We start from the raw sequence: 57,671 nt of genomic DNA, 5'->3' as shown, positions 1-57,671 counted from the left end.
TCGGAGGAAATGGCACGAATCGGCGGTTCTGGTCAGACGTCCCACCCCTACCAGCGGTCGCGATCGAGACCCTGACCGGTGGCACCGGCGTCGGCGGCGCACCCGAATCCCACGAGCCAGCGGGCAGGACCGCTCTCTCCCGCGGCGATCTCGACCTTGCCCAGCATCATCGGCTCGGGCAGGGCGGCCAGGAACTCCCCCAGCGCCGACGGGGCGAGCGTCCACACCTCGCCGCGAATCGCACGGCCGGCCTCGGGATCGCGGATCAGTCCCGGTTTGGGCGGGGTCGTATCAAGTGCGACCAGACGGTACGACTGGGTCGTGGTGACCTCGCCGGCCCACCGGGCACCCCGTTCGCTGAGCTCGTGCGTCAGAGGCCCACCCCGCATGTGCGCCCCGAAGACCGCGAGTTCGATCGCATCGTCGGGCTCCGCCCAGGAGGACGCCACCGAGTCGTCACCGACGAAGCGACGTGCCACGTCGACGAGCACGGCGTCGGCATGCGCGACGCCCAGGAACGTGACGCCGAACTGGGCTGTGCTGCCGTCTCCTTCGATGACCGTCCCGGCCGGCACCGCGAGTCCGCAGAGGTCGAAGAGGTTGCAGAAGTTGGTGTACGTGCCCATCCGCGAGTTCACGCCCACCGGATCGGCGGCCACCTCGGCGAGCGTCGGGTGCGCCGGCGCGGTCGGGACCATCAGGACCGTCGCATCGCCCCACTGGTCCATCGCCGCCGCACGAAGGTCCGCAAGCCGACAACGGGCGCGCAACAGGTCGACCGCCGAGAAACGGTCCGCCGCACCGATGATGGCCGACACCGTCGGATCGAGGCCGGCGGCGCCGGGATCGGCAACGGAATCGAGGTACTCCCCCACCGCCTCGTATCGCTCGGCGACGAGCGCGTCGTCGTAGAGGAGCCGGGCGGCCTCGAGGAACGGCGACAGGTCGATGGTCTTGATCATGAGCCCCGCCGCCTCGGCACGATGCACCGCGTCGTCGAACGCGGCGCGCCATCTGTCGTCCAGACCGGGCAGCTCGGTGGGCACGGCGACGACCGGGCGTTCGGGCGCGGCGTAGGGCATAGACTTCGGGAAGGGGCGTGTCCCAGCGGCTTTCGCCATCACCGCAACCGATCGGTCGGCCAGCGCGAGGTCGGCGGCGAAGATGGTGAGGACATCGTAGCTCCGACAGGCGGGTACGACTCCGTCGGTGGAGACGACACCGAGGGTCGGCTTGACACCGACGATGCCCTGCAGGCCCGCCGGCACCCGACCCGACCCGGCGGTGTCGGTCCCGATGGCGATGTCGGCGAATCCGAGGGCCACCGCCACCGCCGACCCCGAGCTCGATCCACCCGAGATGCGGTCGGGGCGTCGGGAATCCCGCACCGCACCATAGTGACTGCGCGTACCCACCAGTCCGGTCGCGAACTGGTCGAGATTGGTCTTGCCCAGCACCACCGCGCCGGCCGCACGCAGGGCGGCGACCGCGGGCGCATCGGCCTCGGGGGTGAAAGCGAAACCGGGACACCCGGCGGTGGTCGGCAGACCGCCGACGTCGACGTTGTCCTTGACCGCGAGAAGAATGCCCGCCAGCGGGCCGCCGGTCGCGACGGACCGCTCGTATTCGGCACGCACCTCGGCCTCGGGCCGGAGCGTGATGAACACCTCCGGACGATCCGCCTCGGCGATCCGCGCGTACACCTCGTCGATCCTGCTCATGCCACCCGCTCCTCGTCGTCCGCGCGCTCCGACGCTCCGCCGTCGGCCACGCTCACACCGGCCGCTCGCGCAGCGAATTCACCTTGTAACGACCATCTCTCGCGCTCCTCCGCACGGGCGATCTCCATCGTCTCCCGGCGAGCCGCGATGTCGCCGGCGTGCTCGTCGAGGAAGCGCTGGTGCGCGGCCAGCGAGAACTCACCGTCGACGATCTTCGTGCTGTCGCCGCGCCCGGCGGCGACGTCGGCCCGCATGTCCAAGAGCTCTTCGGCGCTGACCGGATACCAGTGGATTCGATCGAAGAACCGCAGGAGCCACGGATGTTCGGGATCGAAACCCGGGGCCGGCAACGGATGCCGGTGATTCCACACCTGGGTTGTCCGTCCGACGAACTGATAACCGCCCGGGCCTTCCATGCCGTAGATGCACAGGTAGGCGCCGCCGATACCCACCGCGTTCTCCGGGGTCCAGGTGCGGGCGGGGTTGTACTTGGTCGTGACCAGGCGGTGGCGTGGATCCAGCGGAACGGCCACCGGCGCACCGAGATAGACGTCGCCGAGGCCGAGCACGAGGTAGCTCGCGTCGAAGACCGTGCGGTACACGTCGTCGACGGAGTCCAGGCCGTTCATCCGGCGGATGAACTCGATGTTCCACGGACACCACGGGGCGTCGGACCGCACGCCGAGCATGTACCGTTCGATCGCCTCGCGAGTGGCCGGGTCGTCCCATGAGAGTGGCAGGTGCACCGTGCGGCTCGGCACCACGAGGTCTTCGGCGGCCGGCAGTTGGCTCTCGCATTCGGTCAGCCACTCCAGCATGTGCGCCTGCGACCACACGTCCGGGTCCGCCTTCACCTGCAGGGAGCGGATTCCTGGCGTGAGATCGATGAGCCCGCGCGGCTTCTCGGCGGCGATCCGCTCGGCCAGCGCATGTACCCGGGCCCGCAGGGCCAGGTCGAGGTGCATCTCGCCGTACTCGACGAGCACGTTGTCGTCGCCGGACCGGCGGTAGGTGACGGTGGTCGATCCGTCGGCGGTCGTCGTGGTGCCCAGGATTCCGTTGTCGGCGTCGCCGCCCGACGACAGGACGTCGACGAAGCACGCCCGCCGGCCCAGCCCCACCTCGGCGGGCGAGGCCGCACGGTCACCGCGCACCGCGACGAACCGGAGCGTGTCACCCGGCTTCAGCTGGCCGAGCTTCCAGCGCTGCGCGGTCGTGACCGTCACCGGGCACACGAATCCACCGAGACTCGGGCCGTCCGGGCCGAGCAGGATCGGTGTGTCCCCGGTGAAGTCGAGGGCGCCGACCGAGTAGGCGGTGTCATGGATGTTCGACGGGTGCAGGCCGGCCTCGCCACCGTCGTCGCGCGCCCATCGGGGTTTGGGGCCGATCAGCCGGATACCGGTCCGGTCGGAGTTGAAGTGCACCTCGTAGTCGGTCGCGAACAGATCGGCGATGTCGTCCTCGGTGAAGAACTCCGGGGCGCCGTGGGGTCCGACGGTCACCGCCAGTTGCCAGCTGTTGGTGAACGCCGGCTGCTCGTCGGAGAGGATGCGCCGGGGTGCGCCGGCCGGCGCACCCAGCAACGCGAGATCGTCGCCGGCCACCAGTGCCCGCCCGTCGAGCCCGCCGAACTTGCCCATGGTGAAGGTGGAGCGGCTCCCGAGGTGATCGGCGGCGTCGAACCCGCCCCCCACCGCCAGATACGCCCGCATGCCGAGGGTGCCGATCGATCCGATGTCGAGCACGTCACCTGGTTCGAGTGTCAGCGGAACCCATTGCGGTGCAACCGTTCCGTTGATCGTCACCGGGACCGGCGCCCCGGTGACGGCCACGACCGCGGACCGGTCGAACCGCAGGGCCGGCCCCATCAGCGTGATCTCGAGACCGGCTGCCGTCCCCGGATTGCCGACAGCGATGTTGGCGAGCCGGAAGGACAGGTCGTCCATGGGACCGGAGGGGGGTACGCCGACCTTCCAGTACCCGACCCGGCCGGGCCAGTCCTGGATGGTGGTGAGCGGACCGGACCGCAGTACGGTCACCGCGCCCGTGGTGGTGGCAGACATGATGGTGGGATCCTCGTCGGAGTCAGGCGACGCCCGGGGGCGTGGAGGTGAACGGAGGTCAGGACGGCCGGGTGACGATGACGCGCACCGCCGTCGGATCGAATCCGTTGCAGGGGTTGTTGATCTGCGGGCAGTTCGAGATGAGCACGAGGGTGTCGACCTCGGCGCGCAGCGCCAGTCGCTTGCCGGGGGCGGACAACCCATCGACGATCCCCAGCGAGCCGTCGGGATCGATGGGGACGTTCATGAAGAAGTTGACGTTGCCGACGAGGTCGGCCTTGCCGAGGCCGTGCCGGCTGCCCTCGATGAGGAAGTTCTCGACGCATGCGTGCTGGTGCTTGGTGTGGTGGCCGTAGCGCAGCGTGTTGGATTCCTGCGAGCAGGCGCCGCCGAGGGTGTCGTGGTTGCCGACCTCGTCGGCGACGATCGTCATCAGCGGAGTGGAGTCGTGGTCACGGATCACGCTGCCGGTGGTGAGGAAGATGTTGCCCTGCGCGGCGATCGTCGCCTGGGCCGAATACCGCTGGGCAGTGTCGGCGGCGGCGTAGAACAGCGTGTCGACGGCCTGGTTGCCGTGCAGGTCGACGATGGTCAGCACGTCGCCGGCGGCGACGACGCCCGACCACGGAGCCCGGTCGCCCACATGCGCGTCGTCGACGACGGCGCCGGGGACGAGAGCGAGTTCGGCGGCGGGCGGCGAGGCGAAATCGGTGATGAGTGCGGTGTTTGTCTCGGTCACGATGGGTGGTCCTCTCTGTGGGTCGGCTCAGTGATGAGCCGCGGCCCAGACGTCTTCGGAGTTGGCGACCGCGCGCTGGTACTCGGGGTCGGTGCCGGCGACCTCGGCCAGCAGCGTGTCGAGGTCGCTCTTCGCCTGCCACGCCAGCACTTCCAGCGAGGTGGTGTCGAAATGCGGCGACGGGTCGAGCGGATGCGCGGTGTTGGCGATCGCGACTGTGCACGGCAGATGCAGGATCAGATCGACCGAACGCCCGGGGCCCGCGCTGCCGGTCGAGCGCAGTGTCCCGTCGGCGTCGACGGTGACGCCGTGGAAGAACGACAGCGACGGCGCCACATCCGTGGGTGTCAGACCGTGCTTCGCGGCCGCGAGCGTGAACAGCTCACGTCCGGCCGGACTACCCGAATGCACCTCCCCGGCTCCATATCTCGCGGTATTGCCCGCGAGGGTCGAGGTACCGCACAGGGCGTCGTGGTGACCGGAGTCGTCGGCGACCACGGTCGCGAGCACGCGGCCCTGATCGCTGAGGAGCGGATGACCCGCACCCAGGTACGCCTGCCACGGGACCTTCACGGTGTCGGCGACGTTGAGACGCTCCCACGGCGCGTCGGCGCGCCAGAGCAGCAGATGTGCGCAGGCCGCGCCGGCCACATCGGTGAGCCGCAACCGGGTTCCCCGTGCCAGGACCTTGCTGGTGTAGCGGCCACCGGGCACCGTCTCCGCCCAGGTCAGCGAGGTGGGCGGGACGTCTGCGGGCGGGTTGGGCCAGGCCGATGGCGGCACCACCGGCATGCTGTCGGTGATGGCACCGGCCTGCGCACGGGCGTGTTCGCGGGCGCCGGTGGTGGTGCCGGTACCCGCCGCGGTGATCGTGCTCATTCGGAACTCCTTGTTGTAGATGGTGTTCGGGTGCCACCCTGCTCCCCGAGAAGCGAGCTAGCGAACGTCTCCCCCTGCTCCCTGAGGAGCGAGCTTGCGAGCGTCACGAAGGGTCTTCGCAACTCGTCTCGCCAGACCCTTCGTGACGCGCCCTCCGCAAGCTCCGGGCGCTCCTCAGGGAGCAGTGGTTGTGCGGTTCTTTCGGATTAGGGAGCAAGGGGGCATCAGGCGGACGGGGAGGTCGTCACCGGTCGCGGGTGTTCTTTTCCGCGGGGGTAGCAGGCGATGCCGACGAGGACGGTCGCCACGATGCAGATGGGGCCGGCCCAGCGGAGGATCGGCATCTCACCGGACGGGTCGAAGACCTCGGCCCGCGGCCACGCCAGATTGATCACCATCAGGACGCCGTAGAGCACCGCGAGGGCGTTCACCACGATACCGAATCGGCCCAGGCTGAACAGCTTTCGGCCACCGGCGTCGACGGCCGGCGTGTCCCGGCCGCCGCGATGCGGCCAGCCCTGGAACCGCCGGTAGAGCATCGGGCCGGTGACGGCCAGGTAGGCGAGGTAGATCAGGATGATGCACACGCTGGCGAGGGTCGCGAAGATCGCCGAGTTGCCGACGTTGACGAGCAGGATGCCGATGCAGAGCACACCGATCAGGATCGACGGCAGGATCGGGGTCCCGGTGCGGCTGTTGACATGTGCCAGTTGCGCCGAGAACGGGAGCCGGCCGTCGCGAGCCATGGAGAACATCAGACGCGAGCAGGCGGTCTGGATGGCGAGGGTACAGATGAAGATGGCCACCGCCACGTCGGCGAGCAGGACCTTGCCCCAGAAGCTGCCGAGCACGGAATCGAGGACGTACGGCAGACCGCCGGTCGCGAGTTGCTCATCGAGGGTGGGTGCCGCCATCAGGGTGCCGAGCAGCATCAGTCCGCCGCCGATGGCCGAGACGGTCAGCGCCATCCGGATAGTGCGCGGTGCGACGCGGCGCGGGTCCCTCGTCTCTTCGGCCAGCTCACCCGCCGACCCGAAACCGACCATGACGTACGCGGCCATCAGACCGGAGACGATGAACGCCCAGATGTAACCGGGCTGCTGACCGGGAACGCCGGTGTCGAAGACGACGTCGGGACCGCGCTGGGCGTGGGTGAACAGTGCCAGGATCACCGCGACGACACCGACGAGTTCGCAGACGACGCCGATGCTGTTGACCCGGCTCATCCACCGGACACCGATGCAGTTGATCGCGGTCACGATGACGAGCAGAACCGAGCCGAGCAGCACCGCGTTGGCCGCACCGCTCGTGGTGGTGAGGGTTGGGTCGTCGCCGATGATCTGGAAGCCGATCCAGATCGACGGCAGGACGACCTGCAGGGCGATCGCGGCCGCGGCAGCGGTGACGACCTGCGCGATCATCATGAACCAGCCGCCGAACCAACCGACGACCTCGCCGCCCATTCGGCGGGACCACTGGTAGATCGCGCCCGAGATCGGGTATCGCGCCGCGATTTCGGCGAAGCACAGCGCCACCAGGAACTGGCCGGCGTAGACGATCGGCCAGGTCCAGAAGAAGGCCGGGCCGCCGAAACCGAAACCCAGACCGAACAACTGGAAGATGGTGGTCAGGATCGAGACGAACGAGAACCCGGCGGCGAAGGACGCGAACTTGCCGAGCGAACGATGGAGTTGCTGGTCGTAGCCGAGTGCCGATAGGTCGTGTGCGTCGGCATCTCCGGCGCCCGGGCCGGACGAAGATCCAGCGGCCGATGAGGGCGATGCCGCGGGAGCCACTTCGGGGGTGGAGGTCATGCGCGGTCTTCCTTTCCGAGAGAAAGCTCCACGTTGAGCACGGTTGAGGCAGGCACTGTTTCCTGTCACCTGATAGGTAAGCCCTCGCTGATTTCTATCGATTGACAGAATTGTTCCGGTCGTGAAAACTCCCGTTACGTCCGCGTAACGCGCCTGGGATTTCCCCGTTCGGCAGGTCCGCGAACGGCCGAAGCACGCGGTCTGTCGGCTAGGGTCGAGAAATCCGGGTCGCAAGTCCCCGGATTGCGAGATCTGTTGACGCAATTGAGGAGACGACATGCTGTCCGGCTCGAGTACGGCCCCGACGCCGACCGGCCGCGGCCGCCCGCGCCTGGTACAGGCCCGACGCCGCGGGCAGACCGCGCGCGAGGAAATCCTCGACGCCGCTGCCGAATTGTTCACCCGCCACGGGTACACCGGGACGTCGACACGCATGATCGCCGAGGCGGTCGGCATCAGACAGGCGTCGATGTACCACTACTTCGGCACCAAAGACGACATTCTCGCGACCCTGCTGGAGACGACAGTCGTCGCCTCACTCGACCGCGCGCGGGTACTCCTCGACGGGGATGGACCCGCGCTCGCGCGGCTGCTTGAGCTCGCGCGCTTCGACGTCGATCAGCTGGCACAGTCGCGCTGGAACCTCGGTGCCCTGTACCTGCTACCCGAGGTCGCCGACCAGCGGTTCGTCGAATTCCGTTCGGCGCGCCAGGAATTGGCCGACTCCTACGCCGCCCTGGCGGCCGCGGCACTCGGCGACGCCACCGACAAGCGGACGCTGCTCCCCTTCCGGCTGGTGGAGTCGGTCATCATGATGCGCGCCGACGAACAGCGCGGCGAGCTCGGCGAACACACGGCCGCCGGTCTCGCCGCCACCGTCGTCGACGCGATCTCGCGAATCCTGTAGCAACAGAGCGCCGATGGCCGACGTCGCTACGGGATTCCCGCGAGCGTGGCGGCTAGCAGGTTCCGATCACGCCGCCCTGCAGCGCCACCTCCATCTTGCGCACGATGGAGCAGTCCGCCGGACCACTCCCGACACTCCGCATTTGTTCGACCTGCTTCACCGCGGGGGTCGGGGCGAGCTGCCGGCCGACCGGCCCGGTGACCTGCGGTACGACCGGCTCCGGGGCGGCATGCCGCGGCTGATGCGGGACGACGACCCGCTCGGCCGACACCTCGGTGGCGTCCGCGCGCAGGTGACGCGGCTTGTCGACCGGCACCTTCCAGCCCTTGTCGTAGCCGTGCGCCGCACCGATCGCGACACCGGCCGCGACCGCGGGCAGCGCAACGAGGGTGGCGACCAGAGCCGTCCCCACCACGGGACCGACGACGAGTCCGGTGGGCAGGAACGGGATACCGAAGAGCAGACCCAGTCCGCCGCCGACGACACCGCCGACCGCGAGGGCGAGGGGTGCTGCCACCCCGGCTCCGATGACGCCACCGACCGCGGCATCACCGACCATCTGCTCGGCCACCCGGTCGGCCCGCGCGACCGGTACCCCGTTGCTCTGCAACACATCCGAGATTCCTTGGACGATCTCACCGGCTCCCGCCGAGATCTGCGCGGCCAGTTGCGGCGACACCGCTCGCGGACGGGTCAGGTCCAGGTTTCCGACCCGAACCCGGTCCCCTGCATCGGCGACCGGCACCGCCACCGAACCGAGTGGCCGTAGGTGCCGCGGCCCCGGTGTCGGGACGACCGACGTCACGTCCGGCCATGACCCGACCACCACCGGCGCCGCATCCGAGACCAGTGCGGCGTCGATCTGCGCGATGCGTAAAGCGTTGCCGGGCAGCGTTTGTGCTCCCGACGTCGATGAAGACGGAACCATCGGGACGGGCAGGGCCACCCCGGGTGAGGCCGCCTGGGCCACGGCCGGGGCCGTCACCGTGAGCGACGCGGCCAACGCGCAGCCGAGCAAGGCGCCCGCCGGGCGGCGACCGCGCGGACGTGGGCAACGGTGTGCGCCGGATTTGCCGTTCTTGTCCATGGACGACCTCATCTCTTGTTGGTGAACCGATCATCGTGAGAAAACGCTAACCCCGAAGCAGCTTTCCGCGAGGCACTTTCGCGCGTCAGATGATCGTCGAGGACGGTCGCGATCTGTCTGATCGCCTCGTCCTCGGTCATCCCGAGGTGGTGGGTGTCGATGTCGACATTCGTGATGCTCCCCCGGACGTACCGCCCCCATCCGTTGGCGCCCAACGCATCCGGTCGCCGATCGCGCACTGCGGTGAAGTAGAGCACGTCGGTGTCGACGACCGGCGTGTGCCAGTCACCGGTGGCCCGGATCAACAGGTTGTAGGCGTCGGTCAGCCGCTCGATCGTCGCGGCGTCGATGCCGAACCCGGCGCCGAGGCGCTCGGCGATCTGCTCGGCGGCTTGTTCGGCGGTCGCGTCCGCACTGACGTAGTCGATGCCGAGGACCGGGCCGAGGTTGCTGATCAGCTCGCCGGCGGTGACGGTGGTGATCGCCGACGAATCGACACCGTCGGCCTCGGTGTCGAGCATGGCGAGCAGCGCGACCTCGGAACCGGCCGCCCGCATCTCGGCGGCGACCGCGTGCGCGATCACCCCGCCCAGCGACCATCCCAGCAGGTGATACGGCCCCTCGGGCTGTACCGTCCGGATCTCGTCGGCGTACCTGCGTGCGATTTCGGAGATCGTGGTGGGGCCGGGTGCCTCGCCACCGATCTGGGGCGCCTGCAGGCCGTACACCGGCCGGCCGGGCGGGACCTGCCGGCTCAGCGTCTGGTAGCACCAGGCCAGTCCGGAGGCGGGGTGGACGCAGAACAGCGGCGGCAGTTCGCCTTCCGGCCGGATGGGGAGCAAGACGTCGAAGCCCACCCCGCCCGGCGACTCGTCCCCCGGCCCGCTCGCAACGTCGAACCCGTTACGCATCCCGTCCTCGATCCGCCGGGCCAGGTCGGCCGGGCTCGAATCGGACAGCATCCACCGGACCGGGATCTCGACGTGCAACTCGGTCTCGAGGTCGTTGACGACCTGGACCGACCGCAGCGAATTGCCGCCGAGCGCGTAGAAGTCGTCGTCGGCACCGACCCGCGGGACACCGAGCACGTGCTCGAAGGTCCGCGCGATCTCGGTCTCCAGCCACGACGACGGTGCGCGGAACGCCGAGGCGTCACGTGTCGGCTGCGGCAGCCTCGCCCGGTCGAGCTTTCCCGAGGCGGTGATCGGCAGCGAGTCCAGCACCATCACCGCCGTCGGCATCATGTATCCCGGGAGCGCCGCCGACGCGAACGCGGTGACCTCGGCGGTGTTCACCGACCTCCCCCCGACGTCCCCCGCCGGCACCAGGTAGACGGTGAGATAGTCGACCGCGTCGGTGGAGGTGACCGCGGCCGCCGCGCGGGCTATGTCCGGGTGCGCGGCGAAGACCGCCTCGATCTCACCGAGTTCGATGCGCAGCCCGCGGAGCTTGACCTGGAAGTCGCTGCGTCCCAGATACTCGAGCGCACCGCTTCGGCGACGCCGCACCAGATCACCGGTGCGGTACATCCGGGCGCCGGCCGCGAAGGGATCGGCCACGAAGCGATCGGCGGTCAGAGCCGGTCGTCCGTGATAACCCCGCGCCACCTGCGTCCCGGACAGGTAGAGATCGCCGGTCACCCCCGCCGGCACCGGACGCAGCCACGAGTCCAGCACGTACGCACGGGCATTCCACACCGGCGCCCCCATCGGCACCGCGCCGTCGGCGGCCGTCCCCACCGCGGAGGAGGTCGCGTGCACCGTGAACTCCGTCGGCCCGTACAGGTTGTACAACTCCACTTCCGGCAGCGCACGGCGGGCGGCGTCCACCACGTCGGGCCCGAAGGCCTCACCCGCGACGAGCAGGGCCCGCAACGACAGCGCCGCGCCGGTGGGCAGGGCATCGGCGAACACCGCCAGCATCGACGGCACGAACGAGGTGATGGTCACCCGATGGGTGGACATGACCTCGGCCAGGTAGCGCGGATCGGTGTGGCCGTCCGGTCGCGCGATCACCAGTCGGGCACCGACGGAGAGGGTCGCGAACAGTTCCCACACCGACACGTCGAAGGTCGCGGGAGTCTTCTGCAGCACCACGTCCGATCGGCTCAGCCCATACTCGGCGCTGATCCAGCGAAGCTGGTTGACCACCGAACGATGCGACACGGCAACGCCTTTGGGTCGACCCGTGGAGCCGGAGGTGAACAGCACGTACGCGAGGGCGTCCGGGTTCAGCGGCGTGATCCGGTCATCGTCGGTCAGCGGCGAGTCGTCGAACCCCGAGAGGTCGACCGAGTCGAGTGCGGACAGCACCAGCACCGGCTCGGCGCACTCGACCATGTAGTCGATCCGCTCGGCGGGATGGTCCGGGTCGATCGGCACGTAGCCACCGCCGGCGGCGTGCACCGCGTACATCGCCGTGAGCTGGTCGAGCGAGCGTCGCATACGGAGCGCGACCAGCGAGTCCGGCCCCACCCCCTGTGCGATCATCCAGCGGGCCAGCCGGTTCACCCGACCGGAGAACTCGGCGTAGGTCTGCGAGACCGTCCCGCAGATCACCGCGGTGTCCTCGGCGTACGCGACCGCGGCCGCGGCGAACATCGAGGCGAGGGTCTCGGCGGAGTCCACCTCGTGCGACGTCGCGTTCGGACCCTGGAGGGCGGCAGCCCGTTCGGCGTCGTCGAGCAGGTCCACGTCGTGGACAGCGCGGTCGGCGTCGATCGTCATCGCCTGGAGCATCGCCACCAATCGTTCGACGAACCGCTCCACGGTCGACGCGTCGAAGAGGTCGGACGCGAAGGTGACACCGCCGGCGATGCCGGCCGGCGCCCCGTGTGCGTCGTAGGAGTCGGCGACCGTCACCTGCAGGTCGAACAGGGCGAGTCCGGTGTCCGGTTCGACGGCCCGCACCGACAGATCAGGCAGTTCGATGTCGGTGCTCGAGATGTTCTGGAACGCCAGCATCACCTGGAACAGCGGGTTGTGGGCGTCGGAGCGGACCGGGTTGAGTTCGGAGACGAGCCGTTCGAACGGGACGTCGGCGTGACCGAACGCCGCGAGGTCGGTGGCGCGCACGTCATCGATCAACTCGGCGAACGACATCCCGCTCCGCACCCGGGTGCGCAGGACCAGCGTGTTGACGAACATCCCGACCAGATCGTCGAGGGCACGTTCCCCGCGTCCGGCGTACGGGGTCCCGACGGCGACGTCGTCGGTCGCGGCGAGCCGCGCGAGCAGGGCGGCCAGCGCGGCATGGAAGACCATGAACAGGGTCGTGTTGTGGGCGCGGGCGACCCGTTGCAACCCGGCGTGCAGATCGGCGTCGACGGTCAGGCCGACGGACTCCCCGGCGTAGGACTGGGTGGCCGTGCGCGGTCGATCGGTGGGCAGTTCGAGCAGCGGCGGTGTGTCGGCCAGTTGCTCGGCCCAGTAGTCGATCTGCGCGCGCAGCAACGAGTTCGGGTCCGATTCGGAGCCCAGGACCGCCCGCTGCCAGATCGCGTAGTCGGCGTACTGCACCGGCAACGGCACCCATCCGGGCGCCTCGCCCTGCAGACGCGCGACGTAGGCCGTCATGATGTCCCGCGCGAGGGGCCCCAACGAGGAGCCGTCACCGCCGATGTGATGCAGGATCACGGCGAGCACCCACTCGTCGCCGCCGAGCTCGAAGAGCACGATCCGGGTCGACGCCCCGGCGGTGAGGTCGAACGGTGCCGCGATCAACTCCGCGATCGCCTGATCGACATCGGATTCCGCAACCTGGACGACCTCCATCGGGACGGTGTCAGCGGGCAGGATCACCTGGGCCGGTTCGCCTTCGACGAAGGGGTAGACGGTACGCAGGATCTCGTGGCGGGCGACGACGTCACCGATCGCCCGGTGGAGGACGTCGACATCGAGACTTCCGGACAGCCGTACCACGACCGGGATGCTGTACGCCGGCGACTCGGGTTCGATCCGGTTGAGGAACCACATGCGTTGCTGCGCGTAGGACAGCGGGATCCGCTCCGGGCGTTCGTGTGCCACCAGGTCGACGCGCCCGGTGTCCGTGTGCGACTCGGCGCGAGCGGCCAGCCGCGTCACCGTGGACGCCTCGAAGATCACCGACACCGGGATCGTGGTGTCAAGCGCCGCACCGATTCTCGCCACCACCCGCGTTGCGGCGAGACTGTTGCCGCCGAGGTCGAAGAAGTCGTCGTCGGCGCCGACCGCGGCATCGACGGACAGGATGTCGGCGAACACCCCCGCGACGATCTCCTCGACCGGCGTGGCCGGGGCTCGGAAACTCCGGGTGGTGACGACCGGCGCGGGAAGGGCACGCCGGTCGAGCTTCCCACTGGGTGTCAGGGGGATCTCGTCGAGGACCACGACCGCCGCCGGGACCATGTACGTCGGCAACACCTCACCGAGTTCGGCACGAAGTTTCTCACCGACGAGGGCGACGCCCGGCGCGGGCACCACGTAGGACACCAGGCGCACACCGATGCCGGAGTCGTGCCGCGGGACGGTGACGGCGTAGGCCACCCGAGCGAGTTCTGCCAGCGCGGCGTCGATCTCCCCGAGCTCGACCCGAAAGCCGTGGACCTTCACCTGAAAGTCGTTGCGTCCGATGAACTCCAGGTCGCCCGAGTGGTTGCGGCGCACGATGTCCCCCGTACGGTATGCGCGTTCCCCGGCATCGCCGAAGGGGTGGGCGACGAACCGGGCCGCGGACACCCCGGACCTGTTCAGGTAGCCGCGCGCGAGCGCGGGTCCGGACAGATACAGCTCCCCCGCGACCCCGTCCGGCACGGGCTGCAGACGGGTGTCGAGCACGAGCGTCTGCATCCCGGCGAGCGCCGTGCCGATTGTCGACCGTTCTCCCACCCGCAGCGGAGTAGTGGCGGTGGCGACGATGGTGGTCTCGGTGGGGCCGTACAGCACCCGGAATTCCCGGCCAGTAGCCGGATCGGCACCCACCCACCGGCTCACCAGGTCGGTCGGTACCTCGTCGCCCCCCGACATCACGACCCGCAGGTCGTCGAGCCCGTCCGGGTCCACCGAGGCCAGCGCGGCCGGGGTGACGAACGCATGGGAGACCCGGTGATCGCGAAGGAAGTCGGCCAGTTCGCGACCACCCCGCATCCCGGTGGGCGCCACGACGAGGGTGGCCGCGGCGCTCACGGCGAGCAGGATCTCCAGCAGCGACGCGTCGAACGAGGGAGAGGCGAAATGCAGTACCCGCGGGCTGGTTCCGGGCTCACGGTCGACGTGCAGCGTGGCGAGGTAATCGGCGACGCCGGCATGCGTGACGGCGACGCCCTTCGGCACGCCGGTGGAGCCGGAGGTGAAGACGACCCAGGCGGTGTTCGCGGGCCGGACCGGGCACACCCGATCGGTCTGTCGGATCGGCGACGGCGACAGTTCGGCGACCTCGGCGACGGTGGCGGGGTCGTCGAGCACGACCCACTCAAGCGCCCCGGACAGTGCCGGCCGCGAGCCAATAGTCGTGATCCCGAGTGGCGCAGCCGAATCGGATACCATCTGGTCGATGCGCGCTGCCGGGTAGTGCGGGTCCACCGGGACATAGGGGGCACCCGATTTCACGACGGCCCACCACGCGATCAGCGATTCCGCCGACCGCTCCACGGCCACCGCCACCGGCCGCTCCGGTGCCGCCCCGTTCTCGATGAGGTACCGTGCCAGCCGATTCGAGCGGCGATCGAGCTCACCGTAGGACAGTTCGACTCCGCCGCTCATCACCGCCGCACCGTCCGGGTCGGCCACGACGGCCGCCGCGAAGATCTCCGGCAGCAGCACGGGCTCCGCGACCGCACCCGGTCCCACCACCGACACCAGTTCGGCGCGCTCGGTTGCACCGAGCCAGTCGATGTCACCGACGGGGGTTGTCGCGTCGTCGACGATCGCGTCGAGCACCCGATGCAACCGACTGGCGATGCCAGCCACCGTCCCCGGATCGAAGAGATCGCGGGCGAACATCATGGTTCCCGAAAGACCCTGTGGCGTGCCGTCTTCGGTGTAGGACTCGGCGAGGACCACCTGGAGGTCGAACTGACAGATGCCGGTGTCGGCCTGCGCGCGGGAGACGCGCAGGTCCGGCAGGTCGAGATGGACGTCGGACAGATTCTGGAAGGCGAGCGCGACCTGGAACAGCGGATGATGCGCGGTGGACCGTTCCGGGTTGAGTTCGGAGACGATCCGCTCGAACGGGACGTCGGAGTGCTCGAAGGCGTCCAGGTCGACCTCGCGCACGCGGTCGAGCAATCCGGCGAACGACTCCGCGGCGTCGAGGTCGGTCCGGAGCGCGAGGGTGTTGACGAACATGCCGACGAGCGGTTCCAGTCCCGGTTCGCCGCGCCCGGCGACCGGGGTGCCGATCACGACGTCGTCGGCGCCGCTCAACCGGCCGAGCACCGCGGCGAGCGCGGCGTGCACGACCATGAACAACGACGCGCCATGTGCCCGCGCGAGGGCCAGGAGTTGCCCGTGCAGGCGGGCGTCGATCGCCACCGGCACCTGCCCGCCCGCCAGGGTCGCCACCGGCGGACGCGGGCGGTCGGTGGGCAGATCGAGGACGTCCGGGGCACCCGACATGGTCGACCGCCAGAAATCCAGTTGGGCGTGCATCAACGAGGTCGGATCGCCTTCGCTCCCCAGCATGTTTCGCTGCCACAGCGCGTAATCGGCGTAGTGGACCGCGAGCGGTTCCCAGGTCGGTTCCGCGCCGGCGATGCGGGCGGCGTACGACGTCATCACATCGCGGGCGAGCGGCGCCATGGACTGGCCGTCACCGGCGATGTGATGGACCACGAGGACGAGCAGGAAACGCCCGTCGGTCCCCTCCCGGTCGTCGTGTGCGTCGCGGTTGTCCGGGCCATCGGGATCGTCCACGCCGTCCGGGTCCATCGCGACCACGGCCACACGCATCGGTACCGACGCGGTCACGTCGAAGCCGCGGCGTACGAATACGGCGACGACGTCCTCGACCTCGGTGGCCGATGCCCGCATCGACTCGAGGAGCACCGGGGCGTGGTCGAGGACGAGTTGCCACGGCTCGCCGTCGGTGTCGGGGTAGATCGTCCGCAGCACCTCGTGCCGCCCGACCACGTCGTCGAGGGCCTGCCCGAGCGCCGCGAGGTCCAGGTGCCCCGTGAGTTCGAGGACCACCGGGATGTTGTAGGCCGGCGACTCCGGCTCCATCCGATTGAGGAACCACATCCGCTGCTGCGCCAGCGACAACGGGATGCGCTCCGGGCGAACGGCTGCCGTCAACGCGGTGCGCCGGTCGTCGCCCAGCGACCCAACCAGCTCCGCCAGTGCCGCGACGCCGGGCGCGTCGAACACCGACCGCAGCGGAACCCGTACTCCCAGTTCCGCACCCAGCCGCGCCGTCACCACCGAGGCGGTCAGCGAGTCGCCACCCAGGGCGAAGAAGTCATCGTCGGCGCCCACGCGCGGCACGCCGAGGACGTCCTGGAAGACGTGCGCCACGGCGGACTCGGCCGGGCCGGACGGTGCACGGAACCCACGCGGGGCGATCACCGGTTCGGGCAGGCGACTCCGATCCAGCTTGCCGGTCGGCGTGAGGGGTATCTCGTCCAGCACGACCACCGCGGCCGGGACCATGTACGCGGGCAGCGATCGCTCCAGCGACGCACGTAGTTCGTCACCGGAGAGCGACGCCCCCGCGGTGGCGGTCACGTAGGAGACCAGACAGTGCGGCGTTCCGTTCCCGCCACGCGGGACGGTCACGGCGTAGGCGACGTCGGCGCGCGATCCGAGGCGCGCGTCGATCTCGCCCACCTCTACCCGGGTGCCGCGCACCTTCACCTGGAAGTCGTTGCGTCCCACATACTCCAGTGCACCGGACCGGGAGACCCGGACGAGGTCGCCCGTCCGGTACATCCGGGTTCCGGGCGCGTCGGCGGGGCAGGCCACGAACCGCGCCGCCGTCGTCGCGGGCCGGCCGACATAACCGTCGGCCAGGCCGGGGCCGACGAGGTACAACTCGCCGACGACGCCCTGCGGAACCGGACGCATCCACGTGTCGAGCACCATCGTGCCGACCGGTCCCACCGCTGTCCCGATCGTGATCGGATCACCCGCCCGCAGCGGCGTGCCGGCGGTGGCCCAGATGGTCGATTCGGTCGGCCCGTACAGGTTGATCATGTTCCGGCCGTCGGCCCACCGTGAGACCAACTCGGGCCCGACCGGTTCACCCGCGGTCGCCAGTACGCGCAGCGTGTCGAGACCGTCGGCCGGGACGGTGGCCAGTGCCGACGGGGTCAGGACGGCATGCGAGACCTTCTCGCGCCGAATCAGATTCGCGAGCTCGGGACCGCCGTAGACATCGGGTGGCGCGACCACGAGACGTCCCCCGGAGCCGTGGGCCATCAGGAGTTCGAACACGAAGGCGTCGAAGCTCGGTGAGGCCACCTGCAACACATTCGACGACTGGTCGACGCCGAGTACCGCGCGCTGCGCCGCGACCACCGGCGCGAGTCCGCGGTGGGAGACGACGACGCCCTTGGGCGTGCCGGTGGAACCGGACGTGTAGATCAGGTAGGCGGTGTCCCCGAGCCGGATCGGGCCGCCTTGTTCGACGTCGGTGCCCGGATTGCTGGAGCGACCCTTCGAGACGCTCGCAAGCTCGCTCCTCAGGGAGCGGGGGGAGCCGCCGCCTTCGTTCGACTGGGGGCCGTCCGTCCGCAGTTCGTCGACGAGGAGCCAATCGATGCTGTCGGGCAGTGCGGCCCGGCGCGCGCCGACGGTGATCCCCAACCCGGCGGCGGCGTCGGCCAGCACGAACTCGATGCGTTCGGCGGGCAGGTTCGGATCCAGCGGCAGGAACGGCACTCCCGCCTTGGCCGCCGCCCAGATCGCGATCGCCGCCTCGACGGACCGCGGCAGTGCGCATGCCACGACGCCGGACCGCGCCCGCCGCGAGATCTGTCGCGCCAGGCGATCGGACTCGGCGTCCAGCTGCCGGTACGACAGCGACCGCTCGCCGCAGGTCACCGCGATCGCATCGGGCGCCTGACCGGCTGCGGCGGTGAGGATGTCGAGCAGGGTGGCCGGTTCCGTCTTCGCGTCGATCCGACCGGCGCCTGCCTCGTGCCCGATGTGACGGAGTGCGCCGAGGCGCGAACCCGGCTCATCGGCGATGCGGGCGAGACATTCCACGAAGTGGTCGACGATCTCCCGTGCGCGACTCTCGTCGAACTCGTCCCGATGGAACCGCACGGTGATGCCGAGTCCCGGTTCCCCCTCGCCGCCGTCGATCTTCGGCGCCACGACGACGCTCAACGGGTAGGGCGTGGCGTCGAGCCCGGTGACGCTGTCGACGTGCAAGCCCGCCGCGGTGACCAAGTGTTGCAGTGCGTCCTCGCGCAGCGGGAACGACTGGAAGGCCAGTGCGGTGTCGAACAGATCCGACCGGCCCACCGCGCGGTGGATGGCCGGGAGTCCGACGTAGTGGTGGTCCAGGACCAGCGCGTTCGCGTCCTGCACATGAACCAGCAACTCGCGCAATGACATCGACGGTTCGAGACGGACCCGGATCGGTACCGTGCTGAGGAACATCCCCAGCGCCCGGTCGACGCCGGGCAGCTCCGGTGGCCGTCCGGCGACCGCGGAGCCCAGGACCACATCGGTGTCGCCGGTGAGGGTTCGCAGGACGAGGGCCCACGCCGCGGACAACGCGGTCCCTACCGTCACCGCGGACTCCGCGGCGGCCGACCGCAGACGCGCATACTCCTGCCCGGGCAGCTCGGCGATGACCTCACCGGCGTCGAACACGGTGGTCGCGGCGCCGAGTCGGGTCACGCGGGTGGGTCCGTCGACGTCGGCGTAGGCCTGCGCCCATGCGGCCGTCGAGGCGTCCTGATCCTGTTTGCCGAGCCACGCGAGGTAGTCCCGGTACGAGGCTGCCGGCCGGCATGCGCCGATCTGCCCCGGGTCGCCGTAATAGTGGAGCAGTTCGCCGAGCAGCAGGGGCATCGACCAGCCGTCGAGGATCACGTGATGGTTGGTGACGTGCAGGGCGAAGTGGTCGCTGTCGAGCCGCACGAGGGTGAATCGGATCAGCGAGGGTTCGGTCAGATCGAAACCGGCGGCGGCGTCGTCGGCGGCGACCCGCCGGGCGGCCCCGCGGTCCGCGGCAATGGTGAGATCGACTGTCCGGAAGCGCACCTCGACGCCGTCGACGACGACCTGCCGCGGGCCACGCGACGTCTCGACGAAGGCCGTCCGCAAGACGTCGTGGCGGTCCACGAGCGCCTGCGCGGCGCGGCGCAGCAGGCCGGCGTCGACCGGGCCGGAGAGGGCGATCGTCGACTGCACGGTGTAGGTGTCCACTGCATCGGGATCGAGGGTCGAGTGGAAGTGGATACCCGATTGCGTTGGCGACAACGGCCAGACGTCCGACAGCCTGGGGTAGTCGTTCCGCAGCCGGTCGAGATCGTCGTCGGGAAGATCGACGAGCGGCGAATCCTGCTCGGTGACCGCCTGTTCGACGACCGAACCGGTGGCGGGGTCGCCGGTCGCGGAGGCGGTGGTGGCGATCTCGGCGAGCGCGGCGACGGTCTTCGCCTCGAAGACCGCCCGGGGAGTGAGCGATAGTCCGGCGGCCTTCGCCGCCGCGACCAGTTGCATCGAGACGATGCTGTCGCCCCCGAGCGTGAAGAAGTTGTCGTCGGCGGTGACGTCGTCGAGCTCCAGTACCTCGGCGAACAGTGCGGCGATGACGCGCTCGGCCGGTGTCTCCGGCGGGCGGCCGCCTCCGCTCTCGGCACGGAACTCGCACTGCCGCAGCGCTTTCGTGTCGACCTTCCCCGACCGGGTGACCGGCATCGACTCCAGCTCGACGATCGCTGCGGGAACCATGTAATGCGGCAGGGTGTTCGCGAGGTCGTCGTGCAACGCATGCACGTCCATCGGCTCGTCCGGCGTCCCCACGACGTAGGACACGATGACCGGACGACCCGCCGGTCCGCGCTGGAGCACGGTCGCCGCCTGCGCGACGCCGGCGATCCGCGCGAGATGGGCGTCGATGTCCCCGGTCTCGATGCGCAGGCCGTGGACCTTCACCTGCTGGTCGTTGCGCCCCAGATAATCCAGCCGCAGGGCGCCGTCCGTGCGAATCCAGCGCACGGCATCGCCGGTGCGGTAGAGGCGTTCGCCGGCGGAGCGTATGGGATCGGCCACGAACCTCGTCGCGGTGACGCCTGCGCGGTCGAAGTAGCCACGCGCCAGGCCGGGACCACCGAGGTAGAGTTCGCCGACCACTCCGACCGGCACCGGCCGCAACCAGGTGTCGAGCACGAACGCCGAGACTCCCCGGATCGGTTCCCCGATCGTCACCGGCTCCCCGGGCCGGAGATCGTCGGCGCCGGTCGCCCAGATCGTGGTCTCGGTGGGTCCGTAGTGGTTCATCAGCCGACGACCCGGCGACCACCGAGTGACGATGTCCGCGCCCGTCGCCTCGCCGACCACCGCGACGATCCGCAGCTCCGGCAGACGTGACGGGTCCATCGTGTTGAGCACCGTCGGCGTGATGATGGCGTGGGACACCCGCTCGGTCCGCAGCAGGTCCTCGAGGTCGGAACCGCCGTAGATCTCCGGCGGCGCGACGACCAGGCAGGCGCCGGCGCTGTGCGCGACCAACACCTCCGACACGCAGGCGTCGAAGCCGGGGGACGCGACCTGCAGGACCGTCGAATCCGGTTTCACCGCAAAGGATTCCGCGTACTCGACCACCAGGTCGGCGAGGCCGCGGTGGGTGACGTGGACGGCCTTAGGCCGGCCGGTGGAGCCGGACGTGAAGATCAGATAGGCCGCGTTGTCCGGCCGGAGCGAAAGCGGGTCCCCGGTACCGAGCGGGAGCGAGTCGTCGGTACCGAGCGGGAGCGAGCCGGGTCCGGTGAGGGTCAGCCACTCGACGGTGTCCGGGAGGTTCGGGACGACGGCGTCGACGGTCACCCCGATCGTGGACCGCGCGTCGGCGAGCAGTTCGGCGATGCGGTAGGCCGGATTGCCCGGGTCGACGGCGACGAAGGCCGCTCCGGTCCGGGCGACCGCCCAGATCGCCACGATGAGCGCGGCCGACCGCGGGATCGCCAGGGCCACCGAGGTCTCCGGTCCGGCGCCGCGGGCGGCGAGCTCGTCGGCGAGCCGGTTGCTGCGGCGCACGAGTTCGCGATATGTCATCGTGACGCCGTCGGCGCGCACCGCCGGTGCCTCGGGGTGTCGTCGCGCGGTGTCGGCGAGGATGTCCCGGAGTAGGCGGGGCGACACGGCGGGCGGCCCCTCGATCGGACAGAGGGCGGATCGTTCGGTGTCCCAACAGGATGCGAGCGTGGCGACCTTGCGGCCCGGTTCGGCGGCGATCTGGCGCAGCAGCAGCACGAACCGCTCGAGCAGGACCTCGGCGGACTCCCGGTCGAGGCGGTCGACGGCGTATTTCACCACCAGTTCGTAGGTGCCGGGCCGATCGGCGGCCGGTTGGTCGGCCCGTCCGGGCCGGGGTGGCGTGACCTGGAGGCTGACCGGGTACGGGGTCGCGTCGTGGGCGGCCAGGCCGTTCCATCGCAGTCCCGCGTCGCCGAGCATGCGGTTGATCTCGTCCGGGTCGACCGGGTACGACTCCAGCACCGTGGCGGTGTCGAACATGTCGGCCACCCCGGTCACCCGCTGGAGTTCGGCGAGGCCGATGTCGCGGTGACCGAGCATCGCCGCCTGCTCGGACTGCGCTCTCGTGAGCAGGTCGATCACCCGCTCGTCCGGGTCGAGCCGGATGCGCACCGGGAGGGTGTTGATGAACAGGCCGATCATCCGCTCGATGCCCGGGATGGAGGCGGGACGGTCGGACACCGTGTTGCCGAAGACCACGTCGGATCGGCCCGTCATGATCGAGAGCAGCATCGCCCACGCCACCTGGATCGAGGTGTTCGCGGTCACCCCGTGGGCGCGCCCGAGACCCGCGATCGCCTCCGTCGTCGCGATGTCGAGATCGAGCGCGGCCTCGTCTACCTCGGCCGTCGCGTCGCGCTCCGCGGCGCCGGTCAGTCGCGTCGGACTCTCGATGCCGGCCAGGGTCTCCTGCCACGCGCGTGTCGTGGCGTCGTGATCGCGGGTGTGCAGCCACTGCAGGTAGTCCCGAAACGTCCGGGGTGCGGGAAGTACGGCAGCGCCGTCGGCGTCATCGTCGGCCAAGTACAGCTGCAGCAGTTCGGAGATGATGACGGGCATCGACCATCCGTCGAGGACGATGTGATGGTTGGTGATCGACAGCAGGAACTCGTCGCCACCCGGGTTCTCGGTGTCGTGCGTCAACCGGATCAGGTGGAAACGGAGCAGCGGCGGCCGAGCCAGGTCGAAGGGGGCCGCCGACCCGGCGATGAGATGACGCAGTGCACGGTCCCGGTCGTCGGCGTCGGCGATCCCGGTGAGGTCGGAGTCCGACCAGTCGACGGTCACGTCGTCGAGCAGGATCTGCCGCGGCCCGGCGCCGGTCTCGACGAATGCGACGCGGAGACTGTCGTGCCGGGCGAACAGCGCCTGCGCCGCCCGACGCATCCGGTCCGGTTCGAGCCGTCCGCCGAGTCGCAGTTCGGCCTGCACCGTGTACCCGTCGGCGGCGTCGTCGTAAATCGCGTGGAACAGCAGTCCGGACTGCAGCGCGGTCAGCGGCCACACGTCGACCATCGACGGATGGGCGGCGGTCCAGTGATCGATGTCGGCCTGGGTGGTCGAGACCAGCGGGAAGTCCGACGGCGTGTGGCCGCCGGCCGTCCCGGACCGGACGTGCTGGGCGAGACCCTTCAGGGCCTGCACCCACAGGCCGGCCAGCTCCTCGACGTCGACCCGGTCGAGCACCCGCGCGGCGTACTCCCAGCCGACGTCGAGTTCGACGCCGGCCGAACCCGGTTCGGCGATCGCATTGATGTCGATGATGGCGGGCAACGCCATCCACGGGTGCCCGGTCCCGACCAACGCGTCGAAATCGCGCGCCGGCATCCACGGACCGGTGTGCTCGCCGGTCCCCATCCGGCCCAGGTAGTTGAGGCTGATCTGGGGTTCGGGCCGGTCGCCCAGTTCGTCGCGGCCGGCCGGGTCGAGATATCGGATCATGCCGTAGCCGATCCCGTGGTCGGGTGCCGCCCGCAGCTGTTCCTTGATCTGCTTGATCGCCAGTCCGGCCGACGGACCACCGGTGAGGGCGTCCTCGACGTCGACGCCGTGCAACTCGAGCCGGACCGGGAAGCGAGAGGTGAACCACCCCACCGTCGAAGTGAGGTCCGCGCCGGGTACCGCGGCCTCCTCGCGACCGTGGCCTTCGAGGGCGATCAACTCACTGCCGTCGGCCTGCCCGCGCCGACGTCGCCAGTGCGCGAGCGCCAGGGCCAGCGCGGCCAGCAACGAATCGTTGGCACCGCCGTGGAAGCGCGCGGGGATGGTGGTGAGCGCCGCCTCGGTCACATCCGCCGGAATCCGCATCCGGATGCGTCCGGCGGTGGCGACGATGTCCCGATCCGGGTCGAGCGCGCGGCGCCCGAGCAACCGGTCGCCGGGCTCGAGGATCTCCGTCCATCGGTCGAGTTCGGCCGCGGTGCGCACGGGTGCCTGCTCGACGAGGCCGTGGACCCAACGGCGGACCGACGTCGTCGGCAGGCCGAGGTCGGGCAGCGCGCCTCCGCGGATCTGGTGCCAGGCGGTGACGAGGTCGGCGAGGAGGATGCGCCAGGAGACCCCGTCGACGGCCAGATGGTGGATGACCAGCCACATCAGGTCGGGCGCGGTGCGGTCGGGGTGCTGCAACCACACGAACCGCACGAGGACGCCGGCGCGTGGGTCGAGGCGATCGGCCGCGGCCTGGAGGTGGCGGTCGATCTCGTCGGCGTCCCGTCGGTCGAGCCAGACGTGCTCGAGCGCCTCGTCGGCGTCGACCGCACCGGGTGGGCGGACCACCAGGTGGGGTTGGTCGGCGAGATCGTCGACCAGCGTGGCCCGGAGGATGTCGTGCCGGTCGAGCACCGCGCGCAGTGTGCGCACCAGTTCGTCGCGCCCGGCGGCGTCCGGGAGTTCGACCAGCGCGGCCTGTCCGAAGCGGTCGATGGGACCGCGTTCGAGCATCGCGTGCATGATCGGCGACAGCGGGATGGAGCCGACGGCGCCGCCGGGCAACTCGCGCAGTCCGTCGTCGTCGGAGACATCGGAAGCCATCGCGGCCAGCGCGGCGACGGTCTTGTGCTCGAACACATCCTGGGTCGTGAACGCGAGCCCGCTCGCCTTCGCCCGCGCCACGAGCTGGATGGACAGGATGCTGTCGCCGCCGAGGACGAAGAAGCTGTCGTCGGCACCCACCTCGACGACCCCGAGTACCTCGGAGAAGAGTTGCGCCAGTCGGTATTCCCGGGGAGTCGACGGCGGCCGCCCCGATCGCGCGGATGCGAACACGGGCGCGGGCAGGGCTCGTCGGTCGACCTTGCCGAACGCATTCAGCGGCAGGGCGTCGAGGATCGTGATGACGGACGGGACCAGATGCGGCGGCAGGCACTCGCGTGCGAATCGCTCCAGCTCCGCCGGTTCGACCCGCTGTCCCGTCGCCGGCACCACGTACGACGCCAGGACGGTCGCGCCGGCGAGGTTGAGCGCGGGCACGGTGACGGACTGGTCCACCTGGGCGTGCCCGGTGAGAGCGGCGTCGATCTCACCGGGCTCGATCCGGTACCCACGGATCTTCAGCTGGAAGTCGGTGCGGCCCAACAGCTCCAGCGACGGCGCGGTCCCCGCCCCGACCCAGCGGGCGAGATCGCCGGTCCGGTACATCCGTTCGCCCGGCGCGCCGTGCGGGTGGGCCACGAAACGTGCCGCGGTCTGACCGGGCAGGCGCGCGTAGCCGCGAGCCAGCCCCGGGCCGGCGAGGTACAGCTCGCCTGCGGTTCCCATCGGCACCGGTTGCAGTGCGTGGTCGAGGACCATCACCGACGTACCGCGGATGGGGCCGCCCACCGTGACGTCTGCATCGGGCTCGACCACCGCACTCGCCGCCGTGATCGTCGACTCGGTCGGCCCGTACTCGTTGATCATCGTCGCCGACCGGGTCCACCGTTCGACCACGTGCGGTGCGCATCGGTCGCCGCCGACGACGACGGTCTGCATTCGGGTCAGCGACTCCGGCTCGATGGTCGCCAGCATCGCGGGCGTGAGGGTCAGGTGGGTGACCTCCTCCTCGGCGAGCAACTGGGTGAGCCGCTCGCCGCCGATCACCTCCGGAGGCACAATCACCAGGGCGGATCCGGTTGCGAAGCAGGTCAGCAGCTGTTCCATCGACGCGTCGAAGCTCGGGGAGAGCGCGTAGGAGACCCGGGACGCCGGCGCGAGGCCATAGGCGCGGGTGCGATCGGCGATGAGACTCGCCAACCCGGAGTGGGTGACCTGCACGCCCTTCGGCACGCCGGTCGAACCGGACGTGTAGGTCATGTACGCGACGTTCTCGAGCCGGACCCGCGACGGAGCCGGCGAGTCGTCGAAGCCGCCGCCCGAGGCGCCGTCGGTGTTCCCGTCGGGCGAGAGGTCGCCGAGGTCGATCCGGACAGCCGACGGGGGCACCCGCTCGGCGAACTCGTCGACGGTGATCGCCGCACGGGCACCGCTGTCGGCGAAGATGTGCTCGATGCGCTTACGCGGGTATTCCGGATCCACCTGCACGATCGCGGCACCGGTCTTCGCCACCGCCCAGACGGCCACGACGGTGCCCAGAGACCGTCGCAGCAGGATGGCGACCGACTCCTCCGGAGCGCAGCCCGCAGCGAGCAGGCGCCGCGCGAGTCGCGACGAGGCGGCGTCGAGTTCGCGATACGTCATCGAACGCCCGGACGCGCACACTGCAGTCGACTCTCCGTGCCGTGCAACGGTTTCGGCGAGAATGTCGGCGAGTACCCGCGGCGGGGCGCAACGCGCGCCCCGCACGGGGAGCAAGGTCGCCCGCTCATGCTCGTCGAGCAACGAGAGCTGTCCCACGCGATCGTCGGACGCCCCGCCGAGGAAGGCGTGCAGGAACATCAGGAAGCGACGGTGGTGCCCGGTGAGCTCGTCCGGGGTGTAGATGTTCGGGTTGCCCTGGAAGTCGATGTGCGTGCTGCTCTTTCCCGCGCCCGGGTAGATGTTGACGAACAGATCGGACGTCGGACCCGAGGTCAACACGTGCAACCGCCCGGTGACCTCACCCAGCACGACCTCGCTGTCGACCATCATGAGGTTCACCGCCGGCCCGAAGGACGCCGACTCGTCTCGGGCCATCCCCATGTCCGCGAAGATGTCCTCCTGCCGGTACCGCTGCCGCCGCAGCGCACTCAGCAACTCCCCCTGCACGGAGGTCACCACGTCGCCGAGCGTGCGGCCGGCGACCGGCACACGGAGCGGCACGACGTTGGCCACCATGCCGCCCGACCGGCGCAGCACGGCGGAGTGGCGACCCGAGACCGGAAGGCTGAGAAGGACTTCGGCACTGCCGGTCATCCGCGCGAGGTACCCGGCGAACGCCGCGACGACCACCGGGGTCACGCCACCTCCCTCCTGCGCGGCCGCATCGAGGAGCGCGGCCGTCTCCGCGGGAATCGGCGCGCTCACGAGGATCGGGTGCAGCGTCGGCTTGCCGTGCCGGCCGGCGAGGGTCACGACCGGCGGGGCGCCGTCGAGATGGTCGATCCAGTACCTGCGGTCGTTGTCGTGACGAGTCGACCCGGGGTAGGACGCGTCCTGGGCGATGATGTCGGCGATGTCGCTCGCCTTCGACGGCGGCGCGGGATCGCCGCGAACGGCCGCGTTGTACAGCTCGGTGATCCGCCGGACCATCGTCACCGCGGCGAATCCGTCGAGCGCGATGTGGTGCGCCCGCAGGTACCACATGTAGTGCGCGTCCCCGACGCGGTAGACGATGCTCGTCATCAGGTCGTCGGTGAGCAGGTCGAGCGGTCTCGTGTAGTCGAGCAGCATCAACCGGTGCGCTGTCGCGGTCGGATCGGCCTCGCCGCGCAGATCCACGGTGCTCACCGGAGCGCTCTGGGAGGCGACGTATTGCCGCGGTTCGCCATCGACGACGACCAGGCGCAGGTGCCCCGAGCCGAACTCCCGCCCGGTGATCAGGCAGACCTCCGTCAGCAACTCGGTGTCCAGTTCGCCGTCGATGTCGACGTACTGTGCCACCGAGATCGGCAGGTCACCGGCCACATGCTGGGCGAACCAGATGCCGCGCTGCGCGGCGGACAACGGAAGTGAGTCCACACCGGGATCCGGTCTCGCCGACGTGGCGGCCCCGGTCGTCTCCGTGGGATGGTCATCGGCCGGCATCCGGGTCGACGAGGAATGCGCGGACGGGGTGACGAGATCCTTGTCTGAGATGGTCACGTGGCCTCCATGCGTTCGTATCGATCGCACTCGTCCGGGTATCAGGACCACCCGGGCGCCCCCCGCAGACCACGGGATGGACAATTCACAACCCGCGCGAGATCAAGCCAGATAAGCCCCCCTGGAGAGCTGTCGCCCCGTCGACAAATCGGACCATACTCCCGATTAACTTTCGCCGACATCCCTTTTCGGCAAAGGTAAAACGTCAGTAAAGTCGAAGTAATGACCAGCGATAAAACGTCTCAGAATGGTCACGGAGAATTCGATGGTTCATTCGGATGAGTTTTCCGAAAGGCGTGGATTTTCGCCCGTGTCTCTGATTTTCAGATCAACTCTTTCGAAGAGCGAATGTGGATTCATTACTCACACGGAGGCTGTCGAACCACAAGCAGCAGTTGTTCTTTGGGGCGACCGATCAATCGGTCCATCACGCCCTTCTCACGCAAATCGCCCAGAATGGACGGATCATCTTTAGGTGTCATTGCTAACGAATTGTTTATCCATGTTCAGCGTTTGGCGCCGAACCGGACCATCGGGAAACCGGCCCCGATGTCGACGACTCGGAACCAGATGATCGTCGACGTCATTCGCTGAGACGACACGACTGATGAATGAGAAAAAGCGAACGCAACTGCCCTGGGTCAGCCACGTTGCGGGGCCGGCCGGTTGCGCGTCAACCGAGCCGAGGCGGTTGCGGTCCCCGGCCCCACGGGGTGCCACCCGACCGCCCGGGCCAGGCCCTGCGGGGGCATCCCGCTCGAGATGGTCTCGTGTTCGCCGATGACATAGGTCTCGTGCCAGATCCCGACCGAATCGGTGTCGGCGAGCTCGCGATTGAACCACCGCCACATGGACAGATGCGGGGCGTCGGGGTCGGACGCGAACCGTCGGAGATCGTCGGCGCTGCGCCAGTACGACAACACCATCGGCGAACCGCCCAGATAGAGGCGCGCGTCGAGCATGCCCGCATCCGGTCGGCGCCGGAGGTGGATCAGCATCCGGGACATCGACGTCAGCACCGGCAGCCAGGCGCGGACCCGCCAGGGTCGCGTCACCCGCATCCCGATCAAGAACACCGTCGTGCCCGGGGGCGGGGTGTCGTTGGTCATGCGGGCGGCTCGGCGAGCGGACATGAGACCTCCAGGACGTTTCGTAACGTTGTTACGAAACGATGTTATGAAACGATTGCGGACATGGCAAGACCCCGATCCCACACCGAAGACGTCCGTGTCCGGCTCCTCGACGAGGCGGTTCGCATGGTGGCCGCCGAGGGCATCGGTGCGCTGTCGGTGCGGGAGGTCGCTCGCGCCGCCGACACCTCCACCACCGCCGTCTACTCGCTGTTCGGCAACAAGGAGGGCCTGTCCCGGGCGATCCTGGTGCGGGCCTTCGATTCGTTCGCGCGGGCCCAGCGCTCCGCGAGCGTCGCCGCAACCGACCCGGCGACGCTCGCCGGCCTAGGGGTCGCCTACGTCGGGTGGGCGCTCGAGAATCCGCGCCTCTACGAGCTGATGTTCGGGGACGTGCTCGCCGGGGTCGAGCGCACCGAGGAAACCCGCTCGGCCGCGACCCGTGCGATCACGCCGTTGCGCGAGGGAGTCGAGCGAGCCATCTCCTCGGGCGCACTCCGCGCCGCGGACATCGACACCGTCGTCGCATCGTTGTGGGCACAGGTGCACGGGACCGCGACGCTGCTCCTGTCCGGCAACTACCCGGCCGGCGCCGACCCGATGGCCGCGGCGACGGCCATCATCGACGGATGGCGAACTCCTGGTGCCTGACCGGCCGGACGAGGGCACGCGCACCATCGGTACGTCTCGCCTCCTTCGGAGACACCCCACTAGGGTGTCGGTATGGCAGGGCGCAGCATGGATTTCGACCCCATCGCCGAAGCACGGGAGAACTGGACCCAGGCGGGGTGGGGCGAGGTGGCCGACGGCATGGTCGCGGTGACGTCGGTGATGCGCGCCCATCAGATCCTGCTCGCCCGTGTCGAGGCCGCCCTGCGTCCGTTCGATCTCAGCTTCTCCCGCTTCGAACTGCTCCGACTGCTGGCGTTCTCGCGTCAAGGGTCCCTGCCGATCACCAAGGCCAGTGACCGGCTCCAGGTCCACGTGACCAGCGTGACTCACGCGATCCGTCGCCTCGAGGAGGGCGGGCTCGTCCGCCGCGTCCCGCACCCCACCGATGGACGTACCACGCTCGTCGAGATCACCGACCTCGGCCGCAAGACGGTGGGCGACGCCACGGAGACCCTCAACCGCGAGGTGTTCGGCAACGTCGGCATGTCCGATGACGAGATGACCGGCCTCGTCGGCGCCATCCAATCACTCCGCAAGCACAACGGGGACTTCTGAATCGGCGCGCGGAATCCGTATGACGTCGTGCCCGGAATCCGGGTTCGACGTCATACGGATTCGCATAGCTGCTCGGCGATGGAACCACGCGGCGATCGGCAGCGTCGAAACTCCATGGACCTCACCGAAATGACCGCCCGCCGGGACGGCGTGTTCTCCACCAGAGAAGCGCGCGACTGCGGGGTGAGCTCGTCGACGATCCAACGCAAAGTCGCCGCCGGGGAGTGGAAATCGATAGCACGCGGGGTGTACCTCGTCGCCGGGCACCACCGCACAGCCCGGGCTCAAGCCCGCATCGCGGTCCTGTCGGTGCACAACATGGCGGTACTCGGCGGACCAGCGGCCGCCTGGTGGCTCGGACTGCACGACACCGAACCCCGAAAACACCTCGTCTACACCCCGACCCGCGGCAGCGCCCGACGCTCGTCCGCGACCGCGGTGGTCAGGTTTCGGCGACTACACGACGACGACATCACCGAGCATCAAGGTCTCCGAACAACGAGCGCCGCGCTGACCGTCCTCGACGCCTCCCTCGACCTCGGGATCAGCATCCTCGATTCAGCACTACTCAGCACCCGCGTCACCCTCGACGCTCTCCGCGCCGCCCACGACCGCTACCCCAACCGGCACGGAGCACCGCGCGTCGCTGCCTATCTGAAACTCCTCGGCGACGGAGCACGATCGGAAGCCGAACGACTCACCACCGAACTGCTGACTGCCGCTGGGATCTCCGGCTGGATGCCGAACATGCCCGCCTACGGCTACGTCATCGATTTCGCCTTTCCCGACAGGAAGGTCGCAGTCGAAATCGACGGCTTCTCCTTCCACCGCGACGCCGCGGCCTTCCAGCGCGACCGCACCAAGCGCAACCTGCTCACCGCCAACGAATGGACTGTCCTCAACTTCACGTGGACCGACCTCGTCGACCGGCCCGCCCAGGTCGCCGCGGACGTCAGGGCCGTGCTCCGACGAGCGGCCGCCTGAAACGCGTATGACGTTGTGCCCGGAAACCGGGCACAACGTCATACGGATCTCGTGAGGTCGGCGAACGACCTAGTGCAGCGACGTGATGATCGCGCTGAAGTCGAGGTCCGCGTGCTGTTCGGCGAAGCCGCGGTAGAGCTGTGCGGCGTGGGTACCCAGCGGCGCACGGGCGCCGGTGCTGGCGACGGCGTCCATCGCGAGACCGAGGTCCTTGTTCATCAGGGCGGTCGCGAAACCCGGCTTGAAGTCGTTGTTCGCCGGCGAGGTCGGGACCGGCCCGGGGACGGGGCAGTTGGTCTCGACGGCCCAGCAGTTGCCCGTGGCGCCGGTGATCACGTCGTAGAGCGCCTGGTCGTCGAGGCCCAGCTTCTGGGCGAGCACGAAGGCCTCCCCCACCGCGATCTGCTGGACGGCGAGCACCATGTTGTTGCACACCTTGGCGGCCTGTCCCGCACCCGCGGCACCGCAGTGGATGATCTTGCCCGCCATCGGATCCAGGGTCGTGCGCGCTGCGGCGAAGGCCTCGTCCTCGCCGCCGACCATGAACGCCAGGGTGCCGGCGACCGCACCCTTCACCCCACCCGAGACCGGGGCGTCGACCTGTGCGAAGCCGTGCTCGGTGGCGCGCTGGTGGATGTCCCGCGCGTCGTCGACCGAGATCGTCGACGAGTCGATGAACAGGGCTCCGGTCGGAGTTGCCGGCAGGATCTCGTCATACAGCTTCTTCACGATGCCGCCGTTGGGCAGCATCGTCACCACGACCTCGGCGGCGGACACGGCCTCGATGGCGGCCGGGAAGGTCGCGATGCCGTTGTCCTGCGCGGTCTTCACCGCCTCGGGTACCGGATCGAAACCGCGGACGGTGTGACCGGCTTTCACCAGATTGGCGGCCATCGGGCCACCCATGTTGCCGAGGCCGAGGAAGGCGATCGTCGTCATTGTCTCTGCTTCCTACGAAAGTGGTTGTCTAAAGCGAAGTGTCAGCCCTTCGAGGCTCGTCGCTAACGCTCCTCGCACCTCAGGGGGCGAGGGACCGGTAGCGGGTCGCGATCGAACGGCCGAGCACGACCCGCATGATCTCGTTGGTCCCCTCCAGGATGCGGTGCACACGGAGGTCGCGGACGATTTTCTCGATTCCGTACTCGGTGAGATACCCGTATCCGCCGTGCAGCTGTAGCGCCTGGTCGGCGACCTCGTAGCAGGTGTCGGTGACGAAACGCTTCGCCATCGCGCACTGTTCGACCTTGTCGGACGCGCCATCGTCGAGCGCCGTCGCCGCCTGCCACAACATGAGCCGGGACGCCTGCAGCGAGGTGGCCATGTCGGCGAGGGTGAACCGGATGGTCGGCTCGTCGATGAGCGCGTTGCCGAACGCGCGGCGACTCGCGACATAGGCCGCCGCCTTGTCGAAGGCGGCTTGCGCCCCACCGAGCGACGACGCCGCGATGTTGATGCGGCCGCCGTTCAGACCGTTCATGGCGATGCCGAACCCGATGCCCTCGGCGCCGCCGAGGAGGTTGCCCGCGGGCACCCGCACCTCGTCGAGGATGACCTGGGCGGTGGGCTGCGCATGCCAGCCCATCTTGTGCTCCTGGACCCCGAAACTCAGTCCGGGCGAATCCTTCTCGACCAAGAACGTGGAGATGCCCTTGGGTCCGGCGTCACCGGTGCGCGCCATGATGACGTAGAGGTCCGACGACCCGGCCCCGGAGATGAACTGTTTGACCCCGGTGAGCACGTACTCGTCGCCGGACCGCTCGGCACGCGTGGCGAGCGCCGCCGCGTCGGAGCCGGCACCCGGCTCGGTCAGGCAGTAGCTCGCCACCGTCTCCATCGTCGCCAGGCGCGGCACCCACGTCGAACGTTGTTCGTCGGTGCCGTACTCGTCGACCATCCACGTGCACATGTTGTGGATGGACAGGAACGACGCGACGGCCGGATCCGCGTACGCCAGTTGCTCGAAGATGCGCACCCCGTCGAGGCGTCGCAGACCGCTGCCGCCGGAATCCTCGGCACAGTAGATGGCACCCATCCCGAGTTCCGAGGCCTCACGCAACTCGTCGACCGGGAAGTGGTTCGTGGCATCCCATTCGAGCGCGAACGGCGCCAGTTTCTTGGCCGCGAAACCCGCCGCGGTCTCGACGATGACACGTTCGTCACCGTCGAGCCGGGCGAGTGCGGCGTCGGCGAAAGTCGTCAACGCCGATCAGTCCATCGTCGGGATGACGAACTCGGCGCCGTCCTTGATGCCCGACGGCCACCGCGTCGTGACCGTCTTGGTCTTGGTGTAGAACTGGATCGACGCCGGGCCGTGCTGGTTGAGGTCGCCGAAGCCCGAGCGCTTCCATCCGCCGAACGTGTAGTACGCCACCGGAACCGGGATCGGCACGTTCACACCGACCATGCCGACGTCGACCCGAGCGGTGAAGTCGCGGGCGGCGTCGCCGTCCTGGGTGAAGATCGCGACGCCGTTGCCGTACTGGTGATCCGACGCCAGGGCGAGGGCCTCCTCGTAGTCGCCGGCGCGCACGATCGACAGGACCGGTCCGAAGATCTCCTCGGTGTAGATGGTCATGTCCTTGGTGACGTGGTCGAACAGGGTCGGGCCGATGAAGAAGCCCTTCGAGATGTCCTCGTCGCCGAAGGTCTGCTCGTTGTTGGCGCGCTCACGTCCGTCGATGACGACCTCGGCACCCTCCTCGGCACCCTTGTCGATGAACCCGCGGACCCGCTCGAGAGCGGCGGCGGTGACCAGGGGGCCGTAGTCGGCCTTGGGGTCCAGGCTGTGACCGACGCGCAGTGCGTTGACCCGGTCGATCAGCTTGGCGCGCAACCGGTCTGCGGTCTGCTCGCCGACCGGGACCGCGACGCTGATCGCCATGCAGCGCTCACCGGCGCTGCCGTAGCCCGCACCGATCAGCGCGTCGACGACCTGGTCGAGGTTGGCGTCGGGCATGATGATCGCGTGGTTCTTGGCGCCACCGAAGCACTGTGAGCGCTTCCCGTGGGCGGCCGCGGTCGAGTAGATGTACTGCGCGATGTCGGAGCTGCCGACGAAGCCGAGGGCCTTGACGTCCGGGTGGGTCAGCAGCGCGTCGACCGCTTCCTTGTCGCCGTGGACGACCTGGAACACACCGTCGGGCAGGCCCGCCTCGGTGAACAGCTCGGCCAGCCGCACCGGCACGGACGGATCGCGCTCGCTGGGCTTGAGGATGAAGGCGTTGCCGCACGCGAGCGCCGGTCCGGCCTTCCACAGCGGGATCATCGCCGGGAAGTTGAACGGGGTGATGCCCGCGACGACACCGAGCGGCTGACGGATGGAGTGCACGTCGATGCCGCCGCCGGCACCCGCGGTGAACTCACCCTTGATGAGGTGCGGGATGCCGATCGCGAACTCGATCACCTCGACGCCGCGCTGGATGTCGCCGAGCGCATCGGCGTGGGTCTTGCCGTGCTCGAGCGACAGCGTGGTCGCGAGCTCATCGGCGTTCTTGTTGACCAGGTCGACGAACCGCATGAGGACGCGGGCGCGGCGCTGCGGGTTCCAGGCGGCCCACTCCTTCTGCGCGGCCGATGCGGTCGCGATCGCGGCGGAGACCTCGTCGGTCGACGCCAGCGGAACCTGAGACTGCACGGCGCCGGTGCTCGGATTGAAGACGTCAGCAAAGCGGCCGCCCTCGGCGGTGACGCGCTTGCCGTTCAGGTAGTGCGGGATCGAGGGGACAGCAGGAGCGGACACGGAGATCACCTTCGACTTCGTTGGGGGTATGGCCGGTGTCACCACATAGTAGGACATCCAAGTATTTCTTCCAACCCCTCTCAACTGGGATTTCGCCTCGGCGGGCGGGTTAGGCTACCCTCGCTTAGCGAAAACGCCGACGTCGAGAGGAGTTCACATGTCGGTCGTCATCCTCTACGGAACCGAAACCGGGAACGGTGAGCTCGTCGCCGACGCCATCGCCGACACGCTGGCCGCCGACCACGATCCGTCGATCTACGACATGAGCGAATACGCGGTCGAGGACCTCGACCCCGAGGACTTCCTCGTCATCGTGTGCTCGACGTACGGCGAAGGCGAGCTGCCGACTGGCGCCGAGCCCTTCGCCGACGAACTCGAGAGCGTGAACCCCGACCTCACCGGTCTCCGCTTCGCGGTCTTCGGTCTCGGGGACTCGATCTACGACACGTTCAACCGCGGCGGCGAGATCGTCGCCGAGATGCTCACCAAGCGCGGCGCGGTCCAGGTCGGCGAGCACGCCCGCCACGACAACTCCTCGCCCATCAAGCCGGCGAAACAGGCCGCCGAGTGGGCCGAGGGAATCTCCCAAGAGATCTGAGCACGCCTGACGTCGACGCGGCCGGTCAACTTGCTGGTCGCGACGTCGCGCCCGCCGCCGGGCCCGCGTCCGCTGCGGCGTCGGCTGCGGCGTCGGCTGCGGCGGACTCCTCCGCCGCCACGGCCTGCTCGTATCCGCGCACGGCCGACAGCTTCGCGAGTTCGCACACAGCGCGCACCATGATCGCGAGCACGATCCCCAGGAACAGCGCGGTCGGTACCGACACCTTCAGGTTCTCACCGAGCAGCAGCACACCGAGCACCATCGCGACGGCCGGCTCGGCGACGGTCATCGACGGGAACGACGTCTGCAGATCACCGGCGCCGAACCCCATCTGCTGGGCGAGGATGGCGCAGACCACCACCAGCACGAAGAGATAGATCTCGGGGTGGACGAAGGTACGCCAGAAGTGGTGCGTGATCTGGTAGATCACGGTCTTCACCAGCAACGCCGACACGCCGAACAGGATGCCGGCGACGAGCCCGTAGAACAGTGCCTTGTAGTGCGGACTCGAGCGGTGGGCGAGGATCACCAGCGCGACCACGACGCCGATGACCGCTCCCACGGTGCCCCACAGCAGGAGAGCATCGGGGCGTCGCATCGACGGTTCGGGACGCGCCACGATCAGGAACGTCACCACGCACGCGACGAGAACCCCGCCCCAGGCCCACTCGATGCGGGCCGGGTGCCGATGATCGGCCCACGCCTCGAGCGGAAGGGCGAACAGGACGGCGAGCACGACGAGCGGTTGCACGAGCAGGATGGAGCCGAGACCCAGTGCCGAGGCCTGCAAACCGAAGCCGCACAGCGCGATCGCCGCACCGGCCCACCATCCCGGGGTGATCGCACCGTTGACCCGGGAGGCGCGCTGGCGCAACACGGTACCGGCGGCGATCATCAACGCGGCCAGCACCGCGAGGAGCGCGGGTACCCAGGTGTGCACGATCCCCAGGGTAACGGCGGTGAGCCGCGGTCGCGGTCCCGGCCGGGGTCGTCCCGGGCGACATCGACGGTGTCGTAACACCAACGGCCTGCCCGGACAACGTAGATTCGAACCCATGCGTTATCGGTCAGATCTGGAACGACTGGCCACCCTCGACGCCGCCGCGATCGAGGTGGCCTGCACCGACTGCACCTCGGTGGGTGAGCTCATCGACTGTGCCGTGGACGAGTACCTGGAGTTCGACGTCGCCGCCGACGAGGCCGAGGCCCGCGGTCACGACGAACACGCGGCCTACCTCCGCCAGGAGGCCGCCGCCTGGCGCGCGACCGTGCGGGTCCTGCGGATGATCGGCGCCGAGTCGGGGTCCGAATCCGACGCCCGGGACCGCGGCCGGCACGGCGCCGCATGAGCCGGACCCGCACGCTGGTCCTGATGCGGCACGGCAAGTCGGGTTATCCGCCCGCGACGCCCGATCACGACCGTCCGCTGGCCGAGCGCGGCGATCGGCAGGCCGCCCTCGCCGGACGCTGGATGGCCGATGAGGGCCTGCGGATCGACGCGGTGCTGTGCTCGACATCGACGCGCACGCGGCAGACGCTCGCCCGAACCGGCATCGATGCGCCCGTGACCTTCGTCGAGGACATCTACGGCGGCGCGCCCGAGGAGATCCTGGAGGCCATCCGCGTCCACGCGCCCGCCGACGCGCGGACGGTCCTCGTCGTCGGCCACGAGCCCGGGATGCCGTCGACCGCGCTGACGCTCGATCCGCACGGCTACATCGAACGCTTCCCCACCTCGGCTTATGCGGTCGTCGGCATCTCCCACGAGTGGGACCGGATCGGGTTGGCCCCGGACCCCGAGGCCCACCTCGTCGGCGTGCGGATCCCACGCGAGGGGTGACCGGTGGCGCACACTGGGATCATGCGTGAGATCCAGCGAACCATCATCGGCGCCCTCGCCGTGAAGCCCTCGATCGACCCCGGCGAGGAGGTGGAGCGGCGGGTCGGATTCCTCGCCGACTACCTCCGCGCCACCGGCGCCAAGGGTTACGTACTCGGCATCTCCGGCGGCGTCGACTCCAGCCTGGCCGGGAAGCTCGCCCAGCTCGCCGCCGAACGCATCCGGTCCGACGGCGGTGACGCGACCTTCATGGGCGTGCGGTTGCCCTACCGCGTGCAGCACGACGAGGACGACGCGGCCGCGGCCCTCGAGTTCATCGGCGCCGACGAGGTCGTGACCGTCAACGTGGCACCCGGCGTGGATGCCCTCGACGACGAGATCGAACAGGCCACCGGCACCCGGCTCACCGACTTCACCAAGGGCAACGCCAAGGCGCGGCACCGCATGGTCGCGCAGTACGCCCTCGCCGGTGACCGCGGGCTGCTGGTGATCGGCTCCGATCATGCGTCCGAGAACGTCACCGGCTTCTTCACCAAACACGGCGACGGTGCGGCCGACGTGCTGCCGCTCTCCGGCCTGAACAAGCGACAGGGGTGTGCCATCCTGCGCCACCTGGATGCGCCGCAGCAGCTGTGGGAAAAGGTCCCGACCGCCGACCTGCTGGACGAGAAGGCCGGACAGACCGACGAGGACGAACTCGGCCTGCGCTACGACGACATCGACGACTACCTCGAGGGGCGCGAGATCCCCGAGGACGCGGCCGAGAAGATCGAGGCCGCCTGGCACCGCAACCGGCACAAGCGCACCACCCCCGTCGAGGTCGACGACACGTGGTGGCGGTCCTAGCGCTGCACCCGGCCGGCGCGTTCGGCGGACCCCGCACGGCGGGCTGTGCGCGACTAGGGTGTCGGAGTGTCTGTCTACGCAAACGGATTCGCCCGCGTCGCCGGAGCCGTACCCGTCCTGACGCTCGCCGAACCCGCGGTCAACGCCGCGCGCACCGTCGAACTGGCGACGCAGGCCGCTGACGACGGCGCCTGCATTGTCGTCTTCCCCGAACTCGGGCTGTGCGGGTACAGCGTCGACGACCTCTTCCACCAGGACGCCCTCCTCGACGCTTGCCGCACCGCACTCGACGACATCGTGACGGCCAGTGCCGGGCTGAAGCCGATTCTCTGCGTCGGACTGCCGATGCGCGTGGGTGACGGCCTGTACAACTGCGCCGCCGTGATCCACGACGGCGCGGTCCTGGGGGTGGTCCCGAAGTCGTACCTGCCGAACTACCGCGAGTTCTACGAGCAGCGCTTCTTCGCCGCGGCGCGCGACGCGGTCCCCACGACCGTGCGGATCGGCGACGACGAGGTCCCGTTCGGTGCCGATCTCGTGTTCGAGGCCCGCGACCTGCCGGGTTTCGCACTGTTCGTCGAGATCTGCGAAGACGGCTGGGTGGCGATCCCACCGAGTACATGGGCAGCTCTCGGCGGCGCGACCGTGCTGGCCAACCTGTCGGGCAGCCCGGTCACCATCGGCAAGGAGAGCTACCGCACCAACCTGTGCACCGGGCATTCCGCGCGGACCATCTCGGCCCACGTGTACGTCGCTGCCGGGTACGGCGAGTCGACCACCGACCTCGCCTGGGACGGCGATGCCCTCATCACCGAGAACGGGTCGCTCCTCGCCCGCAGTGAACAGTTCGCGACGATCGACCAGATCATCACCGCCGACATCGATCTCGACCGCCTGCGGCAGGAACGCATGCGGATGATCAGCCTCCGGGACCAGGTCGGCGATCACTCCGACCGGTTGAAGTCGTTGCGTCGCATCGGTTTCGACTTCGGAGACCTGTCCGACGACGATGTCGTCCGGCGGGCGGTTCCCCGATTCCCTTATGTCCCAGCGGATTCCGCCGACCGCGACGAACGCTGCGCGGAGGTCCGCTCCATCCAGGTCCAGGGACTGGCCCAACGACTGCGCTCGACGGGTCTGGAGAAGATCGTCATCGGGGTGTCCGGCGGGCTGGACTCGACGCTCGCACTCTTGGTCGCGGTCGACACCTTCGATCGACTCGGTCTGCCGCGCACCAACATCCTCGGTTACACGATGCCCGGCTTCGCGACCGGCGGCCCGACACTGCGGCGCGCCCACGCGCTGATGAACTCGCTCGGGGTGAGCGGCGCGGAGATCGACATCCGGCCGTCCTGTGAGCAGATGCTCGCCGACCTCGACCATCCGTACGCGCGCGGCGAGAAGGTCTACGACGTCACCTTCGAGAACGTGCAGGCCGGTGAGCGGACCTCACACCTGTTCCGGCTCGCCAACGCCAACGGCGCCATCGTGCTCGGGACCGGCGATCTCTCCGAACTCGCGCTCGGATGGTGCACCTACGGCGTCGGCGACCAGATGTCGCACTACAACGTCAACGGGTCGGTGCCGAAAACGCTGATCCAGCATCTGATCCGGTGGATGATCACCAGCGGGCACCACACCGCCGAGACCACCGAGACGCTCGTCGAGATCCTCGACGACGTCATCTCTCCCGAACTCGTCCCCGCCGGCGACGACGGCCGGATCCAGAGCACCGAGGACACGGTCGGCCCCTACGAGCTGCACGATTTCTTCCTCTATCACCTGACGCGCTTCGGTTATCGCCCGAGCAAGATCGCCTATCTCGCGCGCCAGGCGTGGGGTGACCGCAGCCGTGGCCCATGGTCGGATCTGCTGACCGAGGGCAAGCGCAACGAGTACGACACCACGACCATCGAGCACTGGCTCGAGGTGTTCCTGAAACGGTTCATGGGCAACCAGTTCAAGCGCTCGGCGATGCCCAACGGCCCCAAGATCGGGTCGGGCGGGTCGCTGTCCCCGCGCGGCGACTGGCGTTCACCCTCGGATGCGTCGGCGCGGGTCTGGCTCGACGAACTCGCCGGGGGCTAGTGCGGCGGGTGGTCGGGCCCTGCGCAAGCTCCGGCCCGCTCCTCAGTACCTGCGGCCGGGCGGCCGTCGTGGACTACGAAGAACCCTCTTGAGGGTCCACATCTCTGCTCCCTGAGGTGCGAGCGAAGCGAGCCACGAAGGGCTCCGCAACCTGTCTCACCAGGCCCTTCGTGGCTCGTCGCTATCGCTCCTCGCACCTCAGGGAGCAATGGTTATGTCGTTCTTTCGGATCAGGGAGCAGGGTGGTCGCGCCCTCCGCAAGCTCCGGGAGCAGAACGGGACCAGGGGGCATGCGGTTCTTGCGGATCAGTCGCAGGCGGCCAGCAGCTGCTTGATCTCGTCGTCGAAGGCGTTCGCGATGGCCCACGGGTCCGGGGTCTGATCGGTACAGCCGACGATGCCGATGTTGAGGTTGCCGTCGGCGGAGAAGACCGTGATGTTGAGTCCCAGGCCATGCATGATCGGGCCCAGCGGGTAGACGCCGGTCACGCGCGCGCCGAGGAAGTACAGCGGGAAATCCGGGCCGGCGACGTTGGACACCAGGACGTTGAACACCGGCGGATGCGCCGACGCCCAGTTGCGGTCGCCGTAGATCTTCATCGCGGTGGACAGTGTCGTACCGGGAGCGAACTGCGCCCAGGACCGCAGGATGTTCGCGTCGATCTCGGCGTGGTGCTCCTTCGAGGTCCGGCTCAGCTCTGCCTGCTTCCGCAGTCGCGCGACCGGGTCGGGCTCGTCGGAGGACAGCAGGGTGAACATGCCGGTCACCTTGTTGGTGCCCTCGACGACGAGGTCCTTCTCGTCGGCGCCGTGCACCGAGACCGGGACCATCCCCACCAGCGGACGATCGGGGAGCTCGTCGTGGCCGAGCAGGTAGGTGCGCAGCGCCCCGCCGACCATCGCGAGCACGACGTCGTTGAGCTTCACCTCGAAGTGGTCTTTCACCCGCTTCACATCGTCGAGCGAGAGCTGGGTGACGGCGATGCTGCGGTGCGGCGTGATGGGTGCGTTGAACCGAGTCCGCGGGGCACGGAACGGTGCGGGCATCGCCGAATCCTGTTGTGCCCGACGGAACCAGCCGACGGGCACGCTCAACGTGCGGGGGAGCAGTTTGGCCATGGCGAGGGGCCGCTGCACGAAGTAGTTGACCGCGCCGCCCGCGGCCATCGCGACGCGCGACGACGGGCCGGCCGACTCCCCCACCTTCTCGGCGTCGAGATCCGGCGGTTCGGGCGTGAGCGTGCACATCTGGGCGAGCATCTCGGCGCCGGTCACACCGTCGGTCCCGGCGTGGTGCATGCGCAGCATCGCGCAGACCCGGCCGTCGGCGAGACCCTCGATGATCCACAGCTCCCACAGCGGCTTGCCGCGGTCGAGCGTCTGCCCGGCCAGGTGACCGCACAGTTCGGCGACCTCGCGGGCGCCGCCGGGGGCCGGCACGCCGACCCGGTGCACGTGCCGCTCGATGTCGAAGTCGTCGTCCTCGATCCACACCGGGTGGTCGATGTTGAACAGCGAGTTGTCGAGTTTCCGCCGGAACGCGGGTATGGCAGCGATGCGTCGTTCCATCTCGGCGCGGAGTTTGTCGAACCGGTAGCCGCCCGGCATGGTGCTCGGATCGATCTCGAACAGACCGATGACATGCATCAATTGCGAGCGCGTCTCGAGGTAGAGAAACGATGCGTCCAGTCCGCTCAAGCGCTGCATGGGATTCGCCTTCCCTCGACGTCGGGCACCCGACCCCGTGGGCACCCCACGCCATCATGCCGCACGTGACGACCCCGGCGGGGTCGGTTCCGGCACAGCCGTGACGGCGTCGAGATGCCAGATGATCCCGGCTCAGAGCGGCAGCGAGTCGACCATGTCCAGAATGTCCTGTCCATCCGTTTCGAGGACGACGATCATGGCCAGCTCGCGCGACGGGTCGTCGGTGATCTTGAAGACCCCGCGTCCGTTCTCGTCGATCAACCCCGTCCCGTGCCGCCATCGCACCGGCCGCGACGTCTCCGAGGAACGCGAGTACTCCGCGTTCAGCGCATCTCGGGACGCGAACCAGAACACCCCGAAGGGGCGATCGACCGAGCCCGCGGCACATCGGACGACGAACACGGTGCGCACCTGACCCGCTCCGGTCTCCGACGGCCCGACCTCGTCGCGACCGCCGGAGTATCGGCGGATGCACTCGGTGTTCATCCACTGCGCCGCGGTGTCGGGGGCCTGCGGGAGCAGCTCCGGGAACTGCGCCACCAGCGGCGCGAACTCCCCCCAGCTCGCGCCCGTCCGGACCCGCTGCACGGGCCCGGGCTCGGAGTACACACCCGCGCGGATCGCGATGACCCGGTAATCATGTTCTCCGGCAGGCACACTCACGTCCTCGGCGGAGGTCTCGGGTCCCTGGTGGACGACGTAGCCGTCGCCGCGGAGCAGCTGATAGGCCGACGCCCCGGCGACCGGGTCCCACGACGCGACCACCCGTCCCGGTCGCGCCTGCAGGGTCAGGCCGCCGGGGGTGTCCGGCGCGTCGGGCGCGGTCACCGACCGGACCACGACGAAGCCGCCGACCGCGACCACGGCGGCGACGAGCACGATCAGCCCGATCAGCCACGGGCCCGACTCGAATCGGCGCGGCGAGCTCGGTGTCGTGGTGGGGGACGTCGAGGGTGTCGGAGAAGTCATCAGATCGGCAGCCTTCTCAGGACGTCGCCGGCTGCGGCGGCGGGCTCACCCGGGACGACCACCCACACCACCGACCGGGCATGGTCGCCGTCGTCGAAGGTGAGGATCGCCTGCCCCTGATCCCGCTGCTTGTCCGACAGGTACAGCGTGCCGGTGTGCCGCTGCGCGGTGGTGTAGTCGACGCCGCGGAGGTCGTGGGCGGTCACCCTCGCCGCCGCGACCGCTTCCTCCGGGGTCTCGTAGGTGTCGACGATCACCTGATACGCCGCCACACCCGGGTCCGACGGCCGCCCGCTGTCGTCGCCGGTCGCGGCGTCGGCGTCGCGGGTACAGGACACGGTGCGTTTGCTCGACGAGAACGCGAGATCGCCGTCCTCGCCCCAGCATCGCATCGCGTCGAAGCCGTTGGTGCTCAACGGCGTGGCCGGGATCAGGTCGTGGTACAGGTCGGCGATGGGTTGCAACTCGCCCCACGTCATGAAGACATCGACCTGTTCGGAGTTCCGGGAGAAGTCCGACACCCGGCCGCCGTCGTGCGCCGCGACCTGATACGTGTACATGCCGGGAACCGGCCGGGGCGCCGTGAACTCGGTGGCGGGCCCGGAATAGATCACGTCCTCGTTCTGGGTCACCACGTAGTCGGTGGCCCCGGCCACGCCGTTCCAGGTCAGTTCGACAGCGGTGGTCGTGACCTCCACGTCCGGGGGATCGGGGGTGTCCAGGGAGGTGGCCGACATGCGTGCGAAACCGACTCCGGCGCCGAGGATCCCGGCGACGAGCACCGCCACGATGCCGATCGCGGCGAGGTGGCGAGGCCGACGGACCGAAGTGGGTTGCGTCGCATCGTCATCGGGTGGCCAGATCTGCGACGGACCCGATTGCACGGGCGGTGGCGTGTACTCCGTGCTCCCCGCGACGCCGGCGCCGACGTGCCGGAACCCCGGACTCGGTTCCGGACCGACCGGCGCGGTCCCGGCGGCGGTCCCGGCCGGGGGCTCGGTCGAGGGCTCGGGCCGGATTGCCGGGCCGATGAGCGTTGCGCGGGAATCGAAGACGTCGGCGAGCGCGGCGGCGAACTCCCCCGCCGTCGGGTGACGGCGACCCGGCTCCTTGGCGATCGCCCGCGCGAGCACGGCGTCGACCCCGGCGGGCAACGCCCGATTGCGGGCGCTCGCCGACGGGGGTTCGTGGTGCATGTGCGCGGTCATCAGTCCGTGCAGCGACGGTGAATCGAACGGCGGTGCACCGGTGAGGAGTTCGTACGCAGTGGCAGCGAGGGAATAGATGTCGCTCCGGCCGTCGACGCGCAACCCCTCGATCTGCTCCGGGGAGGCGTAGCGCATGGTCCCGATGGTGATCCCGGTGCCGGTCAGGTGGGTCACCTCGTCGAGGACCTGGGCGATGCCGAAGTCGGTGAGTTTGACGGCCTCCGGGGCGCTGTCGGTGGCGCCGTCCGACCCCGGCGTGATGAGGATGTTGGCGGGTTTGATGTCCCGGTGCATGACGCCGCGCCGGTGCGCCGCGTCCAGGCCCGCCGCCGCCCCGGCGATGATCGTGCACGCGAGACCGGGGTCGAGGGGCGACTCGCGGGCGAGCATCCGGGCCGCGTCGGTGCCCGGCACGTACTCCATCGCGATCCACAGCAACTCGTCGAACACACCACGGTCGTAGACGGCCACGATGTTGGGATGGTGCAGCGGCGCGACGATGTCGGCTTCGCGTTCGAACCGCGCGCGGAAGACCGGGTCCGCGGCGTGGACCGAACGGAGCACCTTCAGGGCGTCGGCGCGCGGCAGCCGGGGATGCGCGGCCTGGTAGACCTCGCCCATGCCGCCGCGTCCGAGCACGTCGAGGACGCGGTACCCCGCGATCAGGTCCCCTACCTGGTACATGACGTCCTCACCGATCCGTGTGCGGTGGCTGTGCTGGGGACGAATGGTACCGATTGTCGCGAAACGCGGTGGACCACACCGGTGCGGACTCTACGATCGGCGGCGATGGAAACCACCGAGAACCCGACCCCGACGACCGCCGAATTCACCCCGGCAGAGCTCGACGAGGCCTTCGCACAGTTCCAGCGCACGGTCGCCGAGATCGCCGTGAGCCGGGACTGGGATCGCTATGCCGAACTGTTCACCGAAGACGCCGACTACATCGAGCACGCCTTGGGCACCATGCGCGGCCGCGAGGAGATCCGGACCTGGATCTGGCGGACGATGACGTCGTTCCCCGGCAGTCACATGACCGGGTTCCCCTCGCTGTGGCATGTGGTCGACGCGCCGACCGGCCGCGTCATCTGCGAAGTCGACAACCCGATGCGCGATCCGGGCGACTCGACGCACATCACCGCCACCAACATCACCATCCTCACCTACGCCGGCGATGGTCGGTGGAGTCGCGAGGAGGACGTCTACAACCCGATGGAGTTCGGGCGCGCGGCGATGCGCTGGTGTGAGAAGGCACGCGAACTGGGCACCATCGACGAACCGGCCACGGCGTGGATGGAGACGACGGGCGCGATGTTCGCCTCGCGTCCACGTTCCGGTTGAGGGCCCGCCGACCTGCGCTAACACCGGTTCCGGCGTCGCCCGTACCGACGTGACCGACACCACCGGCCGGACGCGTAACGCGACGCGCGGGCGTGAACGACACCCAGGCGACGGACTTGGGACACCGGTGTGCGTGCCGTACGCTAGAACTTTGACCAGTGGCGACGGGGCGGCGCGGGGGACCCGGCCCGACACACCACGGTTCGGTGGGCGGGGTGCGCGCCTCCCCACGACGACGTCGCGAACCACGGTCGTGGCCGCCGGCCACGCGCGCGGATCGATCGACACGACGCACGACGACGACACGCAATGACGACACACGCGGACACCGTTCGGAGGACATCTATATGGCACGCGACCTGACGCAACTCGAGCTACTCAAGGAGCTGGCCCCGGTTGCCGAGGACAACGTCAACCGCCACCTCAAGATCGCCAAGGACTGGAACCCGCACGACTACGTGCCGTGGGACGAGGGCCGCAACTTCGCCGCCCTGGGTGGCGTCGACTACGACCCCGAGCAGTCGCAGCTCGACGAGGTCGCCAAGGCCGCGATGATCACGAACCTCCTCACCGAGGACAACCTGCCGTCGTACCACCGTGTCATCGCCGACAACTTCTCGATGGACTCCGCCTGGGGCCACTGGGTCGGTCGCTGGACCGCCGAGGAGAACCGCCACGGCATCGTCATGCGCGACTACCTCGTGGTCACCCGCGGCGTCGATCCCGTCGCCCTCGAAGAGGCGCGGATGATCCACATGACCAATGGTTACGACCCGATGCTGGCTGCCGCCGGACGCGTGGACGAGCTCGAGGAGCACGCCGACGAGCTCGGTCTGCTGCATTCCGTGGCGTACGTGACCTTCCAGGAACTCGCGACCCGCGTCAGCCACCGCAACACCGGCAAGGCGTGCAACGACCCGATCGCCGACAAGATGCTGCAGCGCATCGCGGCCGACGAGAACCTGCACATGATCTTCTACCGCAACATCTGCGGTGCGGGCTTCGACATCTCCCCCGACCAGACGCTGCGCGCCGTCACCGACATCGTGACCAACTTCCAGATGCCCGGCGCCGGTATGCCCAACTTCCGTCGCCACGGCGTGCTCATGGCCAAGCACGGCATCTACGACCTGCGTCAGCACCTCGAAGAGGTCGTCATGCCGGTCCTGCGCAAGTGGAACGTCTTCGAACGTGACGACTTCAGCAGCGAGGGCGAGAAGACCCGCGAGGAGCTCGCCGCCTTCCTCGAGCAGCTCGAGAAGGACACCATCCGCTTCGAGGAGATGCGCGACCGTTCGCTCGCCCGCGAGGCCAAGAAGCGGGAGCAGCAGGCGTCCTGAGCACCCTCGTCGACAGCCACCCGGCGCCCTCGACCACCGAGGGCTCGCTTCCCAGCTCCCTGAGGAGCGAGCTTGCGAGCGTCTCGAAGGGACTACGTATCGGTTCCATCGAACTGGCCAGCCCGGTCGTACTGGCCCCGATGGCCGGTGTCACCAACGTCGCGTTTCGGACGCTGTGCCGCGAACTCGAGCTCGCCCGTACCGGAACCGTCTCCGGGTTGTACGTCTGTGAGATGGTCACGGCCCGCGCGCTCGTGGAGCGGCACCCGGTCACGATGCACATGACGACCTTCGGACCCGACGAGAACCCGCGGTCGATGCAGCTCTACACCGTCGACCCGGAGTACACGTACCAAGCCGCGAAGATGATCGTCGACGAGAATCTCGCCGACCACATCGACATGAACTTCGGCTGCCCGGTCCCCAAGGTGACCCGCAAGGGCGGGGGGTCGGCGATCCCCTACAAGCGCACGCTGTTCCGCAAGATCGTCGCGGCGGCCGTCCGAGCCACCGAGGGCACCGACATCCCGGTGACGGTCAAGTTCCGGATCGGCATCGACGACGATCACCGCACCCATCTCGACGCCGGCCGGATCGCCGCCGAAGAAGGTGCCGCGGCCGTCGCCCTCCACGCGCGCACCGCATCGCAGCGATACTCCGGTGAGGCCGACTGGGACGAGATCGCCCGCCTCAAGGAGCACGTCACCACCGTGCCGGTGCTCGGCAACGGCGACATCTTCGAACCCGCCGATGCGGTCGCGATGATGCGCCGGACCGGCTGCGACGGCGTCGTCGTCGGTCGCGGTTGCCTCGGCCGGCCCTGGCTGTTCGCCGAACTCGCCGCCGAACTCGGCGGCTTCGACGCTCCGGCGCCGCCGAACCTGGGCGAGGTCGCCGACATCATGGTCCGGCACTGCCAGCTCCTCGTCGATCACCACGGCGAGATGAAGGGTTGCCGCGAGATCCGCAAGCACGTCGCCTGGTACCTTCGCGGCTTCCCGGCCGGCTCGGAGATCCGGCGGCGGATGGCGCTCGTCGGCAGCGTCGACGAACTGCGTGAACTGCTGGCCGAGCTGCCGGCCGACGCGCCGTTCCCCACCGACGGTCACGGCCCGCGCGGCCGGCAGGGTTCGCCGGCGAAGGTCGCGCTGCCGGACGGCTGGCTCGACGACCCCGACGAGGACGTGATCCCCGCAGGCGCCGAGATCATGCACTCCGGCGGTTGAACCGGATTGCGAAAACCGTCACAACCGGTGCCTGGCTGAGACGCTTTCTCAGGTGGGATCAGTACTATTGCGCGGAGGTCCCGGTCGCCGGGACCTCCATTCTGTGCGCACCGCGCTGGTCGAGCCCCGATCCGCGGTGACTCCGCGACACGACCACGGGGCATGAGGAACGTGCATTGAGTCGTTGGACACCGGGCCCGGACGACCCCGAGGTGGGCGACGCCGATCGCTCTCGTCGTGGTCGACGCGCCGGACGCTCCCGCGACGACTTCGAGCCCGTCCCCGGTCCGGACGCGCCCGGTTCCTCCGACCCGGGCTCCCCTCCCCCGGCGCACCCCAGCCTCCGCGAGCCACGCTCGGCAGATCGCTTCGTCCGGGGACGCACTCGCCTGACGGTCCGCCAGCTCATGGAGCAGATGAACGCGGAGGAGTCGTCACCGTCGGAACCCCCCGCCGGCGCCGGCCGGTCCGGCACCCGCCGCGCGACTCCGCCGCGCCCGGAGTCGCGGACGTCCGAGCCCCCGTCGTCGACCCGCGGGCGGTCCCGCCGTACCGGACCGCCGTTCGATGGGAAAGCCACGCCACCGTCATCCCCGGGCGGGCGGGTCCCCGCCGCTCCGCAGCCGGCGCCCGACGACCGCCCGACGACCGTCCATCGTTTCGACAACGAGGTCACCCAGAAGATCCCCACCGTCGGCGACGCCGCGCCCGACCTGTCCGATCGCGCCACCGAGCAGCGGGTGATCGAGGAATCCCGCGCCCAGGAGCCGGTCGCCGGCGGCCCGGCCGGACCGCCGGCCCCGCAACCCCCGCTGGAACGCACACCCGACCTCACCGAACCCCTCGCCCTGCGTTCGGCGCCTCGGCGCCATCCCGGACGCGACGAGGACCGGCAGGGCGCGATGCTGCGCAAGACCGCCGCGACCGGACGCATCCTGGTCGCCATCGCGTGCGTGCTCGCACTGGTGGGCACCGGCTTCGTCTGGGGTTACCTGCAGTCGTGGAACGGCAACTGGCGGAACGTCACCGCCGTCGACCCCGATGACCAGAACATCCGGAACAAGGACGCCCAGTATGGCGACGAGACGTACCTCATCGTCGGTACCGACACCCGCGGTGGCCAGAACTCCAGGGTCGGCGCCGGCACCACCGCCGACGCCGAGGGCGCCCGTTCGGACACCGTCATCCTGGTGAACATCCCGGCCAACCGCAGTCGCGTCGTCGCGGTGTCGTTCCCGCGCGACCTGCAGGTGGATCAGCCGGCGTGCAACGCGTGGGACAACGAGACCGGTGAGTACGGCGCCGAGATGCCGGCCCAGTCCGGCGTCAAGCTCAACAGCGTCTACTTCTACGGCGGTCCGCAGTGTCTCGTTCGCGTGATCACCGCGATGAGCGGGCTCAACATCAACCACTTCATCGGGATGGACTTCTACGGCTTCGAGAAGGTCGTCCGCGCGATCGGCGGCGTCGAGGTCTGCTCGACGGTGCCGCTCTACGACTACGAGATCGGCCAGATCCTGCGTAAGCCGGGCAAGCAGAAGCTGACCGGCCGCCGTGCGCTGAACTACGTGCGCGCCCGCAACATCAGCACGGAGGGCAACGGCGACTACGGCCGGATCAAACGCCAGCAGCTCTTCATGTCGTCGCTGTTGCGGTCGAGCCTGTCGGGCAATGTGCTGTCGAACCCCAACAAACTCAACGGGATCGTCAACACGTTCATCGAATACAGCTACGTCGACGGCGTCGACACCCAGTCGCTCATCAACCTGGCCGAGTCGATGCAGGGCATCGAGGCCGGCCGCGTCTCGTTCCTGACGATCCCGACGTCGGGTACCTCCACCGACGGCGCCAACAACGAGATCCCGCGCACCAGCGACATCGACGCGATCTTCGACGCCATCATCGACGACCTGCCACTCCCCGGCGAGCAGGCGCGCAAGAAGCCGCCGTCGTCGTCGAAGGCGCCGACGAGTCCCGGCGCACCGAGCACCGACTCGAACGCCAGTGCTCCCGGACCCGTGACCGCGACCGCCCAGAACCCCGGCAATGTCGGCGTCCGGGTTCTCAACGGCACGGGCCAGACGGGCCTCGCCACCGAGGTGTCCGAGCAGCTCACGCCGTACGGTTTCGACGTTCGGGGTGTCGCCGATGCCTCGGAGAACCGCGACGACACCGTCGTGCGCTACGGGCCGGGACAGCGCGACGCCGCCGCGACGCTGGCCGAGATGTTCCCGAACGCGAGCATCCAGCTCGACCGCACGGTCAAGTCAGGTGTCGAGCTCATCGTCGGTGCGGATTTCACCGGCTCCCTGGAGTCGGTACCGGCCTCCGGGGCGACCCTGACGGCGAACCAGCTCGCACCCGCGGAGAACACCGGCAATCTGCCCAACGACCTGGCCATCACGAACGCGGGCGACACCACCTGCACGTGATCTCAGGGTGTCGGTGCACTCGCAGGTGGACGGATCTGCACCCGACGTTCACTGGACGTTCATCGGTCGGAGTCGGCCTGGAGTGATCACGCACGTATCCTGGGACCATGCGTACCGCCTATCAAGAGCAACTCGAGGCGCTGACCTCGGTATTGGGTGAGATGTGCGAGCTCGCCGGCACCGCGATGGCGCGCGCCACGCAGGCACTGCTGCAGGCCGATCTCGCCATCGCCGAAGAGGTCATCGGGGACACCGACCGGATGAGCCGGCTGACGGCTCGCGCGGAGGAACAGTCCTTCGCGCTCCTCGCCCTGCAGGCCCCGGTCGCCGGTGACCTGCGTGGAGTCGTGAGTGGATTCCAGATCGTCGCCGACGCCGATCGGATGGGTGCACTGGCGCTGCACGTCGCCAAGGTCGCCCGCCGCCGGCATCCCGCCAAGGCACTGCCGGAGGAGGTCAACGGCTACTTCGCCGAGATGGGCCGCCTGGCCGTCACCCTGGCCAAGAACGCTCATGAGGTCCTCGTGACCAGCGACCCGCAGGCCGCCCTTCGTCTCCAGGAAGACGACGACGCCATGGACGACCTCCACCGCCACCTGTTCACCGTCCTGATGGACCGCGAGTGGAAGCACGGCGTCGCCGCCGCGGTGGACGTGACCCTGCTCGGCCGCTACTACGAACGGTTCGCCGACCACGCCGTACTCATCGGGCGCCGCGTGGTGTTCACCGCGACGGGCAAGACCCCGGAGCAGTTCCAGAGCGTGGGGTGATTTCCCTCGCTCGGTGCTGGACATCGAGCGAGGGCCACACCGAAAGAGGCCGAGAATTCAGTTTCCGACACTGAATCTCGGCCTTTTTTTCATGTCCGTGAATATCTGGGCCCCAACGACGTCGAGGAGATTTCACACGCGCCGAGGTCGTCGTTAGGGTGGCGACATGGCCCAGCACTATCCGACCGAGCCCGATTTCAATGCGGTGACCGACGAGGACGCAGAGGCTGCCGCCCACCGCCGCAAGATCCTGGCCTACCTGGGTGTGACCGCGTCGCTGGTCGCCCTGCTGGTGATCCTGCTGCTCAACATGTGACACCCCGACACGACGACCCAGGCACGACGAGGCCCGCTCCCCCGAACGGGTGAGCGGGCCTGTTCGTGTCCTGCGGAACCTCAGCCGAAGCGGCCCGAGATGTAGTCCTCGGTCTCCTTCTTCGTCGGGTTCGAGAACATCGTCTCGGTGTCGTTGATCTCGACGAGCTGTCCCGGCTGGCCGACCGCCTCGAGGTTGAAGAACGCGGTCTGATCGCTGACGCGGGCGGCCTGCTGCATATTGTGGGTCACGATGACGATGGTGTACTCCTTCTTGAGTTCACCCATCAGGTCCTCGATGGCCAGCGTCGAGATCGGGTCGAGCGCCGAACACGGCTCGTCCATGAGCAGGACGTCGGGAGAGACCGCGATGGCGCGGGCGATGCACAGACGCTGCTGCTGACCACCCGACAGTCCGCCGCCCGGCTTGTCCAGGCGATCCTTGACCTCTTCCCAGAGGTTGGCGCCGCGCAGGCTCTTCTCGGCGACGTCGTCGAGCTGTGATCGGTTCCGCACACCCTGCAGACGCAGGCCGGCGACGACGTTGTCGCGGATCGACATCGTCGGGAACGGGTTCGGCCGCTGGAACACCATGCCGATGGTCGCGCGCACGCTCACCGGGTCCACGGTCTTGCCGTAGATGTCCTCGCCGTCGAGCAGCACGCTGCCCTTGGCGTAGGCACCCGGGGTGACCTCGTGCATGCGGTTGAGGGTCCGGAGCACGGTCGACTTACCGCAGCCCGACGGGCCGATGAACGCGGTGATGCAGCGCGGCGGCACCTCGAGGGTGACGTCCTTGACCGCGTGGAAGTCGCCGTAATAGATGTTCAGGTCTTTGATGTCGAGGCGCTTTGCCATGTCATTGGTCCGTTCTGGAAAAGATGACCCGAGAAGGGTGGGAGGTCAGGAAGTCTTGGGGGCGAAGATCTTCGACACCGCCTTGGCGCCGAAGTAGACGATGGCAACGAGGATCACCAATGTCAGCGCCGCGCCCCACACCTGATCGAAGGCGCCCGGTCCGTTGTTGTACTGCTGCACCATCATCAGCGGCAGCGACTGCTGGTTGCCGTCGAAGGGATTCCAATTCATCGCGCGGGTGGCACCGACGAGGATGAGGACCGGCGCCGATTCGCCCATGACCCGGGCGATGGCCAGCATCACGCCGGTGACGATGCCCGACAGGGCCGTCGGCAGGACGATCTTCACGATCGTCTTCCACTTCGGGATACCCAGGGCGTACGACGCCTCGCGAAGGTCCTGCGGGACGATCTTCAACATCTCTTCGGTGGCGCGCACCACGAGCGGGACCATCAGCAACACCAGCGCGATCGCGACCACGAATCCCGAGCGGGGCAATCCGAGGGTGGTGCGCCACACCGCGTAGACGAACAACGCGGCGACGATCGAGGGCACACCCGAGAGGATGTCGACCATGAACGTGGTGACACGCGCGAGGAGCGATTTCTTCGTCGCGTACTCCACCAGATAGATGGCGACGAAGATGCCGAGCGGGATGGAGATGACCGCCGCGAGGGCGGTCTGCATCAGGGTGCCGATGATCGCGTTGGCGGCGCCGCCGCGTCGCTCGGCCTGGGTCCACCAGTCGATGTCGATGATCGTCTCGATACCCCGCGACACCAGCGTGAAGACCAGCCAGAGCAGGGGAACCAGCGCCAGCAGGAGGGCGGCCATGACGGCGACGCGCACGGTCCCGTCGGTGAATCGCCGGCGCCCGGACATCGGGGTGAAGCCAGAAGGCTTCTTGACCGGATCGGCGGCGGAAGATGTCGTGGTCACAGACATGGTCACTTCTTTCCGGCGACGACCGCGCGGGCGGCGGCGTTGACGATGAAGGTCAGGACGAACAGGGTCAGGCCGGCCGAGATATAGGCGCCGGTCTTGGCGGGCGAGTCGAATTCGGCCGCGTTGTTGGCGATCTTGGTCGCGAAGGTCTCGCCGCTCTCCATGAGGTTGAAGTTCATGGGACCGGCGGTCGAGATGATGAGCAGCAGCGCCATCGTCTCGCCGAGCGCGCGACCCAGACCGAGCATCGAACCGGAGATGTAGCCGGAGAACCCGAAGGGCAGCACGGCGACCTTGACGACCTCGAACTTGGTGGCGCCCAGGGCGAGCGCGGCCTCACGATGACCCTTGGGGGTCTGCATGAAGACCTCGCGGGTCACGGCGGTGATGATCGGCAGGATCATGACGGCGAGCACGATGCCCGCGGTCAGGAGCGTTCCGCCGGTGCTCATGTTGGCGACCTGAGTGGGTTCCTGGAAGAACGGCAGGAAGCCGAGATTGCCGACGAGCCACTCGTTGACCGGCACCAGCGCCGGGCCGAGCACGAGGATGCCCCAGAGGCCGTACACGATCGAGGGGACCGCGGCGAGGAGGTCGACGGTGTAGGTGATCGGTCCGACGAACCGCTTCGGCGCGTATTCGGTCAGGAAGATCGAGATACCGAGCGCGACCGGCATGGCGATCAGCAGCGCGATGACCGACACCACGACTGTCGCGTAGAAGAGCTGCGGGATTCCGAAGGCGAGCTGATCACCGCTGGTGATCCACTGGCCGGTGTAGGTGAAGAAGTTCTCCTCGTTCTTCGCCAGCGACGGGATCGCCTGCGCCAGAAGGAAGAGTGCGATGAGCCCGATGACGATCGAGACCACGAAACCCGAGCCGACGGCCAGGGTGCGGAACACCCGGTCGGCGACGCGGTGATGCGCGGCCGAATGAAGCGAGGATTCGGGCTGGTCGGGCGATGACCCGGTGGGGCGGAACTCGCCGGTGTCCGGCGGAGTCGTGCCACCCTCTTTGCTCAGCGAGGTCATGCGTCCTTCTTGTGATTCGGCTCTGGTCATTGAGTCACTTCCCGCCGTCTCGTGGACACGCGAAATGTCGTGTCAGTGTGTCAACCACATCCGCGGGGCCGCAACCGAGGCGGCCCCGCGCACGCGATCTGAGGGGATTGATCAGGCGTTCCCGGACCCACCGGACAGCGAGTCGATGGTTCCCTGCAGCTTGGTCTTGTAGGCGTCGGGGACCGGCACGTAGCCGATTTCCTCGAGACCGGCCTGGCCGTCGTTCAGGACCGCGGTGAACGCGTCCTTCAGCGTCTGGCTGGTGGCCTCGTCCTCGTAGCCCGCGGAGCAGACGATCGAGTACGGGGTGAGCAGCAGCGGGTACGCACCCGGGGCCTTCGAGGCGAACAGCGCGTCGGTGTCGACGACGAGGTCCTTGCTGGCCGGATCGGCGAAGGCCAGCGACTCGAGCGCGTTGCCCGCGCTCTCCGCGTTCAGTTCGACCGGGCCGGCACCGAAGTCGACCTGGGCGACACCGAGATCGTTCTCGGTGGCGAAGCCCCACTCGACGTAGGTGATCGAACCGGGGGTCTTCTTGACGGTGTCGCCGACGCCGGTCGACTTCGAGGCACCGGAACCGACACCCTTGGGTGCGAATTCCTTGCTGTGCTCGTACGGCCAGTCAGCGGGGGCCGAGTTCTCCAGGAAGCGCTGGAAGTTGTCGGTGGTGCCCGAGCTGTCCGAGCGGTACACCGGCACGATGTCGGTGGTGGGCAGCGTCACGCCGGGGTTCAGCGCGGCGATCTTGGGATCGTTCCAGGTGGTGATCTTGCCGTTGAAGATCTGCGCGATGACGCTGGGGTTGAGCTTGAGGTCCTCGACACCGTCGAGGTTGTAGGCGACCGCGACGGGGCCGACGACCAGCGGGAGGTGCCAGGGGGCGTTGCCGTTGCAACGTGCGGTGGCGTCGGTGACCTCGTCGTCCTTGAGGGCCGAGTCCGAGCCGGCGAAGTCGACGTCGCCCGCGATGAACTTCTTGATGCCGTCGCCCGAGCCGCTGCCGGTGTAGTCGAGCACGATGTCGCTGTTGTCGGTGAGGACCTGGCTGAAGTGCTCCATGGCCTTCTGCTGCGCGGTCGAGCCCTCGCCGCTGACAGTCTGTTCGCTTCCCCCACCGCCGCACGCCGTGACGAGTGTCAGTGCCGCGATCGCCGACACCGACGCCAGGGCGCCGTTCCGATTGATTTTCACCGCTGGTGTTGCCTTTCCGTTCGCGTTCCCCGCACCGACTGGCGTCGGCTCCGGAGTGTCCGAGTGGAAAGCTATGGGGGCGTGGTGGACTGATCCCCTCCAAAAGATGAACGACAGGTGAACTGGCCAAGGCAGACGGGGTGCGACCTGCCCAGGCGTGATCGTACGTGATCTGCGTAACCCGACATTCGAGACTTGGGCACCTGGCTACAGGACGGATCGTCGGGCTCGCGCGAATCGGCCCGCACACCCGGGGCGGGCTCCTGCCCTCGCCCCACCGGCGAGACCGCCCGGTGGCCTGCCCGACGACCGGCGGCCGCGCGACGCCTCGAGGCCGACGGGCACCATGTCGATCTGGTCGTCGTGGTGGACACGTTCGTCCCACCGCGGGTGCTGCATCGCGCCAAGCGCGCCGACCCGTCCCTCACGACGGCCACCACATATGAACCGCTCCCCGGAAAGAATCGTGGCGCCGACGAATTCGGGTTCCGCTCGCCGGTGTGGTGAGAACCTCGCCGACCGCCGACGCGCAGGCGCTCGAGGAACTCGGTGTCCGGGTGGCGCGGCTGCACCGCCCCCGCCCGTACACCGGTCGCGCGCTCGTGGTGCAGGGCAGCGAGAATCGTGACGACCCTTCGGTGTGGCGGCGGCACATCGTGACCGGGGACGTCGACGTCCTCCGTCTCGAGTGCAATCACCTGTCCGTGGTTCGCGAGCCCCACATCGGCGACGTCGTCGACGCCATCGGCGCCGCACTCGGGCAGCCTCAGCCGTAGGCGACGTCGACGGCGTATCGGGTGAACCCGAGGCGCTCGTAGGTGTGCAGCGCGGCGACGTTGTCACCCTCCACGTAGAGGTTGATCTCCGAGACGCCCTCGCGCGCAAGGTGATGCAGGCCGGCGAGCGTCAACAACCGACCCAGTCCGCGACCCTGCGCCGCAGGATCGACGCCGACGATGTACACCTCGCCGAGGTCCGCGTCGTGCCGCTTCGTCCAGTGGAACCCGAGGAGCTTGCCATCTCCCCCGCCCGATCCGTCGCCGGCACGGTCGAAGGCGAGGAACAAACCCGCCGGATCGAACCAGTCGGCGGCAACCCGTTCACGGATCTGCTCCGGCGACCAGCCACCCTGCTCGGGATGCCAGTCGAAGGCCGCGTTGTTCACCCGCAGGATCTCGGCGTCATCGGCCGGTCCGGCATAGGTCCGCAGGTCGACCGTCGGGTCGACGACGAGTTCGGGGAGTTCGTGGCCGGGTCCGACCGGGCGGCGCAGCTGCAGCAGTTCGCGACGTTTCGTCAGCCCCATCGCCGCGGCGAGCGCCACCGCACCAGGCAGATTTCCATGAGCCCACACCCGGACCCCCGACCCCGATTCGGGCGCGGCCCCGAACGCCGCGTCGAGCAGCGCCCGGCCATGTCCCTCCCGTCGGTGCGCCGGGTCGACAACCGCCTCGATCATCGCCGGCTCGCCGTCGCGACCGGGGACGATGACGGCGTACCCCGCCTTCGACCTGACGTGCACGATCGGCGAGCCCTCGGGGGCGTCGATCGCGGCGACCGCCCCCTCCGAGAGCGGGGCGACACCATCGGCGTCGTTCGCCTCGCGCACCAAACGGTGAGCGAATTCAGCGACGTCGTCGGGCAGTGCGCCTCGACGCACCTGCGGGTCCTCAGTTCCCGGCACTGGCACTGAACTCCTCGTCGAACGGATCGGGACCGTCGAGCGCGTCGTCGAAGTCATCGGTGCCGACCGCATCGGGGCCAGAGGCGTCCTCGGACAGGTCGGCGTCGGCCGCGGGCGCCCGGCCACGCGTCGGACGGACTGCCTTGTATCCGACGTTGCGGACGGTCCCGATCAGCGACTCGTGCTCGCTGCCGAGTTTGGCGCGGAGTCGACGGACATGGACGTCGACGGTGCGGGTGCCGCCGAAGAAGTCGTACCCCCACACCTCCTGGAGCAGCTGGGCGCGCGTGAACACGCGACCCGCATTCTGCGCCAAGTACTTCAGGAGCTCGAACTCCTTGTAGGTCAGGTCGAGCGGACGTCCGCGCAGGCGTGCGGTGTAGGTCCCCTCGTCGATGACGAGTTCCCCCAGCGTGACCTTGCCCGAGGACTCCTCCGCAGCAACCCCCCGGGTTCGAACCACGAGCAGGCGCAACCGGGCATCGAGTTCGGCCGGACCGGTACCCGGCAGCAGGAATTCGTCGATGCCCCAGTCCGCGTTGACCGCGA

Annotated in this window: 38 protein-coding genes (1 of these 38 running past the window's edge); 17 read left to right on the top strand and 21 right to left on the bottom strand. The window is 68.9% G+C overall.

The window, feature by feature from the left end:
• Positions 1-47 precede the first annotated feature (47 nt).
• The 5 genes from atzF to B1818_RS19015 all read right to left on the bottom strand — a co-directional run bounded on the left by atzF (position 48) and on the right by B1818_RS19015 (position 7,219).
• Positions 48-1,721 (bottom strand): allophanate hydrolase, encoded by a 1,674-nt coding sequence (atzF, locus tag B1818_RS19035; RefSeq protein WP_078113650.1) that lies wholly within the window; start codon positions 1,719-1,721, stop codon positions 48-50.
• Complete coding sequence (locus tag B1818_RS19030; protein ID WP_078113649.1) at positions 1,718-3,787, bottom strand: 5-oxoprolinase/urea amidolyase family protein; 2,070 nt, start codon at positions 3,785-3,787, stop codon at positions 1,718-1,720. The genes atzF and B1818_RS19030 overlap by 4 nt, the downstream gene beginning before the upstream one ends.
• 58 nt (positions 3,788-3,845) lie before the next feature.
• Positions 3,846-4,526: an urea amidolyase associated protein UAAP2 gene (locus B1818_RS19025; RefSeq protein ID WP_078113648.1), complete on the bottom strand. Its 681-nt coding sequence runs from the start codon at positions 4,524-4,526 to the stop codon at positions 3,846-3,848.
• A 27-nt stretch (positions 4,527-4,553) separates the two neighbouring features.
• Positions 4,554-5,405, bottom strand: a complete 852-nt coding sequence (locus B1818_RS19020) for an urea amidolyase associated protein UAAP1 (protein WP_078113647.1) — start codon at positions 5,403-5,405, stop codon at positions 4,554-4,556.
• A gap of 224 nt (positions 5,406-5,629) precedes the next feature.
• Positions 5,630-7,219, bottom strand: a complete 1,590-nt coding sequence (locus B1818_RS19015; RefSeq protein WP_078113646.1) for an amino acid permease — start codon at positions 7,217-7,219, stop codon at positions 5,630-5,632.
• 277 nt (positions 7,220-7,496) lie between these two features.
• Between B1818_RS19015 and B1818_RS19010 the strand changes: the two genes are divergently transcribed.
• Entirely contained in the window at positions 7,497-8,126 is a 630-nt protein-coding gene (locus tag B1818_RS19010) for a TetR/AcrR family transcriptional regulator (RefSeq protein WP_078113645.1), read from the top strand.
• A gap of 52 nt (positions 8,127-8,178) precedes the next feature.
• On the opposite strand, the gene B1818_RS19005 is transcribed toward B1818_RS19010, so the two are convergent.
• The 3 genes from B1818_RS19005 to B1818_RS18995 all read right to left on the bottom strand — a co-directional run bounded on the left by B1818_RS19005 (position 8,179) and on the right by B1818_RS18995 (position 28,753).
• The gene (locus B1818_RS19005; RefSeq protein WP_078113644.1) at positions 8,179-9,213 is read right to left on the bottom strand and encodes a hypothetical protein; all 1,035 of its coding nucleotides are present in this window, start codon (positions 9,211-9,213) and stop codon (positions 8,179-8,181) included.
• 8 nt (positions 9,214-9,221) lie between these two features.
• Positions 9,222-27,620 (bottom strand): amino acid adenylation domain-containing protein, encoded by an 18,399-nt coding sequence (locus B1818_RS19000; protein ID WP_078113643.1) that lies wholly within the window; start codon positions 27,618-27,620, stop codon positions 9,222-9,224.
• A 641-nt stretch (positions 27,621-28,261) separates the two neighbouring features.
• Positions 28,262-28,753, bottom strand: coding sequence for a DUF4188 domain-containing protein (locus tag B1818_RS18995; protein WP_078113659.1), 492 nt, complete (start codon positions 28,751-28,753; stop codon positions 28,262-28,264).
• 51 nt (positions 28,754-28,804) lie between these two features.
• On the opposite strand from B1818_RS18995, the gene B1818_RS18990 reads away from it, so the two are divergent.
• The 3 genes from B1818_RS18990 (at position 28,805) to B1818_RS18980 (ending at position 30,961) form a co-directional block, all read left to right on the top strand.
• Positions 28,805-29,401, top strand: a complete 597-nt coding sequence (locus B1818_RS18990; protein ID WP_078113658.1) for a TetR/AcrR family transcriptional regulator — start codon at positions 28,805-28,807, stop codon at positions 29,399-29,401.
• Between the two features lie 72 nt (positions 29,402-29,473).
• The gene (locus tag B1818_RS18985; protein ID WP_058253826.1) at positions 29,474-29,977 is read left to right on the top strand and encodes a MarR family winged helix-turn-helix transcriptional regulator; all 504 of its coding nucleotides are present in this window, start codon (positions 29,474-29,476) and stop codon (positions 29,975-29,977) included.
• Positions 29,978-30,091: 114 nt separating this feature from the next.
• Entirely contained in the window at positions 30,092-30,961 is an 870-nt protein-coding gene (locus B1818_RS18980) for a type IV toxin-antitoxin system AbiEi family antitoxin domain-containing protein (protein ID WP_078113657.1), read from the top strand.
• Between the two features lie 69 nt (positions 30,962-31,030).
• On the opposite strand, the gene mmsB is transcribed toward B1818_RS18980, so the two are convergent.
• The 3 genes from mmsB to B1818_RS18965 form a co-directional block, all read right to left on the bottom strand.
• On the bottom strand, positions 31,031-31,900 hold the full coding sequence (gene mmsB / locus B1818_RS18975) for a 3-hydroxyisobutyrate dehydrogenase (RefSeq protein WP_078113642.1): 870 nt from the start codon (positions 31,898-31,900) through the stop codon (positions 31,031-31,033).
• Positions 31,901-31,979: 79 nt separating this feature from the next.
• Positions 31,980-33,161, bottom strand: coding sequence for an acyl-CoA dehydrogenase family protein (locus tag B1818_RS18970; protein ID WP_078113641.1), 1,182 nt, complete (start codon positions 33,159-33,161; stop codon positions 31,980-31,982).
• Between the two features lie 6 nt (positions 33,162-33,167).
• The gene (locus tag B1818_RS18965; RefSeq protein WP_078113656.1) at positions 33,168-34,700 is read right to left on the bottom strand and encodes a CoA-acylating methylmalonate-semialdehyde dehydrogenase; all 1,533 of its coding nucleotides are present in this window, start codon (positions 34,698-34,700) and stop codon (positions 33,168-33,170) included.
• 157 nt (positions 34,701-34,857) lie between these two features.
• Here B1818_RS18965 and B1818_RS18960 point away from each other — a divergent pair, with 157 nt between their 5' ends.
• A complete protein-coding gene (locus B1818_RS18960) occupies positions 34,858-35,298 on the top strand; it encodes a flavodoxin domain-containing protein (protein WP_058253830.1) in 441 nt (146 codons plus the stop codon).
• A 25-nt stretch (positions 35,299-35,323) separates the two neighbouring features.
• Here the strand turns inward: B1818_RS18960 and B1818_RS18955 are convergent, their stop codons facing one another.
• Positions 35,324-36,241 (bottom strand): DMT family transporter, encoded by a 918-nt coding sequence (locus tag B1818_RS18955; protein WP_078113640.1) that lies wholly within the window; start codon positions 36,239-36,241, stop codon positions 35,324-35,326.
• Between the two features lie 115 nt (positions 36,242-36,356).
• Between B1818_RS18955 and B1818_RS18950 the strand changes: the two genes are divergently transcribed.
• The 4 genes from B1818_RS18950 to B1818_RS18935 all read left to right on the top strand — a co-directional run bounded on the left by B1818_RS18950 (position 36,357) and on the right by B1818_RS18935 (position 40,075).
• Positions 36,357-36,650: a hypothetical protein gene (locus B1818_RS18950; protein ID WP_058253832.1), complete on the top strand. Its 294-nt coding sequence runs from the start codon at positions 36,357-36,359 to the stop codon at positions 36,648-36,650.
• Entirely contained in the window at positions 36,647-37,141 is a 495-nt protein-coding gene (locus B1818_RS18945; protein ID WP_078113639.1) for a histidine phosphatase family protein, read from the top strand. Before B1818_RS18950 ends, B1818_RS18945 begins: the two co-directional genes overlap by 4 nt.
• A gap of 21 nt (positions 37,142-37,162) precedes the next feature.
• Positions 37,163-37,987, top strand: coding sequence for an ammonia-dependent NAD(+) synthetase (gene nadE / locus B1818_RS18940; protein WP_078113638.1), 825 nt, complete (start codon positions 37,163-37,165; stop codon positions 37,985-37,987).
• Positions 37,988-38,053: 66 nt separating this feature from the next.
• A complete protein-coding gene (locus tag B1818_RS18935; RefSeq protein WP_078113637.1) occupies positions 38,054-40,075 on the top strand; it encodes an NAD(+) synthase in 2,022 nt (673 codons plus the stop codon).
• Positions 40,076-40,381: 306 nt separating this feature from the next.
• Here the strand turns inward: B1818_RS18935 and B1818_RS18930 are convergent, their stop codons facing one another.
• The 3 genes from B1818_RS18930 to B1818_RS18920 form a co-directional block, all read right to left on the bottom strand.
• Positions 40,382-41,782, bottom strand: coding sequence for a wax ester/triacylglycerol synthase family O-acyltransferase (locus B1818_RS18930; protein WP_078113636.1), 1,401 nt, complete (start codon positions 41,780-41,782; stop codon positions 40,382-40,384).
• A 132-nt stretch (positions 41,783-41,914) separates the two neighbouring features.
• Positions 41,915-42,751, bottom strand: coding sequence for a hypothetical protein (locus B1818_RS18925; protein WP_078113635.1), 837 nt, complete (start codon positions 42,749-42,751; stop codon positions 41,915-41,917).
• Positions 42,751-44,643 carry a serine/threonine-protein kinase gene (locus tag B1818_RS18920; RefSeq protein WP_078113634.1) on the bottom strand — a complete coding sequence of 631 codons (1,893 nt, stop codon included), beginning with the start codon at positions 44,641-44,643 and terminating at the stop codon, positions 42,751-42,753. Before B1818_RS18920 ends, B1818_RS18925 begins: the two co-directional genes overlap by 1 nt.
• Before the next feature lie 105 nt (positions 44,644-44,748).
• Here B1818_RS18920 and B1818_RS18915 point away from each other — a divergent pair, with 105 nt between their 5' ends.
• From B1818_RS18915 to B1818_RS24210, 6 genes are all read left to right on the top strand, one after another.
• Positions 44,749-45,300 (top strand): nuclear transport factor 2 family protein, encoded by a 552-nt coding sequence (locus B1818_RS18915; protein WP_078113633.1) that lies wholly within the window; start codon positions 44,749-44,751, stop codon positions 45,298-45,300.
• Between the two features lie 347 nt (positions 45,301-45,647).
• The gene (locus B1818_RS18910) at positions 45,648-46,640 is read left to right on the top strand and encodes an acyl-ACP desaturase (RefSeq protein ID WP_058253529.1); all 993 of its coding nucleotides are present in this window, start codon (positions 45,648-45,650) and stop codon (positions 46,638-46,640) included.
• Positions 46,641-46,699: 59 nt separating this feature from the next.
• Positions 46,700-47,866: a tRNA dihydrouridine synthase DusB gene (dusB, locus tag B1818_RS18905; protein WP_176455958.1), complete on the top strand. Its 1,167-nt coding sequence runs from the start codon at positions 46,700-46,702 to the stop codon at positions 47,864-47,866.
• A 176-nt stretch (positions 47,867-48,042) separates the two neighbouring features.
• On the top strand, positions 48,043-50,298 hold the full coding sequence (locus tag B1818_RS18900) for an LCP family protein (RefSeq protein ID WP_078113631.1): 2,256 nt from the start codon (positions 48,043-48,045) through the stop codon (positions 50,296-50,298).
• Positions 50,299-50,405: 107 nt separating this feature from the next.
• Positions 50,406-51,068, top strand: a complete 663-nt coding sequence (gene phoU, locus B1818_RS18895; protein WP_058253532.1) for a phosphate signaling complex protein PhoU — start codon at positions 50,406-50,408, stop codon at positions 51,066-51,068.
• A 166-nt stretch (positions 51,069-51,234) separates the two neighbouring features.
• Positions 51,235-51,384: a hypothetical protein gene (locus tag B1818_RS24210; protein WP_165629676.1), complete on the top strand. Its 150-nt coding sequence runs from the start codon at positions 51,235-51,237 to the stop codon at positions 51,382-51,384.
• An 80-nt stretch (positions 51,385-51,464) separates the two neighbouring features.
• Here B1818_RS24210 and pstB read toward each other — a convergent pair whose 3' ends face one another.
• The 4 genes from pstB to pstS all read right to left on the bottom strand — a co-directional run bounded on the left by pstB (position 51,465) and on the right by pstS (position 55,438).
• Entirely contained in the window at positions 51,465-52,241 is a 777-nt protein-coding gene (gene pstB / locus B1818_RS18890) for a phosphate ABC transporter ATP-binding protein PstB (protein ID WP_004022008.1), read from the bottom strand.
• Positions 52,242-52,286: 45 nt separating this feature from the next.
• The gene (gene pstA / locus B1818_RS18885) at positions 52,287-53,186 is read right to left on the bottom strand and encodes a phosphate ABC transporter permease PstA (protein WP_078113630.1); all 900 of its coding nucleotides are present in this window, start codon (positions 53,184-53,186) and stop codon (positions 52,287-52,289) included.
• A gap of 2 nt (positions 53,187-53,188) precedes the next feature.
• Positions 53,189-54,217 (bottom strand): phosphate ABC transporter permease subunit PstC, encoded by a 1,029-nt coding sequence (pstC, locus tag B1818_RS18880; RefSeq protein ID WP_068970537.1) that lies wholly within the window; start codon positions 54,215-54,217, stop codon positions 53,189-53,191.
• Between the two features lie 141 nt (positions 54,218-54,358).
• Positions 54,359-55,438, bottom strand: coding sequence for a phosphate ABC transporter substrate-binding protein PstS (gene pstS / locus B1818_RS18875; protein ID WP_065629738.1), 1,080 nt, complete (start codon positions 55,436-55,438; stop codon positions 54,359-54,361).
• Between the two features lie 195 nt (positions 55,439-55,633).
• Between pstS and B1818_RS24505 the strand changes: the two genes are divergently transcribed.
• The gene (locus B1818_RS24505) at positions 55,634-55,945 is read left to right on the top strand and encodes a hypothetical protein (RefSeq protein WP_058253536.1); all 312 of its coding nucleotides are present in this window, start codon (positions 55,634-55,636) and stop codon (positions 55,943-55,945) included.
• Positions 55,939-56,214, top strand: a complete 276-nt coding sequence (locus B1818_RS24500; protein ID WP_058253537.1) for a hypothetical protein — start codon at positions 55,939-55,941, stop codon at positions 56,212-56,214. Before B1818_RS24505 ends, B1818_RS24500 begins: the two co-directional genes overlap by 7 nt.
• Here the strand turns inward: B1818_RS24500 and mshD are convergent.
• Both mshD and B1818_RS18860 read right to left on the bottom strand, forming a co-directional pair.
• Positions 56,205-57,128 (bottom strand): mycothiol synthase, encoded by a 924-nt coding sequence (mshD, locus tag B1818_RS18865; protein WP_058253538.1) that lies wholly within the window; start codon positions 57,126-57,128, stop codon positions 56,205-56,207. The two genes, B1818_RS24500 and mshD, sit on opposite strands and share 10 nt — an antisense overlap.
• A protein-coding gene (locus B1818_RS18860) for a response regulator transcription factor (RefSeq protein WP_058253539.1) crosses the window boundary here: on the bottom strand, positions 57,109-57,671 show its 3' portion. The gene runs 244 nt beyond the window's last position; the window shows 563 of its 807 coding nt (coding positions 245-807); the start codon falls outside the window, past its right edge — the gene reads right to left on this strand; it ends in the stop codon at positions 57,109-57,111. Before B1818_RS18860 ends, mshD begins: the two co-directional genes overlap by 20 nt.

The organism is Gordonia sp. IITR100 (assembly GCF_002009645.1).
GTDB classification, from domain to species: Bacteria; Actinomycetota; Actinomycetes; order Mycobacteriales; family Mycobacteriaceae; genus Gordonia; species Gordonia hongkongensis.
Note: the sequence above shows the minus strand (reverse complement) of the source record. Positions and strands in the feature narration are given on the sequence as shown.

What these genes read in the sequence shown, in the direction of transcription:
- B1818_RS18925 (WP_078113635.1), bottom strand. Translation starts at nt 42,751, where the DNA reads ATGACTTCTCCGACACCCTCGACGTCCCCCACCACGACACCGAGCTCG.
- mmsB (WP_078113642.1), bottom strand. Translation starts at nt 31,900, where the DNA reads ATGACGACGATCGCCTTCCTCGGCCTCGGCAACATGGGTGGCCCGATG.
- atzF (WP_078113650.1), bottom strand. Translation starts at nt 1,721, where the DNA reads ATGAGCAGGATCGACGAGGTGTACGCGCGGATCGCCGAGGCGGATCGT.
- phoU (WP_058253532.1), top strand. Translation starts at nt 50,406, where the DNA reads ATGCGTACCGCCTATCAAGAGCAACTCGAGGCGCTGACCTCGGTATTG.
- pstC (WP_068970537.1), bottom strand. Translation starts at nt 54,217, where the DNA reads ATGACCTCGCTGAGCAAAGAGGGTGGCACGACTCCGCCGGACACCGGC.
- pstA (WP_078113630.1), bottom strand. Translation starts at nt 53,186, where the DNA reads ATGTCTGTGACCACGACATCTTCCGCCGCCGATCCGGTCAAGAAGCCT.
- pstB (WP_004022008.1), bottom strand. Translation starts at nt 52,241, where the DNA reads ATGGCAAAGCGCCTCGACATCAAAGACCTGAACATCTATTACGGCGAC.
- B1818_RS18960 (WP_058253830.1), top strand. Translation starts at nt 34,858, where the DNA reads ATGTCGGTCGTCATCCTCTACGGAACCGAAACCGGGAACGGTGAGCTC.
- B1818_RS18980 (WP_078113657.1), top strand. Translation starts at nt 30,092, where the DNA reads ATGGACCTCACCGAAATGACCGCCCGCCGGGACGGCGTGTTCTCCACC.
- B1818_RS19005 (WP_078113644.1), bottom strand. Translation starts at nt 9,213, where the DNA reads ATGGACAAGAACGGCAAATCCGGCGCACACCGTTGCCCACGTCCGCGC.
- B1818_RS18920 (WP_078113634.1), bottom strand. Translation starts at nt 44,643, where the DNA reads ATGTACCAGGTAGGGGACCTGATCGCGGGGTACCGCGTCCTCGACGTG.
- B1818_RS24210 (WP_165629676.1), top strand. Translation starts at nt 51,235, where the DNA reads ATGGCCCAGCACTATCCGACCGAGCCCGATTTCAATGCGGTGACCGAC.
- nadE (WP_078113638.1), top strand. Translation starts at nt 37,163, where the DNA reads ATGCGTGAGATCCAGCGAACCATCATCGGCGCCCTCGCCGTGAAGCCC.
- B1818_RS19010 (WP_078113645.1), top strand. Translation starts at nt 7,497, where the DNA reads ATGCTGTCCGGCTCGAGTACGGCCCCGACGCCGACCGGCCGCGGCCGC.
- B1818_RS18995 (WP_078113659.1), bottom strand. Translation starts at nt 28,753, where the DNA reads ATGTCCGCTCGCCGAGCCGCCCGCATGACCAACGACACCCCGCCCCCG.
- B1818_RS18910 (WP_058253529.1), top strand. Translation starts at nt 45,648, where the DNA reads ATGGCACGCGACCTGACGCAACTCGAGCTACTCAAGGAGCTGGCCCCG.
- B1818_RS18915 (WP_078113633.1), top strand. Translation starts at nt 44,749, where the DNA reads ATGGAAACCACCGAGAACCCGACCCCGACGACCGCCGAATTCACCCCG.
- B1818_RS18930 (WP_078113636.1), bottom strand. Translation starts at nt 41,782, where the DNA reads ATGCAGCGCTTGAGCGGACTGGACGCATCGTTTCTCTACCTCGAGACG.
- B1818_RS18945 (WP_078113639.1), top strand. Translation starts at nt 36,647, where the DNA reads ATGAGCCGGACCCGCACGCTGGTCCTGATGCGGCACGGCAAGTCGGGT.
- B1818_RS18950 (WP_058253832.1), top strand. Translation starts at nt 36,357, where the DNA reads ATGCGTTATCGGTCAGATCTGGAACGACTGGCCACCCTCGACGCCGCC.
- B1818_RS19030 (WP_078113649.1), bottom strand. Translation starts at nt 3,787, where the DNA reads ATGTCTGCCACCACCACGGGCGCGGTGACCGTACTGCGGTCCGGTCCG.
- B1818_RS19015 (WP_078113646.1), bottom strand. Translation starts at nt 7,219, where the DNA reads ATGACCTCCACCCCCGAAGTGGCTCCCGCGGCATCGCCCTCATCGGCC.
- B1818_RS19020 (WP_078113647.1), bottom strand. Translation starts at nt 5,405, where the DNA reads ATGAGCACGATCACCGCGGCGGGTACCGGCACCACCACCGGCGCCCGC.
- B1818_RS18985 (WP_058253826.1), top strand. Translation starts at nt 29,474, where the DNA reads ATGGCAGGGCGCAGCATGGATTTCGACCCCATCGCCGAAGCACGGGAG.